Annotated in this window: 50 protein-coding genes and 3 pseudogenes (1 of these 53 running past the window's edge); 23 read left to right on the plus strand and 30 right to left on the minus strand. The window is 51.1% G+C overall.

Annotation, left to right across the window (positions count from 1 at the left end; genetic code table 11):
• The coding region (locus BGE37_RS18185) for a tail fiber assembly protein (RefSeq protein WP_198598469.1) at nt 1–178 on the plus strand (178 nt) is incomplete at its 5' end.
• A gap of 119 nt (nt 179–297) precedes the next feature.
• Here the strand turns inward: BGE37_RS18185 and BGE37_RS18190 are convergent.
• From BGE37_RS18190 to BGE37_RS18215, 5 genes are all read right to left on the minus strand, one after another.
• Nucleotides 298–1,188, minus strand: a complete 891-nt coding sequence (locus BGE37_RS18190) for a manganese catalase family protein (protein ID WP_000488336.1) — start codon at nt 1,186–1,188, stop codon at nt 298–300.
• A gap of 18 nt (nt 1,189–1,206) precedes the next feature.
• A complete protein-coding gene (locus tag BGE37_RS18195) occupies nt 1,207–1,713 on the minus strand; it encodes a ferritin-like domain-containing protein (protein ID WP_001079482.1) in 507 nt (168 codons plus the stop codon).
• 36 nt (nt 1,714–1,749) lie between these two features.
• Nucleotides 1,750–2,250: a YciE/YciF ferroxidase family protein gene (locus BGE37_RS18200; RefSeq protein ID WP_001166090.1), complete on the minus strand. Its 501-nt coding sequence runs from the start codon at nt 2,248–2,250 to the stop codon at nt 1,750–1,752.
• 78 nt (nt 2,251–2,328) lie between these two features.
• The gene (locus BGE37_RS18205) at nt 2,329–2,511 is read right to left on the minus strand and encodes a general stress protein (RefSeq protein ID WP_000134810.1); all 183 of its coding nucleotides are present in this window, start codon (nt 2,509–2,511) and stop codon (nt 2,329–2,331) included.
• Between the two features lie 496 nt (nt 2,512–3,007).
• Complete coding sequence (locus tag BGE37_RS18215; RefSeq protein ID WP_000239881.1) at nt 3,008–3,676, minus strand: class I SAM-dependent methyltransferase; 669 nt, start codon at nt 3,674–3,676, stop codon at nt 3,008–3,010.
• A gap of 149 nt (nt 3,677–3,825) precedes the next feature.
• Here BGE37_RS18215 and BGE37_RS25655 point away from each other — a divergent pair.
• Nucleotides 3,826–4,038, plus strand: a pseudogene (locus BGE37_RS25655) (tail fiber assembly protein); the annotation flags it as partial.
• Between the two features lie 183 nt (nt 4,039–4,221).
• Here BGE37_RS25655 and BGE37_RS18225 read toward each other — a convergent pair.
• From BGE37_RS18225 to cusR, 8 genes are all read right to left on the minus strand, one after another.
• Nucleotides 4,222–5,706 carry an alpha/beta hydrolase gene (locus BGE37_RS18225; RefSeq protein ID WP_001226375.1) on the minus strand — a complete coding sequence of 495 codons (1,485 nt, stop codon included), beginning with the start codon at nt 5,704–5,706 and terminating at the stop codon, nt 4,222–4,224.
• Between the two features lie 186 nt (nt 5,707–5,892).
• Nucleotides 5,893–6,846, minus strand: a complete 954-nt coding sequence (ompT, locus tag BGE37_RS18230) for an omptin family outer membrane protease OmpT (protein WP_001201825.1) — start codon at nt 6,844–6,846, stop codon at nt 5,893–5,895.
• Nucleotides 6,847–7,358: 512 nt separating this feature from the next.
• On the minus strand, nt 7,359–8,120 hold the full coding sequence (gene envY / locus BGE37_RS18245; RefSeq protein WP_001177464.1) for a DNA-binding transcriptional regulator EnvY: 762 nt from the start codon (nt 8,118–8,120) through the stop codon (nt 7,359–7,361).
• Between the two features lie 182 nt (nt 8,121–8,302).
• On the minus strand, nt 8,303–9,193 hold the full coding sequence (locus BGE37_RS18255; RefSeq protein ID WP_001224581.1) for a DUF4434 family protein: 891 nt from the start codon (nt 9,191–9,193) through the stop codon (nt 8,303–8,305).
• Entirely contained in the window at nt 9,194–12,166 is a 2,973-nt protein-coding gene (gene nfrA / locus BGE37_RS18260; RefSeq protein ID WP_105288295.1) for a bacteriophage adsorption protein NfrA, read from the minus strand.
• A complete protein-coding gene (gene nfrB, locus BGE37_RS18265) occupies nt 12,153–14,390 on the minus strand; it encodes a cyclic di-3',5'-guanylate-activated glycosyltransferase NfrB (protein WP_105288296.1) in 2,238 nt (745 codons plus the stop codon). The genes nfrA and nfrB overlap by 14 nt, the downstream gene beginning before the upstream one ends.
• A 149-nt stretch (nt 14,391–14,539) precedes the next feature.
• A complete protein-coding gene (cusS, locus tag BGE37_RS18270; protein WP_105288297.1) occupies nt 14,540–15,982 on the minus strand; it encodes a Cu(+)/Ag(+) sensor histidine kinase CusS in 1,443 nt (480 codons plus the stop codon).
• Nucleotides 15,972–16,655: a copper response regulator transcription factor CusR gene (cusR, locus tag BGE37_RS18275; protein WP_000770953.1), complete on the minus strand. Its 684-nt coding sequence runs from the start codon at nt 16,653–16,655 to the stop codon at nt 15,972–15,974. The genes cusS and cusR overlap by 11 nt, the downstream gene beginning before the upstream one ends.
• 156 nt (nt 16,656–16,811) lie before the next feature.
• Between cusR and cusC the strand changes: the two genes are divergently transcribed.
• The 5 genes from cusC to pheP all read left to right on the plus strand — a co-directional run bounded on the left by cusC (nt 16,812) and on the right by pheP (nt 24,422).
• Nucleotides 16,812–18,194, plus strand: a complete 1,383-nt coding sequence (gene cusC / locus BGE37_RS18285; protein WP_105288298.1) for a Cu(+)/Ag(+) efflux RND transporter outer membrane channel CusC — start codon at nt 16,812–16,814, stop codon at nt 18,192–18,194.
• Between the two features lie 23 nt (nt 18,195–18,217).
• The gene (gene cusF, locus BGE37_RS18290; RefSeq protein ID WP_105288299.1) at nt 18,218–18,550 is read left to right on the plus strand and encodes a Cu(+)/Ag(+) efflux RND transporter periplasmic metallochaperone CusF; all 333 of its coding nucleotides are present in this window, start codon (nt 18,218–18,220) and stop codon (nt 18,548–18,550) included.
• Between the two features lie 15 nt (nt 18,551–18,565).
• Nucleotides 18,566–19,789, plus strand: coding sequence for a Cu(+)/Ag(+) efflux RND transporter periplasmic adaptor subunit CusB (gene cusB / locus BGE37_RS18295; RefSeq protein WP_105288300.1), 1,224 nt, complete (start codon nt 18,566–18,568; stop codon nt 19,787–19,789).
• Between the two features lie 11 nt (nt 19,790–19,800).
• On the plus strand, nt 19,801–22,944 hold the full coding sequence (cusA, locus tag BGE37_RS18300) for a Cu(+)/Ag(+) efflux RND transporter permease subunit CusA (RefSeq protein ID WP_105277244.1): 3,144 nt from the start codon (nt 19,801–19,803) through the stop codon (nt 22,942–22,944).
• 101 nt (nt 22,945–23,045) lie between these two features.
• The gene (gene pheP / locus BGE37_RS18305) at nt 23,046–24,422 is read left to right on the plus strand and encodes a phenylalanine transporter (protein WP_000786299.1); all 1,377 of its coding nucleotides are present in this window, start codon (nt 23,046–23,048) and stop codon (nt 24,420–24,422) included.
• An 80-nt stretch (nt 24,423–24,502) separates the two neighbouring features.
• Here the strand turns inward: pheP and ybdG are convergent, their stop codons facing one another.
• The 6 genes and pseudogenes from ybdG to BGE37_RS25900 form a co-directional block, all read right to left on the minus strand.
• Complete coding sequence (ybdG, locus tag BGE37_RS18310; protein WP_001153126.1) at nt 24,503–25,750, minus strand: mechanosensitive ion channel YbdG; 1,248 nt, start codon at nt 25,748–25,750, stop codon at nt 24,503–24,505.
• A 107-nt stretch (nt 25,751–25,857) separates the two neighbouring features.
• Entirely contained in the window at nt 25,858–26,511 is a 654-nt protein-coding gene (gene nfsB / locus BGE37_RS18315) for an oxygen-insensitive NAD(P)H nitroreductase (RefSeq protein ID WP_105277245.1), read from the minus strand.
• A gap of 94 nt (nt 26,512–26,605) precedes the next feature.
• Nucleotides 26,606–26,974 carry an MmcQ/YjbR family DNA-binding protein gene (locus tag BGE37_RS18320; protein WP_105277246.1) on the minus strand — a complete coding sequence of 123 codons (369 nt, stop codon included), beginning with the start codon at nt 26,972–26,974 and terminating at the stop codon, nt 26,606–26,608.
• A 64-nt stretch (nt 26,975–27,038) separates the two neighbouring features.
• A complete protein-coding gene (locus BGE37_RS18325) occupies nt 27,039–27,287 on the minus strand; it encodes a DUF1158 domain-containing protein (protein WP_000682514.1) in 249 nt (82 codons plus the stop codon).
• A 65-nt stretch (nt 27,288–27,352) separates the two neighbouring features.
• Nucleotides 27,353–28,471: a YbdK family carboxylate-amine ligase gene (locus BGE37_RS18330; protein WP_001122261.1), complete on the minus strand. Its 1,119-nt coding sequence runs from the start codon at nt 28,469–28,471 to the stop codon at nt 27,353–27,355.
• Between the two features lie 219 nt (nt 28,472–28,690).
• Nucleotides 28,691–28,950: pseudogene (locus tag BGE37_RS25900) on the minus strand (hypothetical protein).
• Here BGE37_RS25900 and hokE (BGE37_RS18345) point away from each other — a divergent pair.
• Together hokE (BGE37_RS18345) and hokE (BGE37_RS18350) are read left to right on the plus strand one after the other, a co-directional pair.
• Nucleotides 28,919–29,071 (plus strand): type I toxin-antitoxin system toxin HokE, encoded by a 153-nt coding sequence (gene hokE, locus BGE37_RS18345; RefSeq protein ID WP_000956465.1) that lies wholly within the window; start codon nt 28,919–28,921, stop codon nt 29,069–29,071. The pseudogene BGE37_RS25900 and the gene hokE (BGE37_RS18345) overlap by 32 nt on opposite strands.
• 350 nt (nt 29,072–29,421) lie before the next feature.
• The gene (gene hokE / locus BGE37_RS18350; protein WP_000956467.1) at nt 29,422–29,574 is read left to right on the plus strand and encodes a type I toxin-antitoxin system toxin HokE; all 153 of its coding nucleotides are present in this window, start codon (nt 29,422–29,424) and stop codon (nt 29,572–29,574) included.
• A 107-nt stretch (nt 29,575–29,681) separates the two neighbouring features.
• Here the strand turns inward: hokE (BGE37_RS18350) and BGE37_RS25905 are convergent.
• Nucleotides 29,682–29,948: pseudogene (locus BGE37_RS25905) on the minus strand (hypothetical protein).
• Between BGE37_RS25905 and hokE (BGE37_RS18360) the strand changes: the two are divergent.
• Nucleotides 29,917–30,069 carry a type I toxin-antitoxin system toxin HokE gene (gene hokE / locus BGE37_RS18360; protein WP_000956467.1) on the plus strand — a complete coding sequence of 51 codons (153 nt, stop codon included), beginning with the start codon at nt 29,917–29,919 and terminating at the stop codon, nt 30,067–30,069. The pseudogene BGE37_RS25905 and the gene hokE (BGE37_RS18360) sit on opposite strands and share 32 nt — an antisense overlap.
• A gap of 121 nt (nt 30,070–30,190) precedes the next feature.
• On the opposite strand, the gene entD is transcribed toward hokE (BGE37_RS18360), so the two are convergent.
• Complete coding sequence (entD, locus tag BGE37_RS18365; protein WP_077756944.1) at nt 30,191–30,811, minus strand: enterobactin synthase subunit EntD; 621 nt, start codon at nt 30,809–30,811, stop codon at nt 30,191–30,193.
• A 174-nt stretch (nt 30,812–30,985) separates the two neighbouring features.
• The gene (fepA, locus tag BGE37_RS18370; RefSeq protein WP_105288301.1) at nt 30,986–33,226 is read right to left on the minus strand and encodes a siderophore enterobactin receptor FepA; all 2,241 of its coding nucleotides are present in this window, start codon (nt 33,224–33,226) and stop codon (nt 30,986–30,988) included.
• Between the two features lie 242 nt (nt 33,227–33,468).
• Here fepA and fes point away from each other — a divergent pair, with 242 nt between their 5' ends.
• The 4 genes from fes to wzz(fepE) all read left to right on the plus strand — a co-directional run bounded on the left by fes (nt 33,469) and on the right by wzz(fepE) (nt 40,118).
• Complete coding sequence (fes, locus tag BGE37_RS18375) at nt 33,469–34,671, plus strand: enterochelin esterase (protein WP_105268416.1); 1,203 nt, start codon at nt 33,469–33,471, stop codon at nt 34,669–34,671.
• Between the two features lie 2 nt (nt 34,672–34,673).
• A complete protein-coding gene (locus BGE37_RS18380) occupies nt 34,674–34,892 on the plus strand; it encodes an MbtH family protein (RefSeq protein WP_000885808.1) in 219 nt (72 codons plus the stop codon).
• Nucleotides 34,889–38,770 carry an enterobactin non-ribosomal peptide synthetase EntF gene (entF, locus tag BGE37_RS18385; RefSeq protein ID WP_105288302.1) on the plus strand — a complete coding sequence of 1,294 codons (3,882 nt, stop codon included), beginning with the start codon at nt 34,889–34,891 and terminating at the stop codon, nt 38,768–38,770. The genes BGE37_RS18380 and entF overlap by 4 nt, the downstream gene beginning before the upstream one ends.
• A 214-nt stretch (nt 38,771–38,984) precedes the next feature.
• On the plus strand, nt 38,985–40,118 hold the full coding sequence (gene wzz(fepE) / locus BGE37_RS18390; protein WP_000096729.1) for an LPS O-antigen length regulator Wzz(fepE): 1,134 nt from the start codon (nt 38,985–38,987) through the stop codon (nt 40,116–40,118).
• On the opposite strand, the gene fepC is transcribed toward wzz(fepE), so the two are convergent.
• Genes fepC through fepD form a run of 3 tightly spaced genes read right to left on the minus strand, consistent with a single transcriptional unit; the run spans nt 40,115 to nt 42,920 of the window.
• The gene (gene fepC / locus BGE37_RS18395; RefSeq protein WP_039021062.1) at nt 40,115–40,930 is read right to left on the minus strand and encodes an iron-enterobactin ABC transporter ATP-binding protein; all 816 of its coding nucleotides are present in this window, start codon (nt 40,928–40,930) and stop codon (nt 40,115–40,117) included. The two genes, wzz(fepE) and fepC, sit on opposite strands and share 4 nt — an antisense overlap.
• Complete coding sequence (fepG, locus tag BGE37_RS18400; protein ID WP_105271874.1) at nt 40,927–41,919, minus strand: iron-enterobactin ABC transporter permease; 993 nt, start codon at nt 41,917–41,919, stop codon at nt 40,927–40,929. Before fepG ends, fepC begins: the two co-directional genes overlap by 4 nt.
• Nucleotides 41,916–42,920 carry a Fe(3+)-siderophore ABC transporter permease gene (gene fepD / locus BGE37_RS18405; RefSeq protein ID WP_001295314.1) on the minus strand — a complete coding sequence of 335 codons (1,005 nt, stop codon included), beginning with the start codon at nt 42,918–42,920 and terminating at the stop codon, nt 41,916–41,918. The genes fepG and fepD overlap by 4 nt, the downstream gene beginning before the upstream one ends.
• A gap of 110 nt (nt 42,921–43,030) precedes the next feature.
• Between fepD and entS the strand changes: the two genes are divergently transcribed.
• Complete coding sequence (entS, locus tag BGE37_RS18410) at nt 43,031–44,281, plus strand: enterobactin transporter EntS (RefSeq protein WP_001041789.1); 1,251 nt, start codon at nt 43,031–43,033, stop codon at nt 44,279–44,281.
• A gap of 3 nt (nt 44,282–44,284) precedes the next feature.
• On the opposite strand, the gene fepB is transcribed toward entS, so the two are convergent.
• Nucleotides 44,285–45,241 carry a Fe2+-enterobactin ABC transporter substrate-binding protein gene (fepB, locus tag BGE37_RS18415; protein ID WP_105288303.1) on the minus strand — a complete coding sequence of 319 codons (957 nt, stop codon included), beginning with the start codon at nt 45,239–45,241 and terminating at the stop codon, nt 44,285–44,287.
• 188 nt (nt 45,242–45,429) lie between these two features.
• Here fepB and entC point away from each other — a divergent pair, with 188 nt between their 5' ends.
• From entC to entH, 5 genes are read left to right on the plus strand one after another with little or no spacing between them, the layout of a single operon-like run.
• Entirely contained in the window at nt 45,430–46,605 is a 1,176-nt protein-coding gene (entC, locus tag BGE37_RS18420; RefSeq protein WP_002431411.1) for an isochorismate synthase EntC, read from the plus strand.
• 9 nt (nt 46,606–46,614) lie between these two features.
• On the plus strand, nt 46,615–48,225 hold the full coding sequence (gene entE / locus BGE37_RS18425) for a (2,3-dihydroxybenzoyl)adenylate synthase EntE (RefSeq protein WP_105288304.1): 1,611 nt from the start codon (nt 46,615–46,617) through the stop codon (nt 48,223–48,225).
• Between the two features lie 13 nt (nt 48,226–48,238).
• The gene (gene entB / locus BGE37_RS18430; RefSeq protein WP_001007113.1) at nt 48,239–49,096 is read left to right on the plus strand and encodes an enterobactin biosynthesis bifunctional isochorismatase/aryl carrier protein EntB; all 858 of its coding nucleotides are present in this window, start codon (nt 48,239–48,241) and stop codon (nt 49,094–49,096) included.
• Complete coding sequence (gene entA, locus BGE37_RS18435) at nt 49,096–49,842, plus strand: 2,3-dihydro-2,3-dihydroxybenzoate dehydrogenase EntA (RefSeq protein ID WP_105288305.1); 747 nt, start codon at nt 49,096–49,098, stop codon at nt 49,840–49,842. Before entB ends, entA begins: the two co-directional genes overlap by 1 nt.
• Before the next feature lie 2 nt (nt 49,843–49,844).
• A complete protein-coding gene (entH, locus tag BGE37_RS18440; RefSeq protein WP_000637945.1) occupies nt 49,845–50,258 on the plus strand; it encodes a proofreading thioesterase EntH in 414 nt (137 codons plus the stop codon).
• A 110-nt stretch (nt 50,259–50,368) separates the two neighbouring features.
• Here entH and BGE37_RS18445 read toward each other — a convergent pair whose 3' ends face one another.
• Nucleotides 50,369–50,791: a DUF7832 domain-containing protein gene (locus BGE37_RS18445; protein ID WP_000119449.1), complete on the minus strand. Its 423-nt coding sequence runs from the start codon at nt 50,789–50,791 to the stop codon at nt 50,369–50,371.
• A gap of 311 nt (nt 50,792–51,102) precedes the next feature.
• On the opposite strand from BGE37_RS18445, the gene cstA reads away from it, so the two are divergent.
• Together cstA and BGE37_RS18455 are read left to right on the plus strand one after the other, a co-directional pair.
• Complete coding sequence (cstA, locus tag BGE37_RS18450; RefSeq protein ID WP_105288306.1) at nt 51,103–53,208, plus strand: pyruvate/proton symporter CstA; 2,106 nt, start codon at nt 51,103–51,105, stop codon at nt 53,206–53,208.
• Between the two features lie 141 nt (nt 53,209–53,349).
• Nucleotides 53,350–53,547, plus strand: a complete 198-nt coding sequence (locus BGE37_RS18455; RefSeq protein ID WP_000460431.1) for a YbdD/YjiX family protein — start codon at nt 53,350–53,352, stop codon at nt 53,545–53,547.
• 9 nt (nt 53,548–53,556) lie between these two features.
• On the opposite strand, the gene hcxA is transcribed toward BGE37_RS18455, so the two are convergent.
• Nucleotides 53,557–54,645: a hydroxycarboxylate dehydrogenase HcxA gene (gene hcxA / locus BGE37_RS18460; RefSeq protein WP_032183595.1), complete on the minus strand. Its 1,089-nt coding sequence runs from the start codon at nt 54,643–54,645 to the stop codon at nt 53,557–53,559.
• A gap of 108 nt (nt 54,646–54,753) precedes the next feature.
• On the opposite strand from hcxA, the gene ybdL reads away from it, so the two are divergent.
• Complete coding sequence (gene ybdL / locus BGE37_RS18465) at nt 54,754–55,914, plus strand: methionine-oxo-acid transaminase (protein ID WP_105288307.1); 1,161 nt, start codon at nt 54,754–54,756, stop codon at nt 55,912–55,914.
• On the opposite strand, the gene BGE37_RS18470 is transcribed toward ybdL, so the two are convergent.
• Entirely contained in the window at nt 55,915–56,544 is a 630-nt protein-coding gene (locus BGE37_RS18470) for an IbrB-like domain-containing protein (protein WP_105288308.1), read from the minus strand.
• A protein-coding gene (locus BGE37_RS18475) for a phosphoadenosine phosphosulfate reductase (protein ID WP_000029791.1) crosses the window boundary here: on the minus strand, nt 56,517–57,671 show its 3' portion. The gene runs 66 nt beyond the window's last position; 1,155 of the gene's 1,221 nt are visible here — the last part of the coding sequence; the start codon falls outside the window, past its right edge; the stop codon is at nt 56,517–56,519. The genes BGE37_RS18470 and BGE37_RS18475 overlap by 28 nt, the downstream gene beginning before the upstream one ends.

Raw genomic sequence — 57,671 nt, forward strand, 5'->3', positions numbered from 1 at the left:
CCTGATGCAGGTAGCCAGTGAGCATATTGCGCCGCTTCAGGATGCTGCAGATCTGGAAATTGCAACGGAGGAAGAAACCTCATTGCTGGAAGCCTGGAAAAAGTATCGGGTGTTGCTGAACCGTGTTGATACATCAACTGCACCTGATATTGAGTGGCCTGTAATACCTGAAGTTTAAAATAAAAGCCCGCTTAAAATATCGCGGGCTTCGAAATATAAATGTATTTTCAGAGGCTAGAGCTTAGGATATCTCAGCGGCAATTAACTTATGAGGGATAGCTAAATACCAGAAGATAATTAGTTTTTACTATTTATCTTTGTTTGTGGTTCTCCTTCAGCAAGCTCAGCGCCAGTGACAGGATTGATGTCTTCATGGGATTTCAACCTTGTTGCCATAGCTTTTATCATAGCTTCTTGCTTGGTCGAAAGATTTATCGAGGCCTTCCCATCCCCACCGTCAACCGCTGGAACTGGATCGGAAACATAGTCAAAGTTTTCATCACTGTTCCAACTACCTCTGACGTCTTCACCTTCTGACATGTTGTAATATACGTTTTTGTATTTCTCAATTGGTGGTAATTTTCCTGGTGGAAAGGTGTTACGAATTGAATGTAATGCTTTTTCAAATGAAAGCATGTGTGCTGCTTCCCTGGTCATTAAAAATGCCAGAGTGTCTTTTACTCCAGGATCATCAGTAACATTAATGAGACGTTCGTAAATGATCTTTGCCCGAGCTTCAGCTGCAATATTTGAACGAAGATCGGCCGTGACTTCGCCAATAGTATCAACATAAGCTGCAGTCCAGGGTACTCCAGCTGAATTAGTTAATGCTGGGCCTCCTCCGTAGAGGAGAGAAGTTATATGGCTGTCATTGCCATTTTGAGTTAAGGAACGGTAAAGCTCAGCTTCATTCTCAGTTCCTTCAGCAAGTGCTCCTTTTGCACCTTTGTTGAGCATACCAACAAGAGAACCAATAATTTCGAGATGACTTAGTTCTTCTGTTGCTATGTCCATCAGCATATCCCTTCGGCCTGCATCTTCATCACTTAAGCCTTGAGTGAAGTATCGGCATGCTGCTGCAAGCTCACCCTGTGGCCCGCCGAATTGTTCTAAAAGTAGATTAGCTAAGCCTGGGTTTGGCTCACTTACACGTACTGTATATTGAAGTTTTTTCACGTGTCTAAACATAATGCCTCCTCAAAAGAATTATTTTTTGGCTTCAACTCCATCAATTTCAGATCTGACCATGAATTGCTCAGTGGTGTCAGGAATATGGTTAAGAAGCCATTCAGCCATTTGTTTTTCTTCATTAAGAATTGCTTCAATAATGGGTACTGAAGCTGTATCACCCGCATTTTTGGCTGCTGCGAGAAGAGATGTGTAACACGCAATTTCAAATTGTTCGAACACATAGCCACTGATCGAACCTTTGACAATTTCATCAGATGGAAAAATTCCACCAATGGATTGCCCAAACGCGGCCATTTTACTCATAGAGTCTTTAATGACAGAGCGCGAAATATTATTACGATCAAGTATGCTTTCAAGCTGTGAAAGCTGGTTCTTTGTTTCGCTAATGTGCTGCTCAATTCTGGAACGTAACTCTGGATAGTTTTCTATCCGGCTGGCCATAGACTCAAGCATTTTTTCAGCTTGTTTCTCCATCGCATGTGCATCACGAAGCCAGTCATGGTAATGTTCAATTCTATTCATAATCTGTTTATCCTAAAAGAAATTGAAGTCTATAGTTCAGGAGTTATCCTGAGCTTTTTTATTAACGTTATTAAATGCCAGATCTGTTAATTTGACATCAGTAGCTTTTTCCTCTTCCAGTGTTTCTTTCAGGAGTTTAGCCGCTTTTTTATATCCTAATTGCTCAGCGAGTGTTACCAAAGTGCCATAACTGGCAATTTCATAGTGCTCTACTTTTTGTGCTGCAGCAATCAATGCTGCATCACGTACTTCATTTTTATCAGTGCTTTCAATTACCTCATTCGCCTCTTCGATAAGTCCTTCCATTGCGGCACACTTAATTCTTTTCAATTTAAGACCATCTTCAGAATCAACAACCTGATCGATGCGTTCAATTTGACCATGTGTCTCATCAAGATGTGACTGAAAAGCAGCGGTTAATTTATCACTGTATGCAGAGCGACTAAGTTTAGACAGTGCCTTTGTTAGTTGTTTCTCAGCGCTGTATGTATCCGATAATAAGTGGATGAAGATATCTTCAACAGATTTAATTTGCATAATCACTCCAGAGTTTTCACTGCGAGCCCGTAGGCTCGCAGTTAGCTTCAGTTATTCACGAATGTAGGGGATGATAGATTAAGAGTCAGATTTACGGCCGCCACCATGGCTATTCTGACCACCTTTTTTCCCTGCTTCTGATGCTCTTTGCGGATCGTTTTTAAAATTACCGCCACTATGTTGGCCGCCTTTACGACCAGCGTCAGAAGCTTTTTGTCGATCTTCAGCGAAATTACCTGCACCGCCACGATGTTCGGTCATATCATTTCTCCTCTGATTTTCAAATTGTAAATAACATGTGCCTTGTCAGCACCCAATTAACTCTAGTAACAAATAAGAAAGTGTCAAATAAGAGATTGGTATGCGCATCTTAATGTGAGAAATAGAAATTGTAAAAATGTGTACTCAGTGAGTATAATCTATTGATATCTTGGTGATTAACGGAAAGTTTAGGTTGTAACTCAAAAGATTAATAAATCTAAATTTACATTTATATCTTTTGATGTGTATGGCGTTGTTTTTCTCAATCAGAACATTCTAAAAAATAATTTAATTACACGGCGGTAGTTGTTAATGTTTTTACGACTCTTCCTAATGAAGTCTGTTATCTTGGATAAATAGAGAAATTTTATCTTAAGGACTAATTACAAAAACATCTATATAGCCACAGGAATCATTATTGTACTTAACTACAATATTTGAGAGTAAAAATTAAACCGCAGACACGGCGTATGCAAGAACGTGCTGCGGTTGGATGCTATTTTTTCCCTGAAGCGGAAAACATTACTACAGTACCTTGAACCTTGGTTTTAACATTCTCGAAATGCTCTGAGAGTATATGTGTTAAGCCTTCTTCGGAATCTTTTGTGTTTGAAAAGATGCCTTTCTGATTGTAAATGCGCATCAGTTTTTGACCGAAGCTATTGTGCACAACTCCATCGCCAAGAATTGTGGCTCCGTATAGAGTTCCATCGTCAGTTAAGGCCTGCGCCGCATTGCGTATTACACAGCTTTTTGTAGATATATTTCCAGGCAGGCAGTGAAGAAGGTAAAACATGGAAATGGAATCAAATTGACCATGTAACGCCGCGGGATAAGGTTCAAAAACATCATGGCTAATTTTATGTTTAATTTTTGATTCCCCAGCCCTTGTAGATGCCGCGTTCAGGCTAGCTTCGTTCAAATCCATTAAAGATATCAGACTACTCTCAGGTACGTGAGTAAGGTAAAACCCAGTTCCAACACCAATATCCAGATGGTTGTTACCTAAATGTTCCAGAAAGTGTGGAAGAAGGTGTTCCTTTGTAGGACATCCCCATGCAAGACGATTTGATACTCCCAAAACCCACCAGTCATAAAGCTTTAGGGTAAGTGGTGTGTAAATTTTAGCCCCATCATCTGTGTTTTTTTTCATTAATTTCACCATGTTATAGTTTTATTTGTGAATTAAATCAATTATGGCGATGAATTACAAGGGGTTAAATGCTGCCGCAGCATAGCGATATTGAAATAGCCTGGTATGCTTCGATACAGCAGGAGCCGAATGGCTGGAAGACCGTCACTACACAGTTCTACATCCAGGAATTCAGTGAGTATATTGCGCCACTGCAGGATGCTGTAGATCTGGAAATCGCAACGGAGGAAGAAAGATCGTTGCTGGAGGCATGGAATAAATATCGGGTATTGTTGAATCGAGTTGATACATCAGTAGCTCTGGGTATGAAGCTGTTTGTAACTCATGTTACAGTAACAGTCATTACTATCTCGAAGGTGCAAAATGTATATTGATTTGATATTTTATAAATTTACTTCGAATCTGGCACGTCAACTTTTGATTAAAGTAATATCAGTTTTCGGCGAAAAAAGGACCGTGTACATGAGACGATTTCATACAATAATAACAAAAATATGAATATGCTCCCAATGCAATATATGTTTTGCATTGGGAGCAAATAGCGGAATATTTTGAAATTATTGTATTTCTGCTTCAGAATTTCCTGGGCAGTATATATTTTCTATTTTTTGTGGAGTGATCAGGTGATGTACAACTGCTTTATCTACACATAAATTAACTCCGGTGAGAGCTAATGTATGCCCATCACCATTTATTGTTAGTAACGGGCTGGAAAATTTCTCTGCCATCTTACGGGCATTAATCCAGGGCGTTGTTGGGTCGTATTTGTGTGCTACAAACAGTAAACCAGAGGGCAGAACAGTATTTTTCAGGCGAGTTTTGTTCAGGTCGCTATGTATTGGCCATAATTCACAAAAATCAGGTGAATCGGAACGTCCATTGTCAAAGTTAATAGCCGGGAAGGCATTCGCAAGAGCGTCTTTTCGGGATTTTCGCTCTTCTGGTGTTAATTGCTCATCCCCCTGATCTACACAGAGGATTACCCCCGAAGCATCGCTTGACTCTTCTGAGGCTATCGGAGCACTGAGCGCAGTTTCAATTTCATTACTGACAATCCCCTGAGAGAACTGGCGTATGGCAGTTGCAAGGGTTGGCCATGATGAACGCCATAGCAGAAGGTCTGTTGTTAATGATATGAGTTCATCTGAAGATATATTTTCTCCCTTACTGTCTAATAAAGGTTTGTGATGTAATTTTGATAATAGCTCATGGAACTGAGTTATTGCCTTATCTCTGTCTGAAGAAAGCGGGCAACTTTTTGTACGCGCACACCAGGATGCAAAGCGATCAAACGTTTCCTGATAACTCTGTGCCTGTTTGAGTTGCCATGTGAAGTTGTCCTCCAGGTCATCGATATCGACGACTCCATCAAGAACGATAGATCTTACGTTGTAGGGAAAACGTTCTGCATATAAGGCTGCAATTTGAGTTCCATACGAATACGCCACGGCTGTCAGTTGTTTATCCCCCAAGGCTTGCCTAATACGATCAATATCGTATACAGCCTCGTTAGAGCCGATATGGCGAATGACTTCGGCTCCGGTATTATGGATACAGGCATTAATTTTATTTAATACTTGTTGCTTTTCGGTTATGTTTTCCTGAGTCTCTGTATCTGATTGCCGGCAGTTTATTGTCGGAGTGGACTGTCCGACGCCTCGAGGATCAAATCCAATAATATCCCATGACTCACGAAGATTTGTGACTGGCCAGTCAAAGTTAATATAAGGATTTATGCCTGGTAACCCGGGACCACCACTTATTATCAGGATACTTCCTTTATGCTTGCTTTTTGCCGGCAATTTTGTCAACGCTAGTTTGACTTGTGATTTTTTTTCATAAGAAGCATCTCCGCCTGTGTCTGTATATTTTAATGGAACAGACAAATAACCACATAGTAAGTCAGGAGACGGTTTTTCCTCACCAAACCAGTGGTTGAATTGACTGGCCATACAGGATTGCCACTGTATCTGCTGGGCAGATACGGTTACTGGTAGAAGTAACGTTAAAACAACTTTGAAATGAGTAATTATTTTTCGCATTGTGTCTCTGAATATCGGAATAAAGATAAGATTTGAATATATTGAGGTCTTGTGTTGCGGTAAGAGATTACACGTTATGACATAGGTTAAATGCTTACAAAATTAGTGGATATTGCCTACTTGTAACTGTAAACAAATTCCCCGGGGTTATACAATACCACCGGGGAGAAAATCTGGTTAACTTCGTTAAAAGGTGTACTTAAGACCAGCAGTAGTGATGAAGTTATAGTTTTCTATGCCTGCACCATTTTTGCTGTAGTCTGAAGTGTTATCATTGTGATCATAAAGTGAAGTATTACCTTTTTTATTCGTAACCCGATTCCATGCGCCTTCAACATAAACCTTTGCGTTAGGTGTTACGTAATAACCTGCATTGACTGCAACAGAATAGTAATTTTGGTCTTTGACTTTACTGCGATAAGTGATTCTTTTTCCTGGGTCATAGTGCTCATCGTTATCAGATGCTTCCACCCAGCCGCTGTATTTAAATGTGCCACCTAGCTCAAAATCTTCATAACGATAACTTCCAGTCAAGCCAATGTAGGGCATTTTAAAACGTTGTTTGTAGCCGATTGCTCTTTCTCCATTCGGGAAGGAGCCGATATCATCTCTGAATCCCTCCTCAGAACTGTAGATATAGGAACCACCTCTGGCTGTAAAGCTATAACGGCTTTCCTGATATCCGGCCATGAGTCCCAGGCGGTAATTGGGTTCGTTGAGGAGCCAGCCTTTGATATTCAGATCAAATTCGTTGGCATAATTGAGTTGTGTATCAGGGTGCCTACTTTCATCTGTCCAGGTTCCGGGGTTACTGGAATCCATCCAGTCCTGATCGACCATATTGCCACCTCGGCTGCCGAGAGTAGTCCAGCCCGCAGCCCCAATAGATATCTGGGGCATCAAATCCCAATTAATTGCACCTTTAATAATTGCAGCGTTATTGAATTTCCAGTCGAGTTGACTGACTTTTCGGCCTCCTTCTTCAGCTAGATAAACGCGCTCTTTTGTTTTTCCGCTCAGAGTTCCAAGACTAATGTCCGCATTTATGTTGTCAGGAGTAAACGATATAGTCTCGGTAGAAGCAAAAGAGCTGATCGCAATAGGGGTTGTCAGAACTATTCCCAGAAGTTTCGCCCGCATAAAAGTTCTCCATTCAATCGTTTTAATGATTGAATATGTATTTTTTATATCTAACTTAATGAGTCAATCACATATTGCTCCACTGTTTATATTTTGTTTAGTATTGAATGATTATCACAATGCGCTATCTGTTTTTGGTTTAATTATCTGTTATTGTTTTATGTTGTGGTTTTACTGTGTGGTTTTTTATGCTTTTGTGGTGTTTTTATCTATTTAAGCGCCATGCCTTTAAAGGCATATAAGCGAAAATAGCATGAGGTTTATCCTCAATTGCTATGTTTTTTAGTACAAAAAAGAGGGACAAAACTGAGACACATAAGGCCTCACAATGGCTTGCAAGGCTTTACATGTTTTGAGGTAGTGGGACGTGTGAGCGCAGAGATGGCGCGGTAATTTGTTGACTTAAAATGTCGTTCTAGGAACTTCTAAGTCGTGGGCCGCAGGTTCGAATCCTGCAGGGCGCGCCATTTCTTCTTCATTTATGCCAGTCTTATCTGTTTCCGCTTTGCCCTTCACCACATCACTTTTTGTCGCTGTTTGGCGAGATAATTCAACGGTGTCAGGCCGTAAAACGCCTTAAAAACAGAGATAAAGTACGACGTGCTGCTATACCCACACAATTGTGCCACCTGAGTGATATTTTTGTTATCCATCAATAACATCTGTACGGCGTAACGCATACGACACTCTGTGACAATCTGGCTATAGCTGGTATTTTCGTTTTTTAATTTCTTTTTGAGCAGGCTGGGGCTTAAACAGAGCGAACTGGCGACAATTCGCAGATTCCAGTAATGCTGAATATCGCTTTGAATAATGCGGCAGACGCTGTCGCGGACGCTGCTGCGTAAGATATACATCAGTAGGGCAATAAACCGCGATTGCTCAAGAAAGTTAGACAATACGGTAAAAAGCAATGCGCGCGTCAACTCCGCTTCGCAGGGTTTGCTGGGTTGCTGCTTGCTGTGGTTGGCGGCTAGCCGGAACACTTCCGGTGTACGGCTATGACAAGCGATAACCGGGGTAGCCAGCCGCGACCAGGGCTTTACACAGGTTAAGTTCTTATTTAAAAACAACAGATAATCGTTGATGATGTTACGGTTGATGTGGGTGATTAATACGTGATTTAACGTTGAGAGTTCAATGACGTTATTGTTGCACGCGAAGGCGGCCAGGTAATTTTTCGGAAGGGTAAACGTGGCATGGTTATTGACGCTTACCTCTACCTCTTTTTCGGTCAGGATCACCACGCAAGGTTCACTGCTGCTCAATTGCATTTCGCACTCCTCAGATATCAGAAACTCCGCTCAAAGGATCTATGCTTCCTGCATGAGTGATCGGCCCGTTCGCCGATAACGATCTTCTTTCTTTAGCACGCTTTTTAGCAATTAATCTTGATGGAATTCTGACGAGAGCGAAAGAGGTAAGCCAGGTCGTACCCGACTTACCTGGAGGAGATTTAATACTCGAGAATGCCGTGCGCGACGGGCAAATAGCGCAGAGAGAAATAGAGCGTGTCTTTACCACAAGAGGAACGTTTCGCTAACAGCGAGGCGATCTCTGCATCCGGTTTCGGTTTCGCTGTAAAGGTTTTGCCTTTGCCGGCGACAAACAGTTCATAAACAATGCCGCTTGCTGGGGCGGAGCTTTGGCAATCGGCGCTGGCCTGTAGATAACGTTCACGCTGTTCAGCAGTAAGTTTATCCACGCCGCTGCCATCCTGTACCCAGACATTAACGCCGGTTGCTTTAACGTGTTCCAGCAGTTGGCGATAGCCATCGGGCGACATGTTTCCGGCGAAAAAACTACTGATATAAACCGGTTTTGCTGAAACATCGCTAATCAACCGCTGCGCGTTGTTTAACCATGTCAGCAAAGGCTGACGGGCGGCTTCGCTGCGCCAGTTCAGGTCGTCAATTTCCGCGCTGATGTACCAGCCATCCGGCGTTACGCCAGGTACGGCGCTCCATAATCTGGCTTGCTGGAGATCGGCAGCCAGCAGGCGATTAAGATAGCTTTCCAGCGCCGCGGATGACTGTTTCTGGTGCATAAAAAATTCCGGATCGGCATTCAGCCCGACAATCAGCTTCAGGCCAGCCTGTTGCGCAGCTGCGGCACGCTTAAACAATAACGCGCGCTGTTCTGGCTGGGTGAATGCATCGCCGTAACGGGTCCATTGCAAAACCAGGGTATCGAAGCCTTGCAAACGTAACTGACTCATCAGCCCCTGCCACTGGGTATCGGTAACCTGACTATCACGGTTTTGTGGTTGCCAGATAATACCTTTCATCGCAAAGGAAAAAGGGCTGACCAAAAGCAGTGTCAGCAATACGAAAATGAACTTACGCATTTACCAGTGCACTCCAATGGTGAGAAACGCGTTGTTGCGCTCTCCGTTACGTTGATTAATCGCCTTAAAGGTATGTTGATATTCGACGCCGAGACTGACTTTGTGCGGCCAGGCGTCGTAGTGCGTCTCGCCGGTCCAGATATTCCAGCGGACCCCGACACCGCCAAGCTGCGCGCCCTGAGTGCCTTTATCACGATAACCGTTGTCCTGAACGTGAGCGTAAGGCTCAATAGTCTGTCCGTTCGCCACCTTCTGATGCCAGCTTAAGCGATAATCTGCCGTCCACGCCTGAATATCCTGGCGGACATATTGCGCCGCATCGAGGTACAGGTTTTGGGCAAACCAGCCTGAACCGTTCGGGTGCCATTCGTCGCTGTATTTGCCGCCATTAAAGAATGAGGCGCTGGCGCGCAGCATGGTATCGGATGCGCCGTTTTGTCCGTTCAGCGGCAATTGCTGTTCGACGGCGAGGAAAAAGATCTGATCGCGCAGCGGCTTCCAGCGCAGACCGGTGCCGGACATCGGATTTTTCACCGGCATCATCACCCCGTTTTCTCCGGTATCGGCAAATACACGGCTGTAAACCGAGAGCAGGTCGCCTTCCAGCAGCATATTGCGTCCGATGCGGTACTCGGCTTCCAGTTGCCCGTAGCTACGATAGCTTTTCCCTGGCGCTGCGCCGCCAACATTATTGTTAGCGGTACTCATTGCGCCGGAACGCAAGCCGATAGAAGAATCGAAACTGAACGTCCAGCGGCGACCGACCTCCTCATGCAGACGGCGGAAATTGAAGCGTTGCTGATTTTGCTCTGGGGTCAGTGGGGTTATCAGCGCCTGATTATCAATGTCATCAATCACCAGACGGGCGTAGTGCTGCGTCGCAGGCATATCATCCAGACGCTGGTTCACGTAGGCCAGTTGTCGGATAAGTGCCGGATCGTCCGGTAGCCCTTTATGCGCCTGTTCGAGCATTTCCCGCGACTGTGCGATATCACCGCTATCCCACAAGGCGTAACCGAGCGCTGCCTGGGTGTTGCTATTATTCGGTTCCAGTTCCAGAGCGGCGCGCAAATCACTCACCGCCGCCGGGACATTATGACGTTGGCGATAAATTGTCGCCCGCGCAACGTAAGCGTTGGCAGAAGGCGCAATATTGATTGAGCGCGTGAGATCGTTCAGTGCGAGTTCCGGCTGACCAGGAATGTAACGTTGCGCATGCAGCCACCAGTAGAGGGCATTGTTTCCCAGCCCACGTTGTTCTGCCTGCTGAAGCCAGCGATCGCGAGCCGCACCATTTCCTGCCGCCTGGGCGGTATTGGCAGCAGCAAGCAGATCCTCATTGCTCATGTCGTGAAGACTGATTTTCTGCCAGGCCGCCAGTGCGGTGGCGTAATCCTCAACCTGATACGCCTGATAGGCTACCGCACGATGTTGCCAGGCGTTCGGTTGCCGTTGTTCGGCCTGAAGCCATGCATACAACGCCACACCGGGTAGCGTGTCCCGATAACACTTTGCCAGACGGTTCCAGGCGGCGGCATCGTAGGAAGGCGACATATCGCCCAGCAAGCGAACGATTGCTGGGCAATTATCTGCAATACCCGGCAACTGACTTTGCCACTGACGTTGCTCCGCCAGCGGTAAGGGTTTCGATAAAATCGCCACCTTCGCCGGAGTTGCCAGGTAAGGATGACTTTCCAGCAGAGACGCTAGTCGCGTCATTAAAGTCTGGCTGACGCGCGCATCGCCCTGGAAGGGATAGCGTTGCAGCAACAAATCGGCAGCTTCGCGTGACTGCTCGTTCTGCATCAGTTGCCAGGTCAGTTGATCCAGGCGGGTAAGATTTGTCGGTTCTTGCTGATACAGCAATCGTGCCAGACGCAGAGCTTCAGCCTTGTTATGAGTCGCCACGCTGACGGTATAACGCTCCTCAAGCATTTCATTGGCGGGGAGGGTGGCGAGCAGTTTTTGCGCTGCGTCGTACTGACCTTCTTTTAACAGCACCGGTAGCGTCGCGCCAACAACATACTGGCGGTTATCGGCAAACTGTACCGTATAATTCGCCAACGCCTGAACGGGGTTGGCGCTGTATTTAGATAACAGATAGAGCCAACTTTTCTCTTGTGCGTCCGTGGTAAACAGCGGCTTATTTTCAATGAGATAATGCTGGAGGCGTGCTTTCTCGCCACGATAAGCCAGCGCGGTCGCGTAAGTAATATATGACTGCGGATCGGTGAAGATCCCCTGTGATTGCAGCGCCAGGATCCGATCATCCAGCTGCCCGGCAAGAAGCACGTCAAACCACTGACGGCGTTCTGCCGCGCTTAATGTGTTCTGCTGGCGTGCTTCATTGTATAGCGTATCTGCCTGGGACCATTGTTTCAGGTAGATTGCGCGTTGCAGCAGATCGGTTCGCAGCGTTTTTCCTTCCGGCGATGCAGCAAACGTCGCATCGTTCAGTTGCGCTCTGGCGACAGGTAATTGTGCCAGCCGCAGGGCATTCTGCCCGACTTCACTGCGACAACGCAGGGTCGGCGCAGCGTCGCACGCTTTTTGCTGGGCAAGCAGTTCTTCAACAGTCGTAACGCTTTTCACTTCAACTGGAATAGCCGCCAGACTGCGCTCAAGTCGGGCATCTCCTGGGTGACGTTTCAGTTGATCCTCAAGCAACAGCCGCGCCCGGTCATCATGACCAAAATGGCGATAGGCTTCCGCAAGGTATAAAGTCAGCGGAATATTATCCGGCACCTGCTGGTGTATATATTCAAATTCGCGGATGGCGGTTGCTTCGTCGTTATTTTTCTGTGCCTTCAGCGCCTTATCGAGACGGGGATAAATAACAAAATGGCGATAATCGCTCAGCCCCAGCTCTTCTGCGCTGGTGCCGATATTGTCTGCGAGTGCGCTGGTACTCAATAAAGACGTCAGCAGTAAACCAGACCATCCGATGACGCGATTAAGGTTATTCTCCTTCATTTTCGGACTCCAGTTGCGCAACCTGTTCTGTGTTTAAACCTGCTTTGAGTAATAGTGATTGCATCGAAACTTGTAATTCGCGCTGAATTGTCAGGACGCGATCCAACGTTTCCTGGCTGATAACGCCTTCGGTGACCAAAAACTTGCCGAGCGGCAGAGAACTGCGTTCATGGCGCAATAACAACACGTTAATTGCTGAACGATTAATATGACCGAGCGTGGTCAGTATTTCGGCGAACAGGAACTGATGCGGCACATATTGCCGCCAGATTTCACCGGCCTGTTGTTCCGTGAGCCACTGATGCTGAACCGCATTGTACAACATTGCCCGTGGATCGTGACCGCGTCGACGTGCATACCAGTGACGTAATCCGGTGACAATTTGTCCTCGCAGAACAATGACGTAACGCACTTTGCGTCCAACTTTACGCGTCAGGGCTGCCAGCGAAACCGGGTCAATACCATCTTCACTGCCGACAATTAACTCATCATTTTCCAGACGCAGCGGTAGCACCGCATAATGCAGCGCCACGGAGGCCGGCATCGCGGCAATCAGCGAAGAAGGGATCTGCCAGGCATCGATGGACTCCCACGCCACGCCGTTTTGCTCTGCCAGTGCCTGTGCCAGCTGTTCGGCGCTAATCAGCCCCTGCATCAGCATTGAACCGCCCAGGCGTAGACCTTCGACACGATTACGCAGTGCCGTATCGAGTTGTTCTTCAGTGATGACCTGATTTTCCAGCAGAATTTGACCTAACGGGCGCAACGAGCGGGTATCGCCAGTGACGCTGGGGAAGTCATGCGTTGTTTTATCCCACGCGACGCGACGTGGATCGCCGTGTTGAAGCACCTGTTTTAACGCGCGCCAGTTGGCCATGAAGTTAATCAGGTTGCCCCAGAAAAGACGCAGGACAGATAGCAGCCCCTGCGTCAGACCGTAGTAGCCAGTGACAAAAATCACCCGCTGCACGATGCGGTTAACCATCAAACCAAAGTTTAGCCACAGCAGGGTCATTAACCATGTGCTGCCGCTGAAAATAGAAAGGAAATGCCAGGCATCGGGCCACAAACTTTCATACGCCAGTAACAGCAAAAGCTGGATCATCACCAGCATCGCGAGGAAGCTGACAAAGTTACTGATTGCCCCTTTGCGGTCGCGCCAGAGAAAGTAGTTGAGTGTCAGGCTGGAGGTCCATTTATGGGTTTTAAAGCCCTGGAAAACAATGCCGATGATCCAGCGAGACTTTTGTCGAACCGCCGTCGAAAAGGTATCGGGGAAATATTCGCGCACGCAGATCATGTTTGACGTCCGCGCGTGCTGTAAAAATTTACGCTGCTCGCGTTCTTTGGCTTCGTCCACCACCGGAAAACGGACAAAAATTTCCGTCATACCTTTTTCTTTCAGGCGGAAACCAATGTCGTAATCTTCAGTAAGACTCTGCACGTCGAAAGCAATACCGTCACCGTCAGCTAACAGTGCGGTCACGGCGCGGCGGCTGAAACAAGTACCGACGCCTGCGCTGGGCACCTGTCCGGCGAGGGCTTCACGCACCGGAACATCTTTGCCATGCAGTTCTGAAAACTCATCAATGTAAGTCATGCTGGTGAAGTGCGTCCATTCGCGTTCGAATGGGTATACCGGGATCTGAATCAGATCTTTACGCTCGACCAGATAGTTGAACAGACGCAATTCCATCGGTGAAATTACGTCTTCGGCGTCATGCAGAATAAAACCAGCAAAAGCGAAATTGGCGCTACGCTCAAACTGGGTGATGGCGTCCAGCACGTTGTTCAGGCAGTCGGCTTTGCTGGTGGGGCCAGGACGAGCGCAGACTACCTTATGCACGTTTGGGAAGCGAGCGCACACTTCGTCAACATCACGCTGAGTATCGGGGTCGTTGGGGTAGGTGCCAACAAAGATATGATAGTTTTCATAGTCGAGCGTGGTCGCCGCCAGCTCGGCCATATTGCCGATGACGCCCGTTTCATTCCACGCCGGAACCATAATCGCTAACGGTTTTTCATCTGGTTTATACAGTTCGCGGTAACTCATTCGCGGGTAGCGGCGATAAACACTCAACTTGCGTTTAATGCGGCGTACCCAGTAGACGACATCAATAAAAAAATCGTCCAGCCCGCTGATGAACATGATGACCGCTAACGTTATCGCGATTACTTTTAAGCCATATAGCCAGGTTGCAAAAACATCAAGAAGCCAGTCCACACAAAAACCTTACATTAACGCTGGTTATGTTTAGGGTGGCGTATATTAAAGTTTTTTATGAATTGTGACAGCTTTTTATCATTAATAGGTAGGATTATTGCGGCACGTTATTTTTACACTGGTTATAAAAGTTGCCGATTGCTGAAGGATTAAGCGGGTAATATGATAACAAACCTTGTTCCCCGCGCATCTGACGTTACCGCAACCGTGCCTTTATGCGCGACAACAATCGATTTCACTATCGCCAGCCCAATACCGCTACCTTCACCTTTTCGCTGGCGGGAAGGATCAACGCGGTAGAAACGGTCAAACAAACGCGGTAAATGCTCGGGCGCAATGGGCGTACCGGGGTTTTCGACGGTAACTTGCACCTGGTGATCGACCGTCTGGCAGCGCACTACAATTGCCTCTCCGGGCGGCGTATAACGCAGGGCGTTAGAAAGCAGGTTGCTTAACGCCCGACGCAACATCAGCGGATCGCCCGCAACCTGACACTCGTCACCAACAAACCGCAACTCCACGCCGCGATCTTCCGCTAACGCCTCGAAAAAATCGAACACTTTGCCGACTTCATCCGCCAGGTTGAGCATTTTCTTTTCGGGGATTAACTGGTTGTTATCGGCCTGAGCGAGAAACAGCATATCGCTGACCATTTTCGCCATTCGCGTCAGCTCTTCGAGATTAGAGTAGAGCACATCTTCCAGCTCCTTCTGGCTGCGCGACTGGCTGAGGGCGATTTCCGTTTGCGTTATAAGATTCGTAATCGGCGTGCGAATTTCGTGGGCGATATCCGCTGAGAAATTGGACTGGCGGGTAAAGACATCCTCGATACGCTCGATCATATGGTTGAACGACAGCACCAGTTGTTCGAGTTCAATGGGCACGGTCTGTGGATCGAGGCGAACGTCGAGATCTTTCGAGGTAATGTTCTGGATTTGACGGCTGACGCTGCGAATTGGCGCGTGGCCTTTATGTACCGCCAGCAGCACGATAAAGACGATCAGGATGCTGATGATCGATGCGGTCATAATAAGTTTATTCATCAAATCATTAATGTAATGAAGATGAAAATCGATAGACAGCGCGATGTAGAGCGTATAAATCGGTTTGCCGTCCACCAACGGGCCAACCGGCAAGTTAATCATCCGCCAGTTGCTGTGTTCCATATGCCCGTGACCGTGGCCTGGCATCATCATTGTCGGGCCGGAAAGGAGATACACCTCGCCGCTCCGAGCGTCTTTATCGGGTATGGCATCACGTGCAAACTCGCGGATATCCGGCGCACCGGGGGAGTGATACACCGTTTTACCGTGGCTATCTGCCAGAGAAATCAACACGTTGGAATAACCACTGACGATATCTTCCAGCGTCATTAAGCGTCGGGCTTGTGTCTCTTCGGGATGATTAAGAACGCGCTTGAATGTGGCGCTAATCTCTTTTAAATCATTAATATCCTGCTCGGCAAAATGCACTTTTACCGAGTGGATCATGATCCAGGCAAAGACGAAAAACGCTGCAATGGTGGCAAGGCTGATAAAAAAGGTCAGGCGGGTTGCCAGCGAAAACGGGCGCTGAAACGGCTTACTGGCCATCCGGCACCTCAAGCATGTAACCTACGCCGCGTACGGTCTGAATTAACTTTGGCTCGAAATCATTGTCGATTTTGCCGCGTAGCCGCTTCACCGCCACATCAATAGCGTTAGTGTCGCTGTCGAAATTCATGTCCCACACCTGCGAGGCGATAAGCGAGCGGGGCAGCACTTCACCCTGATGGCGGAGGAAAAACTCCAGCAGAGTAAATTCTTTACTGGTCAAAGTGATGCGCGTGCCGCTGCGGGTGACTTTGCGGCTGACCAGATCAACCATTAAATCGGCAACCTGAAACTGACTTTCGATAATTACCGCCGCCCCGCGCCGCAGTAGAGTGCGCACCCGTGCCAGCAGTTCAGCAAAAGCGAACGGCTTCACCAGATAGTCATCCGCTCCCAGCTCCAGCCCCTTGACGCGATGTTCAATGGTGCCAAGCGCGGTAAGCAACAGAATCGGCATCCCTTTATTGGCGGAACGCAACATGCGCACAATATCCCAGCCGTTCACGTCCGGCAGCATAATATCGAGGATTATCAGGTCATAATCACCTGTCATCGCCAGATGATATCCATTCAGCCCGTTATCGGCCAAATCAACCACAAAACCGGCCTCGGTTAACCCTTTGGTTAAGTATTCGCCGGTTTTCTTTTCATCTTCGACAATCAACAGTTTCATATTTCCTCCGCATGTTGCCCGGGCAATTCTAGAGTAGCGGGATCAGATGGCAATCGCTTATTGGCAAAATGACAATTTTGTCATTTTCCTGTCACCGGAAAATCAGAGCCTGGCGTGTAAAGTTGGCGGCATAAAATCACCAGAAATTATGTGCCTATGTCTCCTTGTAAACTTCTGCCATTTTGTGTGGCCCTTGCGCTAACCGGTTGTTCACTGGCACCGGATTATCAGCGTCCGGCAATGCCCGTGCCGCAGCAGTTCTCACTCAGCCAGAACGGCCTGGTTAACGCGGTAGATAACTACCAGAACGCGGGCTGGCGCACCTTTTTTGTTGATAATCAGGTGAAGACGCTGATTAGCGAGGCGCTGGTGAATAACCGGGATTTGCGCATGGCGACGCTGAAAGTGCAGGAAGCGCGGGCGCAATATCGTCTGACCGATGCCGACCGCTACCCACAGCTCAATGGCGAGGGTAGCGGCAGCTGGAGCGGCAATCTTAAAGGGAATACCGCCACGACGCGGGAGTTCTCGACTGGCCTTAACGCCAGCTTTGATCTCGATTTTTTCGGTCGCTTAAAGAATATGAGCGAAGCCGAGCGACAAAATTATTTAGCTACTGAGGAAGCTCAGCGCGCGGTGCATATTCTGCTGGTTTCTAATGTCGCGCAAAGCTATTTCAATCAGCAACTGGCTTATGCGCAATTACAAATAGCCGAAGAAACGCTGCGTAATTATCAGCAGTCATATGCGTTTGTTGAAAAACAACTGTTGACCGGTAGCAGCAATGTTCTGGCGCTGGAACAGGCTCGCGGGGTGATAGAAAGTACCCGCAGTGATATCGCTAAACGTCAGGGGGAACTGGCGCAGGCGAATAATGCATTGCAACTGTTATTGGGAAACTACGGCAAACTGCCGCAAGCGCAGACAGTAAACAGCGACAGCCTGCAAAGCGTTAAATTACCGGCGGGCTTGTCTTCGCAAATCTTGTTGCAGCGCCCGGATATTATGGAAGCTGAACACGCGTTAATGGCGGCTAATGCCAATATTGGTGCTGCGCGTGCGGCATTTTTCCCGTCTATAAGCCTGACCAGTGGAATATCAACCGCCAGCAGCGATCTGTCATCATTATTTAACGCCAGCAGCGGGATGTGGAATTTTATTCCCAAAATTGAGATCCCCATTTTTAATGCCGGACGCAACCAGGCCAATCTGGATATCGCCGAAATTCGCCAGCAGCAGTCGGTGGTGAATTATGAACAGAAAATCCAGAACGCCTTTAAAGAAGTGGCAGATGCGCTTGCATTACGTCAAAGCCTGAACGATCAAATCAGCGCCCAGCAGCGTTATCTGGCGTCGCTGCAAATTACTTTGCAACGGGCGCGGGCATTATATCAGCACGGCGCGGTAAGTTATCTGGAAGTGCTGGATGCCGAGCGTTCCTTATTTGCAACCCGACAAACTTTACTCGACCTGAATTATGCCCGTCAGGTTAACGAAGTTTCCTTATATACCGCCCTGGGTGGCGGTTGGCAGCAATAAATTTTAACTCCAGGAGAGAATAAATGAAAAAAGCACTGCAAGTCGTAATGTTCAGTCTGTTTACCGTTATTGGCTTTAATGCCCAGGCTAACGAACATCATCATGAAACCATGAACGAAGCACAACCGCAGGTCATTAGTGCCACCGGTGTGGTAAAAAGTATTGATCTGGAAAGCAAAAAAATCACCATCCACCACGATCCGATTGCCGCCGTGAACTGGCCGGAGATGACCATGCGCTTTACCATCACCCCGCAGACGAAAATGAGTGAAATTAAAACTGGCGACAAAGTAGCGTTTAATTTTGTCCAGCAGGGCAACCTTTCTTTATTACAGGATATTAAAGTCAGCCAGTAACCCAGGTTTAATGAGATGAAAAAAATCGCGCTTATTATCGGCAGCATGATCGCGGGCGGTATTATTTCTGCGGCAGGTTTTACCTGGTTTGCAAAGGCTGAACCGCCCGCAGAAAAAACGTCGACCGCAGAACGTAAAATATTATTCTGGTACGACCCGATGTATCCCAATACGCGGTTCGATAAACCAGGTAAATCGCCGTTTATGGATATGGATCTGGTGCCGAAATATGCCGATGAAGAGACTTCTGCGTCTGGTGTGCGCATTGACCCGACCCAGACGCAAAATCTGGGGGTGAAAACGGCGACCGTCACGCGCGGGCCGCTGACTTTTGCCCAGAGTTTCCCAGCGAATGTGAGTTACAACGAGTATCAGTTTGCCATTGTGCAGGCCCGCGCAGCCGGGTTTATCGACAAGGTGTATCCGCTTACCGTAGGCGATAAAGTGCAAAAGGGCACACCGCTTCTCGACCTGACCATTCCCGACTGGGTGGAAGCGCAGAGTGAGTATTTACTGCTGCGCGAAACCGGCGGGACGGCGACCCAGACCGACGGTATTCTTGAACGCCTGCGGCTGGCGGGAATGCCGGAGGCCGATATTCGCCGCCTGATCGCCACGCAAAAAATCCAGACTCGCTTTACGCTCAAAGCGCCCATTGATGGCGTGATCACCGCGTTTGATCTGCGCGCGGGAATGAATATCGCCAAAGATAACGTGGTCGCGAAAATTCAGGGTATGGACCCGGTGTGGGTCACTGCTGCGATCCCGGAGTCCATCGCCTGGCTGGTGAAAGATGCCTCGCAGTTTACGCTCACCGTTCCGGCGCGACCGGATAAAACGCTCAGCATCCGCAAATGGACCCTTCTACCCGGCGTGGATGCCGCGACCCGCACGCTGCAACTGCGTCTGGAAGTCGACAACGCCGACGAGGCGCTAAAACCGGGAATGAACGCCTGGTTGCAACTCAACACCGCCAGCGAACCGATGCTGCTCATTCCGTCACAGGCACTGATTGATACTGGTAACGAACAGCGGGTGATTACCGTTGATGCCGACGGGCGCTTTGTACCGAAACGCGTTGCTGTTTTCCAGGCGTCGCAAGGCGTCACCGCGCTACGTTCTGGTCTGGCGGAAGGTGAAAAGGTGGTTTCCAGCGGCCTGTTCCTGATTGATTCTGAAGCCAATATTTCTGGCGCACTGGAGCGGATGCGCTCTGAAAGTGCTACCCATGCGCATTGAGGGAATAACCAATGATTGAATGGATTATTCGTCGCTCGGTGGCGAACCGTTTTCTGGTGCTGATCGGCGCGTTGTTTCTGAGTATCTGGGGCACCTGGACTATCATTAACACGCCAGTGGATGCGCTGCCGGATCTCTCCGATGTGCAGGTGATTATTAAAACCAGCTATCCCGGTCAGGCACCGCAAATCGTTGAAAATCAGGTGACTTATCCGCTAACCACCACCATGTTGTCAGTACCTGGCGCGAAGACTGTGCGCGGTTTCTCGCAGTTTGGCGACTCTTATGTATATGTCATTTTCGAAGATGGCACCGATCCGTACTGGGCGCGCTCGCGGGTGCTGGAGTACCTCAACCAGGTACAGGGTAAGCTGCCTGCGGGAGTCAGCGCCGAGCTGGGACCAGATGCCACAGGTGTTGGCTGGATCTATGAATATGCACTGGTGGATCGCAGCGGTAAGCACGATCTGGCCGATTTACGCTCATTGCAGGACTGGTTTCTCAAATATGAGTTAAAAACTATCCCTGACGTTGCGGAAGTGGCGTCGGTAGGTGGTGTGGTGAAAGAGTATCAGGTGGTTATCGATCCCCAGCGCCTGGCGCAATATGGCATCAGTCTCGCCGAAGTAAAAAGCGCGCTGGATGCTTCAAACCAGGAAGCGGGCGGTTCGTCGATCGAACTGGCGGAAGCGGAATATATGGTGCGCGCCAGCGGCTATCTGCAAACGCTCGACGACTTTAATCACATCGTTTTAAAAGCCAGTGAAAATGGCGTGCCCGTTTATCTGCGTGATGTTGCGAAGGTCCAGGTTGGCCCGGAAATGCGCCGGGGCATTGCCGAACTGAATGGCGAAGGAGAAGTGGCGGGTGGGGTGGTGATCCTGCGTTCCGGCAAAAACGCCCGTGAAGTGATCGCCGCCGTGAAGGACAAACTGGAAACGCTGAAAAGCAGTCTGCCGGAAGGCGTGGAGATAGTTACAACATACGATCGCAGCCAGCTTATTGACCGCGCCATCGACAACCTCAGCGGCAAGTTGCTGGAAGAGTTTATTGTGGTGGCGATGGTCTGCGCGCTGTTTCTCTGGCATGTGCGCTCGGCACTGGTGGCGATTATTTCGTTGCCGCTGGGGTTGTGTATTGCTTTTATTGTCATGCACTTCCAGGGACTGAATGCCAATATTATGTCGCTGGGCGGTATTGCGATTGCCGTCGGGGCGATGGTCGATGCCGCTATCGTCATGATCGAGAATGCGCATAAACGGCTGGAAGAGTGGCAGCACCAGCATCCTGACGCCACGCTGGATAATAAAACGCGCTGGCAGGTGATCACCGATGCATCTGTTGAAGTAGGTCCGGCGCTGTTTATCAGTCTGCTGATTATCACGCTGTCGTTTATCCCGATCTTCACCCTGGAAGGGCAGGAAGGGCGTCTGTTTGGCCCGCTGGCGTTCACCAAAACGTATGCGATGGCGGGCGCGGCGCTGCTGGCGATCGTGGTGATCCCCATCCTGATGGGCTACTGGATCCGTGGCAAAATTCCGCCAGAAAGCAGTAACCCGCTCAATCGCTTTTTGATTCGTGTTTATCATCCGCTGTTGCTGAAAGTACTACACTGGCCGAAAACCACGCTGCTGGTGGCAGCGCTTTCGGTGCTTACGGTTCTCTGGCCGCTCAATAAAGTTGGCGGGGAATTTTTACCGCAGATCAATGAAGGCGACTTGTTGTATATGCCATCGACGCTGCCGGGGATTTCCGCAGCAGAGGCGGCGAGTATGCTGCAAAAAACCGACAAGCTGATTATGAGCGTGCCGGAAGTGGCGCGGGTGTTTGGCAAAACCGGGAAAGCGGAAACCGCCACCGACTCCGCACCGCTGGAGATGGTAGAAACGACCATCCAGCTTAAGCCACAGGATCAGTGGCGGCCAGGCATGACGATGGACAAAATCATTGAGGAACTGGACAACACCGTGCGTCTGCCGGGGCTGGCGAATCTGTGGGTGCCGCCAATCCGTAACCGTATCGATATGCTCTCGACCGGCATTAAAAGCCCCATCGGCATTAAAGTTTCCGGCACTGTGCTGGCGGATATCGACGCGATGGCGGAGCAAATTGAAGAAGTGGCGCGAACGGTGCCAGGCGTGGCTTCTGCCCTTGCTGAACGTCTGGAAGGTGGGCGCTATATCAACGTTGAGATCAACCGTGAAAAAGCCGCCCGTTACGGTATGACGGTGGCGGATGTGCAGTTGTTTGTGACTTCTGCGGTGGGCGGTGCGATGGTTGGTGAAACGGTGGAAGGGATTGCCCGTTATCCAATTAATCTGCGTTATCCGCAAAGCTGGCGCGATAGCCCACAGGCGCTGCGCCAGCTGCCGATCCTGACGCCAATGAAGCAGCAAATTACCCTGGCAGACGTGGCCGACGTTAAAGTCTCTACCGGACCGTCGATGCTGAAAACCGAGAATGCGCGCCCGACAAGCTGGATTTATATCGATGCCCGCGATCGTGACATGGTGTCGGTGGTTCACGATTTGCAAAAAGCGATTGCCGGGAAAGTGCAGTTAAAACCGGGCACCAGCGTGGCATTCTCCGGGCAGTTCGAGCTACTGGAGCGCGCCAACCATAAGCTGAAACTCATGGTGCCGATGACGTTGATGATCATCTTCGTGCTGTTGTATCTGGCGTTCCGTCGCGTGGGCGAAGCGTTGCTGATTATCAGCAGCGTACCGTTTGCGCTGGTGGGCGGCATCTGGTTGCTGTGGTGGATGGGCTTTCATCTTTCCGTGGCGACGGGCACTGGCTTTATCGCCCTCGCCGGGGTCGCCGCCGAATTTGGCGTGGTGATGTTGATGTATTTACGTCACGCCATAGAGGCAGATCCATCCCTGGATAATCCGCAAACATTCAGCGAGCAGAAGCTGGATGAAGCGTTATATCACGGCGCGGTACTGCGCGTGCGCCCGAAAGCGATGACGGTGGCGGTGATTATCGCGGGTCTGCTGCCGATTTTGTGGGGAACGGGGGCAGGTTCAGAGGTGATGAGCCGGATTGCCGCGCCGATGATTGGCGGCATGATCACCGCACCTTTGCTGTCGCTGTTTATTATTCCGGCGGCGTATAAGCTGATGTGGCTGCACCGACACCGGGTACGGAAATAAAAGCAGGATACCCGGTTTAACCGCGTGGATTGTGTCTTGCGACGATGGGCACTAAATGTTAAAAGGTGCCCCTCAACAAAAAAGTCACACAGGGGAAAGGCGTGAAAAACGCGTCAACCGTATCGGAAGATACTGCGTCGAATAAAGAGCCGACGCTTCATCGCGGATTACATAACCGTCATATTCAACTGATTGCGCTGGGTGGCGCTATTGGTACTGGTCTGTTTCTTGGCATTGGCCCGGCGATTCAGATGGCAGGTCCGGCTGTATTGTTGGGCTACGGCGTCGCCGGGATCATTGCTTTCCTGATTATGCGCCAGCTTGGCGAGATGGTGGTTGAGGAGCCGGTATCCGGTTCGTTTGCCCACTTTGCCTATAAATACTGGGGACCGTTTGCGGGCTTTCTCTCAGGCTGGAACTACTGGGTGATGTTCGTACTGGTGGGGATGGCTGAGCTGACCGCTGCGGGCATCTATATGCAGTACTGGTTCCCGGATGTTCCAACGTGGATTTGGGCTGCCGCCTTCTTTATTATCATCAACGCCGTTAACCTGGTGAACGTGCGCTTATATGGCGAAACCGAGTTCTGGTTTGCGCTGATTAAAGTGCTGGCGATCATCGGCATGATCGGCTTTGGCCTGTGGCTGCTGTTTTCTGGTCACGGCGGCGAGAAAGCCAGTATCGACAACCTCTGGCGCTACGGTGGTTTCTTCGCCACGGGCTGGAATGGGCTGATTTTGTCGCTGGCGGTGATCATGTTTTCCTTCGGCGGTCTGGAGCTGATTGGGATTACTGCCGCTGAAGCGCGCGATCCGGAAAAAAGTATTCCAAAAGCGGTAAATCAGGTGGTTTATCGCATCCTGCTGTTTTATATCGGTTCACTGGTGGTTTTACTGGCGCTCTATCCGTGGGTGGAAGTGAAATCTAACAGTAGCCCGTTTGTGATGATTTTCCATAATCTCGACAGCAATGTGGTGGCTTCTGCGCTGAATTTCGTCATTCTGGTAGCATCATTATCGGTATACAACAGTGGGGTTTACTCCAACAGCCGGATGCTGTTTGGTCTTTCTGTGCAGGGTAATGCACCGAAATTTTTGACTCGCGTCAGCCGTCGCGGCGTGCCGATTAACTCGCTGATGCTTTCCGGGGCTATCACTTCGCTGGTGGTGTTGATCAACTATCTGCTGCCGCAAAAAGCATTTGGTCTGCTGATGGCGCTGGTGGTGGCAACGTTGCTGTTGAACTGGATTATGATCTGTCTGGCGCATCTGCGTTTTCGCGCGGCGATGCGACGTCAGGGACGAGAAACACAGTTTAAAGCGCTGCTCTATCCGTTCGGCAACTATCTCTGCATTGCCTTCCTCGGCATGATTTTGCTGCTGATGTGCACGTTGGATGATATGCGCTTGTCGGCAATTTTGCTGCCGGTGTGGATTGTATTCCTGTTTGTGGCGTTTAAAACGCTGCGTCGGAAATAAGGCGTTCACGCCGCATCCGACAAAACGAAGTCAACCATCTGAATCCGCTCTCATCCATTCGATGAGAGCGGATTTTTTAATTACTGCTTAAATGCACCTGCCAGGGAGCGAATATCATTGCCGGTTGGCGACTGATGAAGCCGCAGACCAAACTCTTCGACAATCGCAAATATATGGTCGAAAATATCAGCCTGAATACTTTCATATTCCAGCCACACCACGGTGTTGGTAAACGCATAGATCTCGAGCGGTAAACCGTTATCGCCAGGAGCCAGTTGGCGTACCATTAAGGTCATATCTTTACGAATCCGCGGATGGTTACGTAGATATTCGTTCAGATAGGCGCGAAAGGTTCCAATATTGGTCATTCGACGCAGGTTTAATACCGACTCCGTAGAACCTTGCTGGCGATTCCACTCATTAATTTCCTGATGGCGGCTGGTTAAATAAGGTTTTAACAAATGCGCTTTATTCAGACGTTGCATTTCGTCTTCATCAAGAAAATGAATACTGGTGACATCAATGCTGATACTGCGTTTAATACGTCGCCCGCCGGATGCTGACATCCCGCTCCAGTTTTTAAAGGAGTCAGAAACCAGAGACCAAGTAGGAATAGTGGTAATGGTATTGTCCCAGTTACGCACTTTGACGGTGGTTAACCCAATATCGATCACCGCGCCATCCGCGCCGTATTTCGGCATCTCCAGCCAGTCGCCCAGTTTCAGCATATCGTTCGCGGAAAGCTGAATACCTGCCACCAGACCAAGAATCGGATCTTTAAATACCAACATCAGCACGGCAGCCATTGCACCAAGACCGCTGATCAGAATCGCTGGCGATTGACCAATCAGCAGCGAGATCATCAAAATGCCGACCAGAATCGCGCCGATCAGTTTAATCCCCTGAAATATCCCTTTCAGCGGTAACTGAGACGCCGCCGGGAATTTCTGCGCCAGATTCAAAATAACATCCAGCAACGAGAAGACTGAAAGCAGTGCATACATCATGATCCACAACTGCGCGCAGGTGGTCAGAATATCAGCCGCTTCGGTGCCTTTTTGCAGCCAGAATACCGCCTGAATATTGACGATAATCCCCTGCAAGGTGAAAGCTAAACGGTGGAAGAGTTTATTCTGGGTAATGATTTGCAACCATAGCCGTGAACTGGCGATGGCACGTTTTTCGAAGGTCCGTAGTACTACCCAGTGCAAAATAATATGCACTACAACGGCAGTCAGAAAAATAATACCGAAAATCATCACCATCGAGGTGGTGTGATCAAACTCAATACCCGCTAAATCTTCAACCTGGGATATTAAATCCTGCATAACGTCTCCTTTATACAACAGTAGCCTATGATGACGGCTGAAACAGGGTTATGCAAATCAGGATAATCTGAGGGGAAATAGCCGGGCGGATGCCCGGCAAAGGAGAATTACACTTCAGTTATGGTGATGTCTTGCGGCAGACGGGATTTCGGCAGTGTAGCGTTGAAATCTTCGACGCTGTGATGACCTACCGGAACAACCACCAGGCTGGTGTAGCCTTTCTCTTTCAGACCAAATTCTTCATCGAGGATTGCTGCGTCAAAACCTTCGATTGGCACCGCGTCCAGACCCAGCGCCGCAACGCCCAGCAGGAAGTTACCGACATTGAGGTAAACCTGTTTTGCCATCCACTCAGCATCATCATGCAGATCTTTACGGTGCATATCGGCGAAGAATTTGCGGCCTTTATCGTTCGCGGCTTTCGCTTCCGGCGTGGCAAAGCGGCCATCGGCATCTTCCTGGTCAACAACCTGTTTCAGCCAGGCATCGTCCATCGCGGTTTTCGCGCAGAACACCACGACGTGCGAGGCATCAAGCATTTTGCGCTCGTTGAACACGTAATTACCGGCAGCGGATTTGGCAACACGCGCTTTGCCTTCTTCCGTGCTGGCAACAATAAAATGCCATGGCTGGGAGTTGGTGCTGGATGGGCTGTATTGCAGCAGCGTTTTGATCTGCTCGGCCTGTTCCGGGGTAAGTTTTTTGCTGGCATCAAATGCCTTAGTGGAATGACGCTTTAAGGCGACAGAAATGATATCCATAAAGACTCCATGTGTAAGTAATTTTGCGTGCCAGCAGATTACAAGGTTCAACGAGAAATGGTAAGCGAGAAAAATGCGCTATAGATTTTCGCTTTTAGTCTGGGCGCAATCTTTTTTGATCGCGTTTAGATAAGCCATCAACCACTAAATTCCATGAATCATCGATAAGATCGCGCAGTAACGCTTCGGAGATCTCATCGCCTGGATACACTGAAATCCAGTGCTTCTTATTCATGTGATATCCTGGCTTAATGCTCGGGTATATCTGCTGATTTAACAGGGATTTTTGTGGATCGGACTTCAAATTGATAAAGGGGACGCCGCGCAGCTCCGACGACAGCATAAAAATCTTGCCGCCAATTTTAAAAACATCGAACTCCGGGCCAAAAGGCCAGCAAAGCTCGACAAAGGGTAACTCAAGGGCCAGGCGTTTCGCCGTTTCGTGCAGTGATTGCTTATCCATAAACGTTCCTTTAGGCGAAGGAGAATAAGCAAAGTATGCCGTGAAGTACGGCGATAATCGACGTTTAATCCGCCAGCGAGAACCAGCGTCGCCAGATAAAGCGCAGAACAAAATACTCAATTGCGCCCAGCACTAAAAACCACAGGCAAAACAATAAAGTGTAAAGCTGGCTAAGATCCATCAGATGGAACGTGCTCACCAGTTTTTGTGCCAGCGTCAGCCCCAGTGCGGGGGCGGGCAGCAGCAGGCAAGAGAGGAAAGCCATCAGCAAAATGCCTGCTGCGGTGGTTAAGGTTTCTAAAGGGTGTTTCATAACATTGTTAAATGTAAGTTAAAACACCATTGTCAGGGATATTCTTCTGTAAGGCAATTCCCGACTTATTCTCCGGCCCAAATCTCACAATGCTTTTTCACCAGTCCAATCAGCGAGCCGCCATCGGCGACGAAATCACGCATCAGCTGCGCTTCATTCAGACCGCTGACGACCTGGCGATGCAGGGCCTCAATCGCGCTCGATGCGCCAATTTTATCTGCGGAAGGGGCGATTTTTTCCAGTAAACGTAAGGTGTCTTCCGTTAGTGGCCGACGATCGCCAGTGTGCGGATCGGTAATGGCACCTTCCAGCCCATAACGGCAGGCCTGGAAGCGGTTGAATTTATACAGCAGGTAATCTTTTTCCTGATGTTTAAACGGGCGTTCCGTCAGTAACCAGTGGGCGGTAGCCTGAATCAATCCTGCCATATTTACCGCATGGCTAAGGGTTAACGGGGTATCCATTACCCGAACCTCCACCGTGCCAAAATGAGGACTGGGGCGAATATCCCAGTGCAGATCTTTAATGCTGTCGATCATCGTGGTGTAACTCAGACAACGAAACAGGGCTTCAAATTGTTGCCAGTTACTGACCCACGGCATTGGGCCATTGTCGGGAAAGGCGGAAAAAATATTCGGTCTTGAGGAGGCAAAACGCGTATCCGTTCCTTGCATATATGGCGACGCGGCGGAAAGGGCGATAAAGTGCGGCACAAACCGTGACAGGCCGTGCAGCAAATAAATGGCGTCATCGCCACTGGCGCAGCCAACATGGACATGCTGACCAAAAACGGTCGCCTGCTGAATGAGATAACCAAAGTTTTCCAGCGTTCGTTGATAGCGTTCGTTATCGCATACCTCCTGACGCTGCCATTTCTGAAACGGGTGCGTGCCACCGCCGCAAATTTCCAGATGATGGTCTGCGGCTGCCTGCAATACGACTTTCTGCATCGCTGAAAATTGCCCGGCAGCCTGGTTGATATCACGGCAAACATCCGTCGCCAGCTCCAGCATGCTTTCGGTGATATCGTGCTTTACTTCCCCGGCAGTGATCTGATTTTTAACCGCGTCAATCAGCGTTGAAGAGTCCTGGCTTAAGTCATAGCCCGGCGGATTAACCACCTGCATTTCCAGTTCAATACCGAGGGTAAAAGGTTCAGAGACTTGAAAATCGGGTATTGGCATAGGTTTCTCTTATGTTGGCGTTTTCATTTGAGTATAGAAGTGGGAGCGACTGGGCGAGATGCGGAAGTTCTGGAATGTTTTTTTTTGGTGATGGTGAACTGATTGTGACTGAAGAAGTTTGGCTACTTTGCAATGTGCCAGGTTATGGCAGAGCTGGCTGGCGGCGGAGAATTTTGATGATTGAGGGGCGAAGGAAAAACTGGCTTAGTTTCGGTTGATCTAATGCGTAGTGAGAAGTCCGAAATAAGACCAACTGTATAAATAAACAGCTATTTTGCTAAGGAAGGGTAAGATGACTGCGGGTGCCTGAAGCTTTCCGGTTTCAGGTTTACTCTGAGGTCTGGAAAGATGAAGCCCCAGGAGATATTTCTATCAACCCTGGGGCTGCCACTCCAAACCCGAACAATTTGGATGGTAGTCCCTTCTTCGCATGGAGGCAATATAAACATGCTGACGAAATATGCCCTTGTGGCAGTCATAGTGCTGTGTTTGACGGTGCTGGGATTTACGCTTCTGGTCGGAGACTCGCTGTGTGAGTTTACGGTGAAGGAACGTAATATTGAGTTTAAGGCTGTTCTCGCTTACGAACCGAAGAAGTAGCCGTTGTGCGGGGAGTAATTCCCGCATATCCGGTTGTCAGGTCAGGGTGGTAAGGCACCTGTTTTACACTTTCGCCCGCGGTCAGTGATGGCTGCGGGCGATGTCGTTTTAAGGGCAATGATCAGTTTTGCCAACAGAAGTCCGAAACAGGACTCACTGTATAAATAAACAGCTATTTCGCTAAGGAAGGGTAAGATAACGGCGGGTGCCTGAAGCTTTCCTGTTTCAGGTTTACTCTGAGGTCTGGAAAGATGAAGCCCCAGGAGATATTTCTATCAACCCTGGGGCTGCCACTCCGAACCTCAACAACTCGGATGGTAGTCCCTTCTTCGCATGGAGGCAATATAAACATGCTGACGAAATATGCCCTTGTGGCAGTCATAGTGCTGTGTTTAACGGTGCTGGGATTTACACTTCTGGTCGGCGACTCGCTGTGTGAGTTTACCGTAAAGGAACGTAATATTGAGTTCAGGGCTGTTCTCGCTTACGAACCGAAGAAGTAGCCGTTGTGCGGGGAGTAATCCCCGCATATCCGGTTGTCAGGTCAGGATGGTAAGGCTCCTGCTTTACATTTTCGCCCGCGGTCAGCAATGGCTGCGGGCGATTTCGTTTAACTGGCATGGGCGATAATACCAATGAAAAGTCCGGAACAGGATTTACTGTATAAATAAACAGCCATTTTGCTAAGGAAGGGTAAGATAACGGCGGGTGCCTGAAGCTTTCCGGTTAACTCTGAGGTCTGGAAAGATGAAGCCCCAGGAGATATTTCTATCAACCCTGGGGCCGCCACTCCAAACCAGACAATTTGGATGGTAGTCCCTTCTTCGCATGGAGGCAATATAAACATGCTGACGAAATATGCCCTTGTGGCAGTCATAGTGCTGTGTTTGACAGTGCTGGGATTTACGCTTCTGGTCGGCGACTCGCTGTGTGAGTTCACCGTAAAGGAACGTAATATTGAGTTCAGGGCTGTTCTCGCTTACGAACCGAAGAAGTAGCCGTTGTGCGGGGAGCAATCCCCGCATATCCGGTTGTCAGGTCAGGATGGTAAGGCACCTGCTTTACACTTTCGCCCGTGGTCAGTGATGGCTGCGGGCGAATCGTACCAGATGTTGTCAATTAATCGTGTTGGCACAGCGTTATGACTATTTTTTCTTTTATCTGCCAGTGCACAGCAAACTGCTCATCCTCTAGTCGAATGATGATCTGCTGTTTATTCCAGCTAATTATCTGATAATCCAGAAAACCTTGAGCGGCCTGTATCTTGCTTGCCTTAAATGCGCTCTCTTTGGCGGAAAATGCCAGTGTCAGCGCCAGAGAAAAGGTTAAACCGCATTCTGCGAGTCGCTCGTGTTCTGCTGGTGTAATAATGTTGTCTGTCAATTCTCTTGCGGTTTGTACAGAGAAAATCTCTTCGATATCAATGCCAATCGGTTGACGAGATACCACGGCTAATGCCGTAGTCCCGCAGTGGCTAATACTGCCGTATACCTCCGCAGGCCACACAGGTTGGCGTAGCTCGCCGATTGCGGGCACACATTTATAGCCATATTCCCGCAAGGCGTAAACAGCAGCGATCCGTCCGGCTAAATGCTCTGTTTTACGTTTACGTCCAGCGTGTTGCAGTTGTGCGTAGTGTGGCAGCCAGAGTAAATCCTGCTCGCGAAAACTCACCGGATCGAACTCAACAAAATGCAGCGTATGTCCGGCAAAGGGGAGGGAGGTATGCGTAGTTTTCATGTCGACCATATTAGAGACTGATGACAAACGCAAAACTGCCTGATGCGCTACGCTTATCAGGCCTACACTATCCTGCAATATATTGAATTGGCAAAATTTTTGTAGGCCGGATAAGGCGTTCACGCCGCATCCGGCATGAACGACGCGCACTTTGTCAACAATCTGACGTTAGCATCAGAAGTGCGTATTAATGCTCATATACCATGTACGTCCCGGCTCGTTATAGGTATACGCCCCGGCACCGGCGATATAGTTGGCTCCTGCCAGATCGCCCGTGGTCTGGGCATTACCCGCACGCCACAAACGTTTGTCGAACAGGTTGTCCACGCCGCCGGTCAGACTGACATTCTTCGTCACATCCCAGGTCGCGCTCAGACCCACAATGCTGTACGGACTGATTTCTTTGGTTTCCGGGCCAACCGCTGGCTGACCTTTATAGTTGTACTTCTTCGGCTGCTGCTTGCCGTACCAGGTGAAGGTCGTTTGCATCGACAAATCTTCCCGTGCCTGCCAGCTCAGCGTTGAGTTCAACGTATATTCCGGGATGATCGATAAACGGTCGCCCGTAGTTTTGTTTTCACTCTTCAGCATATAAGTGATGTTGTTGGTCCACATCACCGTTTCGCTAACCGGTACGTTTAACGATCCTTCCAGACCTTCAACCACCGCTTTCGGCACGTTATCCCACTGATAGAGATCGGTGCCGACTGCGTTTTGCCCTACAGCCACATAGCCCGCTTCAATCTTATTGCGATAATCGTTACGGAACCAGGTGACGCCAGCCAGCCAGCCGTCGCGTTTGAACTCCAGCCCAATCTCTTTGTTGATACTGGTTTCCGCTTTCAGGTCGTCGTTACCCTGCAAATAGCAGCCGCCCGCGCTGGCATAGCAGCCCTGACCTTTACTGTAGAGAATGTAGTTCGGGTTAGTCTGGTACAGGCTCGGCGCTTTATAAGCACGGGCGATGCCCATTTTCAGCGTGAAGTCATCGCCTAAACCTTGCGATATATTCAGCGCCGGACTCCAGTTATTGCCGACAATGCTGTGATGATCGAAACGCAGCCCCGGCGTTACGATGGTGCTGTCAGTCAGCTCCATGTTGTTTTCGGCAAATAGCGAGAAAATTTCTGCCTTTGAATATGGGCTACGGTCGGTGGCACTCACACCATCAATAGCACCGCCGGTATTCGTTCCGGTCAGCGCCTGGGTGTTGGAACTTAAGTCCTTCATCCGCTGCTGATTCCACTCAGTCCCCAGCGTCAGCGTCTGGTTAACGAGGAAATCAATCGGCAGGTTAACTTCGCTGTGCAACATCACGTCATCAAGATCGATATCGACGAAATCTTGTGTCGCTTTTTCGTTAAATTTCCCTTCGGTGCCGCCCGCCAAACCTTCCGGTATACGCGAGTTACGGGTGTGTTCGTACTGCACCCAATTGCTGGTGGTCACGCCGTTATCCCAGCCACCGTTCCAGGTCAGCGAGTAGTTCTGGCGATACAGGCGGTTGGTTTCATCGCCATATTTCGAGCGCGTATAGGAATCGGAGTTGGTGTTTTGGGTATCACCTGCATACAGGTTACCCTGGCGGCTGTAGCCCGCTTCAAGTTCGAGTGATTGCATAGGGGCGAAGTCCCAACGCACCACGCCATTGATATCTTTGTTGATCACCCCTTCGCGCCCGGCTGGTAACGTCGTGGCATACGTTCCGGCACGCGCTGACTGATGGCCCTGGTTAATATCCCACGCATCAGCCTGAGTTTTGTCGAGGTTGCCATATAAACGGAAGCTGAATTGGTCGCCCAGCGGACCGGTCAAGCTGAAATTGGTGCGTTTGGTGGCACCTTCCTCTTTATGCTCTGGCGCATTGAAATAAGCATCCCAGGAGCCGTGCCACTCGCCGCTGCCTTTTTTGGTAATGATGTTAACCACGCCGCCCGCCGCGCCGTTGCCATAACGCGCAGCTGCCGGACCACGCAGAACTTCAATACGTTCAATCATTTCAGGCGGCACCCAGGAGGTATCACCACGGGTATCACGCTCGCCACGCCAGCCCTGACGCACCGAGTTACGGCTGCTGACAGGCTTACCGTCAATCAAAATCAGCGTGTTTTCCGGACCCATGCCGCGAATATCAATCTGGCGGTTATTACCACGCTGACCACTAGTGGAGTTACCTGTCAGGTTAACGCCAGGCATGGTACGAATGATCTCCGATACATCGCGGGCAACCGGGTTTTTGCGGATTTCATCTGCGGTGATGGTCGAAACGCCTGGCGCCTGCAAGTTCTGCTCGGCGGCGGTAACGACAATAGTATCGTCATGTGAAACAGGAGTATCGGTTGGCTCTTGTGCCTGCGCTACCCCATAAATCCCCAGATTGACCAACAAGGCCAGGGAATGAATCTTCTTGTTCATTGTTTTATTCCTGCATTTTTGCCACGAATTGCAACTGTCGGGCGTAGTCGTCATCAATACGACGTATCCCGCTACCGCGAAAACCTTTGATCCTGAAAGACACGCAGTGCAGTTGGTTAATTAATGTCCGCGCTTCCCACGGCGCGCCATTACGCTATTGCAAATGCAAATAGTTATCAATAATATTATCAATATATTTCTGCAATCAATGAAAAATTGCACAGTAAACATGGGGTTATGGTGTGACGGCGTTAAAAGTAGGAAGTGAGAGCTGGTGGCAGTCGAAACATGGCCCGGAATGTCAGCGTCTGAATGACGAAATGTATCAGGTCACTTTCTGGTGGCGTGATCCACAAGGTTCTGAAGACCACTCGACGATAAAGCGCGTATGGGTCTATATCACTGGCGTGACCGATCACCATCAGAACAGCCAGCCCCAGTCGATGCAGCGAATTGCAGGGACCGATGTCTGGCAGTGGACGACACAACTCAATGCCAACTGGCGCGGCAGCTACTGTTTTATTCCTACCGAACGTGATGACATTTTTTCTGCTCCATCACCTGATCGCCTCGAATTGCGCGAAGGCTGGCGAAAACTATTACCCCTGGCGATAGCCGATCCGCTGAATCCACAAAGCTGGAAAGGCGGGCGAGGGCACGCTGTTTCTGCACTCGAAATGCCGCAAGCGCCCCTGCAACCAGGATGGGATTGTCCGCAAGCGCCAGAAACGCCTGCCAAAGAAATTATCTGGAAAAGTGAACGGTTGAAAAATTCACGCCGTGTATGGATTTTTACCACCGGCGATGCAACAGCAGAAGAACGTCCGCTGGCAGTTTTACTTGATGGCGAATTTTGGGCGCAGAGTATGCCCGTCTGGCCTGCGCTGACTTCGTTGACCCATCGTCAGCAACTTCCTCCCGCCGTGTACGTGTTGATCGACGCTATCGACACCACGCAACGTGCCCACGAACTGCCATGTAATGCGGATTTCTGGCTGGCAGTACAGCAAGAGTTATTACCCCAGGTGAAAACTATCGCCCCCTTTAGCGATCGCGCCGATCGTACTGTGGTCGCCGGGCAGAGTTTTGGTGGGCTTTCCGCGCTGTATGCCGGACTGCACTGGCCTGAACGCTTTGGCTGTGTATTAAGCCAGTCGGGATCGTACTGGTGGCCGCACCGGAGCGGTCAGCAAGAGGGCATGTTACTTGAACAGCTCAAAGCTGGTGAAGTTAGCGCCGAAGGTCTGCGCATTGTGCTGGAAGCGGGTCTTCGCGAGCCGATGATTATGCGGGCCAATCAGGCGCTGTATGCGCAATTACCCCCCCTAAAAGAATCCATTTTCTGGCGTCAGGTTGACGGCGGACATGATGCGCTTTGTTGGCGCGGTGGCTTGATGCAGGGGCTAATCGACCTCTGGCAACCACTTTTCCATGACAGGAGTTGAATATGGCATTCAGTAATCCCTTCGATGATCCGCAGGGCGTGTTTTACATTTTACGCAATGCGCAGGGGCAATTCAGTCTGTGGCCGCAACAGTGCGCCTTACCGGCAGGCTGGGATGTTGTGTGTCAGCCGCAGTCACAGGCGTCCTGCCAGCAGTGGCTGGACGCCCACTGGCGTACTCTGACACCGGCGAATTTCATCCAGCAGCAGGAGGCGCAATGAGCCAGCATTTACCTTTAGTTGCCGCACAGCCCGGCATCTGGATGGCAGAAAAACTGTCGGATTTACCCTCCGCCTGGAGCGTGGCGCATTACGTTGAGTTAACCGGAGATGTTGATGCGCCATTACTGGCTCGCGCGGTGGTTGCCGGATTAGCGCAAGCAGATACGCTGCGGATGCGTTTTACGGAAGATAACGGCGAAGTCTGGCAATGGGTCGATGATGCGCTGACGTTCGAACTGCCAGAAATTATCGACCTGCGAACTAACATTGATCCGCACGGTATTGCGCAGGCATTAATGCAGGCGGATTTGCAACAAGATCTGCGCGTCGATAGCGGTAAACCTCTGGTTTTTCATCAACTGATACAGGTGGCAGATAACCGCTGGTACTGGTATCAGCGTTACCACCATTTGCTGGTCGATGGCTTCAGTTTCCCGGTCATTACCCGCCAGATCGCCAACATTTACTGTGCATGGATGCGTGGCGAACCAACACCGGCTTCGCCGTTTACGCCTTTCGCTGATGTCGTGGAAGAGTACCAGCAGTATCGCGAAAGCGAAGCCTGGCAGCGTGATGCGGCATTCTGGGCGGAGCAACGTCGTCAACTACCACCGCCCGCGTCACTTTCTCCAGCCCCTTTACCTGGGCGCAGCGCCTCGGCAGATATTTTGCGTCTGAAACTGGAATTTAACGGCGGGGAATTCCGCCAGTTGGCTACGCAACTTTCAGGTGTACAACGTACCGATATAGCCCTTGCGCTGGCGGCTTTGTGGCTGGGGCGATTGTGCAACCACATGGACTATGCCGCCGGATTTATCTTTATGCGTCGACTGGGCTCAGCTGCGCTGACGGCTACCGGACCTGTGCTCAACGTGTTGCCGTTGGGTATTCACATTGAGGCACAAGAAACATTGCCGCAACTGGCATCCCGACTGGCCGCTCAACTGAAAAAAATGCGTCGTCATCAACGTTACGATGCCGAACAAATTGTCCGTGACAGCGGGCGCGCGGCGGGAGAGGAACCGCTGTTCGGTCCGGTGCTCAATATTAAAGTATTTGATTATCAGTTAGATATTCCGGGGGTACAGACGCAAACCCATACCCTGGCAACCGGTCCGGTTAATGACCTTGAACTGGCCCTTTTCCCGGATGAAAACGGTGATTTGAGTATTGAGATCCTCGCCAATAAACAGCGTTACGATGAGCCAACGTTAATCAAGCATGCTGAACGGCTGAAAATGCTGACGGCGCAGTTTGCCGCGGATCCGGCGCGGTTGTGCGGCGATGTCGATATTCTGCTGCCAGAAGAGTATGCACAGCTGGCGCAGATCAACGCCACTCAGGTTGAGATTCCAGAAACTACGCTTAGCGCGCTGGTGGCAGAACAAGCGGCAAAAACACCGGATGCTCCGGCGCTGGCAGATGCGCGTTACCAGTTTAGCTATCGGGAAATGCGCGAGCAGGTGGTGGCGCTGGCGAATCTGCTGCGTGAGCGCGGCGTTAAACCTGGCGACAGCGTAGCGGTGGCACTACCGCGCTCGGTCTTTTTGACTATGGCGCTACATGCGATAGTTGAAGCAGGTGCGGCCTGGCTACCGCTGGATACGGGCTATCCGGACGATCGCCTGAAAATGATGCTGGAAGATGCGCGTCCGTCACTGTTAATCACCACCGATGATCAACTGCCGCGCTTTAGCGATATCCCCAATTTAACCAGTCTTTGCTATAACGCCCCGCTTACACCGCAGGGCAGTGCGCCGCTGCAACTTTCACAACCGCACCACACGGCTTATATCATCTTTACCTCCGGTTCCACCGGCAGGCCGAAAGGGGTGATGGTCGGGCAGACGGCTATCGTTAACCGCCTGTTATGGATGCAAAACCACTACCCGCTCACAGGCGAAGATGTTGTTGCCCAAAAAACGCCGTGCAGTTTTGATGTCTCGGTGTGGGAGTTTTTCTGGCCGTTTATTGCTGGGGCGAAACTGGTGATGGCTGAACCGGAAGCGCACCGCGATCCGCTCGCTATGCAACAATTCTTTGCCGAATATGGCGTAACGACCACGCATTTTGTGCCGTCGATGCTGGCGGCGTTTGTTGCTTCGCTGACGTCGGAAACCGCTCGCCAGAGTTGCGCGACGTTGAAACAGGTTTTCTGTAGCGGAGAAGCCTTACCAGCCGATTTATGTCGCGAATGGCAGCAGTTAACCGGCGCGCCGTTACATAATCTTTATGGCCCGACGGAAGCGGCGGTGGATGTGAGCTGGTATCCAGCCTTTGGTGCTGAACTTGCAGCGGTACGCGGCAGCAGTGTGCCGATTGGCTACCCGGTGTGGAACACGGGCCTGCGCATTCTCGATGCGATGATGCATCCGGTGCCGCCGGGTGTGGCAGGCGATCTCTATCTCACCGGTATTCAACTGGCGCAGGGGTATCTTGGACGACCCGATCTGACCGCCAGCCGCTTTATTGCCGATCCTTTCGCGCCCGGTGAACGCATGTACCGTACCGGAGATGTTGCCCGCTGGCTGGATAACGGCGCGGCGGAGTATCTCGGGCGTAGTGATGATCAGCTAAAAATTCGTGGTCAGCGGATTGAACTGGGCGAAATCGATCGTGTGATGCAGGCGCTGCCGGATGTCGAGCAAGCAGTTACCCACGCTTGTGTGATTAATCAGGCGGCAGCCACCGGAGGGGATGCGCGTCAATTGGTGGGCTATCTGGTGTCGCAATCGGGCCTGCCGCTGGATACCAGCGCATTGCAGGCGCAGCTTCGCGAAAAATTGCCACCGCATATGGTGCCCGTGGTTCTGCTGCAACTGCCGCAGTTACCACTTAGCGCCAACGGTAAGCTGGATCGCAAAGCCTTACCGTTGCCGGAACTGAAGGCACAAGCGTCGGGGCGTGCGCCGAAAGCGGGCAGTGAAACGATTATCGCCGCGGCGTTCTCGTCATTGCTGGGTTGTGACGTGCAGGATGCTGACGCTGATTTCTTCGCGCTTGGCGGTCATTCGCTACTGGCAATGAAACTGGCAGCACAACTCAGTCGACAGTTTGCCCGTCAGGTGACGCCGGGGCAGGTGATGGTCGCGTCAACCGTCGCCAAACTGGCAACGGTTATTGATGGTGAAGAAGACAGCACCCAGCGCATGGGATTTGAAACCATCCTGCCGTTGCGTGAAGGTAATGGCCCGACGCTGTTTTGTTTCCATCCAGCATCTGGTTTTGCCTGGCAGTTTAGCGTGCTCTCGCGTTATCTCGATCCTCAATGGTCGATTATTGGCATCCAGTCTCCGCGCCCTCATGGCCCCATGCAGACGGCGGCAAACCTGGATGAAGTCTGCGAAGCGCATCTGGCAACGTTACTTGAACAACAACCGCACGGCCCTTATTACCTGCTGGGGTATTCGCTGGGCGGTACGCTGGCGCAGGGGATTGCGGCACGGCTGCGTGCCCGTGGCGAACAGGTGGCATTTCTTGGCTTGCTGGATACCTGGCCGCCAGAAACGCAGAACTGGCAGGAAAAAGAAGCTAATGGTCTGGACCCGGAAGTGTTGGCGGAGATTAACCGCGAACGTGAAGCTTTCCTGGCGGCACAGCAGGGAAATACTTCAACGGAGCTGTTTACCACCATTGAAGGCAACTACGCTGATGCAGTGCGCTTGTTGACCACTGCCCATAGTGTTCCGTTTGATGGAAAAGCGACGCTGTTTGTTGCCGAACGCACGCTTCAGGAGGGGATGACTCCCGAACGGGCCTGGGCACCATGGATTGCGGAGCTGGATATCTATCGTCATGATTGCGCGCATGTGGATATTATCTCGCCGATGGCGTTTGAAAAAATAGGGCCAATTATTCGTGCGGCGCTAAATAAGTAAATTTATATTATCTATAAACCCATAATTACAATAAATGATTATGGGTTTATTATTTATTTAATTTATCAATTTAACGGATATTTCTCTGAAATAGAGTGAATGTTGCATTCAGTGGGAGGAATTTACAAACTTCAGCTTCGGATAAATCTCACCAACTGGTAAAGTGGGGGCCGTGGAGATTTACTCTTATTGGACCCATTTCAGGTTATACCGCATGTCATCACTGAATATTAAACAGGGAAGTGACGCTCATTTTCCCGAGTATCCTCTGGCGTCGCCCAGTAATAATGAAATTGATTTACTTAATCTAATTGAAGTTTTATGGCGGGCCAAAAAAACGGTCATGGCGGTCGTTTTTGCGTTTGCCTGCGCAGGTTTACTGATCTCTTTCATCCTGCCGCAAAAATGGACCAGCGCGGCGGTTGTCACGCCTCCAGAACCTGTTCAGTGGCAGGCGCTTGAGAAAACATTCACTAAGCTTCGTGTGCTGGATCTGGATATCAAAATTGATCGTACAGAAGCATTTAACCTGTTTATCAAGAAGTTTCAGTCTGTTAGCTTACTGGAAGAGTACCTGCGCTCATCACCTTATGTGATGGACCAATTAAAAGAGGCGAAAATCGACGAACTGGATTTGCATCGCGCTATCGTCGCATTGAGCGAAAAAATGAAAGCGGTTGATGACAATGCCAGTAAGAAAAAAGATGAACCGTCACTGTATGCCTCCTGGACGCTAAGTTTCACCGCGCCAACCAGTGAAGAGGCGCAGACCGTTTTGAGCGGGTATATCGATTATATCTCTGCGTTGGTGGTGAAAGAGTCGCTAGAAAACGTCCGTAATAAACTGGAAATCAAAACCCAGTTTGAAAAAGAAAAACTGGCTCAGGATCGCATTAAAACGAAAAACCAACTTGATGCAAACATTCAGCGCCTCAATTATTCACTCGACATTGCCAACGCGGCAGGAATTAAAAAGCCCGTTTATAGCAATGGTCAGGCAGTTAAAGATGACCCCGACTTTTCTATTTCTCTCGGCGCAGACGGTATTGAACGTAAACTGGAAATTGAAAAAGCGGTCACTGACGTTGCGGAGCTGAATGGTGAATTACGTAATCGTCAGTATCTAGTCGAGCAATTAACAAAAACAAATGTCAACGATGTGAATTTTACGCCGTTTAAATATCAGTTGCGTCCGTCATTACCGGTAAAAAAAGATGGTCCGGGTAAGGCGATTATCGTGATCCTTTCTGCGTTGATCGGCGGTATGGTGGCTTGTGGTAGCGTGCTGTTGCGCCATGCCATGGCATCCAGAAAACAGGATGCCATGATGGCAGACCACTTAGTTTAAATCTTCGCGGTTGAAGGTGCCGTTCGTCCGAGCGGCACCACAAGCGGAGTTCCGGCTACCGGATCGTCAATGATCATGCAACGCAAACCATAAATACGCTCAATCAGTTCAGCAGTGACTATTTCTTTTGGTGCTCCTTGAGCGACAATTTTCCCTTCACGTAATGCAATCAAATGGCTAGCGTACCGACAGGCCTGATTAAGATCGTGCAGTACCGCCGCCAGGGTATAGCCTTTCTCGCGGTTCAGTTCGCTTAACAATTCCAGCAAATCAATCTGATGACTGATATCCAGCCAGGTGGTGGGTTCGTCGAGTAGCATAATTGCCGTTTCCTGGGCCAGCACCATCGCGATCCACGCTCGCTGACGTTGCCCACCGGAGAGGGTATCAACGCTTTGATTTGCCAGATGAGTTATTCCTGTGGCCTGCATCGCTTTCGTTACCGCTTCTTCATCTTCTTTACGCCAGCGGGTAAACAGCGGTTGATGCGGGTAACGCCCGCGCGCTACTAACTCCTGCACGGTGATATCTCCCGGCGTGGTGGCGTTTTGCGCCAGTAAACCAATCCGGCGTGCGACCTCTTTACTGGCGTAATGTTGAATGTGCTCGCCATCCAGCCAGACATGCCCGTGAGCAGGCGTCATCAGGCGGCTTAAGGTACGCAGTAACGTGGATTTACCGCAGCCATTTGGCCCGATAATCGCTGTGAAGTGACCATCAGGAATTTCTACAGTCAGATTTTCCGCAACGGTATATTTGCCATATCCGAGGGTTAACTGTTCGCCGCGCAAACGGGCTACTGATTCGGTCATTTTTTGCGAGACTCCTGAATTAACAAGACGATAAGGTAAATACCGCCGAGGCTGACGGTAACAACGCCAACCGGAAGTTGATACGGCATAAACAGTTGTTGAGCACAGAGATCGGCTGCCAGCAGTAACAGCGCACCGCACAGCGCTGCCTGGGTTAGACCCCAGCGAGCGGTGCCGCTGATACGGCGGGCAATGTGTGGCGCGACTAAAGCAATAAAGGAAATCGGCCCCGCCAGGGCAGTGGCAGCTGCGGTAAGTACTACGGCGACCAGCATCATTAACAGCCGTGAACGTTCGACGCTGACGCCTAACGCACACGCGGTGTCATCACCCATCTCCAGCAAGCGCATCCGCCTTACCAGTAAGGCGGCGGCAATTAGCATCAATATAATGATGGGCGCGGAGGGCGAGGTTTTTGCCCACGTCAGGCCATTGAGCGATCCGGCATTCCACAAACCCGCTGTTAGCGCCGTTTCTAATGACGCTTTCAGCAACAGCCAGGTATTAAAGGCCACCAGCATGGCGCGAACACCGATGCCGATAATAATCAACCGAAAAGTGTCGATACCGTTACGCCAGGCAAGCAGCCAGACTAACAGCGAAGTGACAATGCCGCCCGCCATTGCTGCCAGTGCGATAGCCGTCAGGTCCTGACCAAACAGCACCATCGCTACCAGCACGCCGCTCCACGCTCCGGTGTTAAAGCCCATTACGTCAGGGCTGCCGAGTGGGTTACGCATCAACGACTGAAAAATCGCGCCGCTGACGCCCAGTGCCGCACCAATCAACAGTGCCATTAGTACCCGCGGTAAACGCCATTCGGTGACCACCATTGTCATACTGCGCGGTGCGTCACCCATCAGCGCGGCAAATACCTGAGAGGTTTCCAGCGTGACGGCACCGCTGCGTAATCCCCACACGCTTGCCATCACACAAGCTATTAGCAACAGCAGACAGGTGATAATTAATCGACGAGAGACGTAAATCATGCGCCACCTCGCGTTTTACGTCGTACAAGGAAGATCAGCACTGGTGCGCCAATAAAGGCACTGACTACAGAAACGCGCAGTTCGCCGGGAACAATCACCCGCCCGATAATATCGGCAAACAGCAGCAGGGCAGGTGTGGCGAGCAGCGTGACGGGCAGCGACCAGCGATGATCGGCACCTACCAGCCAGCGCGCCATATGCGGCATCATCAGGCCAATAAAGGCAATCGGGCCAACTACCGCCGTCGCACTACCACAAAGCACGGTAATCGCCAGTAGGCCAATCAACTGCGTGCGTGCTACGCGACTGCCCAGCGCCGTCGCGGTGTCACTGCCGAGGCTTAAACTGTTCAGCGCGCGGCTCAGTAATAGTGCAGTTGCTCCAGCGATCAGCACCGGGATCAGCACTACTTTTAAGGTGTGTAAATTACGAATATCCAGCGAACCGGCTTGCCAGAAACGCAGTTGATCGTAGACGTCGGGATTAAGCAGGGCGATGCCGCTGGTCAGCCCTTCCAGCACTGCCGCCAGCGCCACGCCCGCCAGAGTTAAACGCACCGGACTTAACTGCCCACCGCCCTGGCTGCCAGTAAAGGCAACAATCAACGAGGCCACCAGCGCCCCGGCGAAGGCCATCGCCAGTTGTTCCTGCGCGGATGAGTAACCAAACAGCGCCGCGCCCAGCACAATGGCAAAGCTGGCCCCGGCGTTCACGCCAAGCAAGCCGGGGTCGGCAAGTGGGTTTCGGGTGAGGGTTTGCATTAACGCCCCGGCAAGCCCAAGCGCGCCGCCTGCCAGTAAACCGGCAAGGGTGCGCGGCAGTCGCGCGTCGAGCACGATGGTGCAGTCGGCGCTCTGGCAGGTGCCGGAGAGGGCCTCCAGTACTACGGAAGCGGGGAGTGATTTTGCCCCAATGAGCAGGCTTAATGCCGTCGCGATAATCAGTAATAACAGCAATCCGGGCACGGCAATGGCGCGTGTCACGGCAACAGAACCAGACATACGAACTTCCATGATAATGAAATTAATTATCGTTATCGATCTTATTTGGATATGTTAGCATGTGCAGCCTAAGAATAGGTATTTAAAATATTTGATGGCAAGGCATTGTAATGAATAAACAATCCTGGCTGCTTAACCTCAGCCTGTTGAAAACGCACCCGGCGTTTCGCGCAGTATTCCTCGCTCGTTTTATCTCTATTGTTTCTCTGGGTTTGCTCGGCGTCGCGGTGCCAGTGCAGATCCAGATGATGACGCATTCTACCTGGCAGGTGGGGCTTTCGGTGACGCTGACCGGCGGGGCGATGTTTGTCGGCTTGATGGTCGGCGGTGTGCTGGCGGATCGCTATGAGCGCAAAAAAGTGATTTTGCTGGCGCGCGGCACCTGTGGCATTGGCTTCATTGGTCTGTGCCTGAACGCGTTGCTGCCGGAGCCGTCTTTGCTGGCAATCTATTTACTCGGATTATGGGATGGCTTTTTCGCGTCACTTGGCGTTACGGCGCTTCTGGCGGCGACTCCGGCATTAGTTGGGCGTGAAAATTTAATGCAGGCCGGGGCAATCACCATGTTGACCGTGCGGCTGGGATCGGTAATTTCGCCCATGATTGGCGGCTTACTGCTGGCGACTGGCGGCGTAGCCTGGAACTACGGGCTGGCGGCGGCGGGCACGTTTATTACCTTGCTACCGTTGTTAAGCCTTCCGGCGCTACCTCCGCCACCGCAACCGCGTGAGCATCCGTTGAAATCATTACTGGCAGGATTTCGTTTTCTGCTCGCCAGCCCGCTGGTGGGAGGGATTGCACTGCTGGGGGGATTATTGACGATGGCGAGCGCGGTACGGGTACTGTATCCGGCGCTGGCTGACAACTGGCAGATGTCGGCGGCACAGATTGGTTTTCTCTATGCGGCGATCCCGCTCGGTGCAGCTATTGGCGCGTTAACCAGCGGGAAGCTGGCACATAGTGCGCGACCAGGGTTATTGATGCTGCTCTCCACTCTGGGATCGTTCCTCGCCATTGGTTTGTTTGGCCTGATGCCGATGTGGATTTTAGGCGTGGTTTGTCTGGCGCTGTTCGGCTGGTTGAGCGCGGTTAGTTCGTTGCTGCAATACACAATGCTGCAAACGCAAACCCCGGAAGCGATGTTAGGGCGGATTAACGGTTTGTGGACGGCACAAAACGTGACGGGCGATGCTATAGGCGCAGCGCTGTTGGGCGGTCTGGGAGCGATGATGACGCCGGTGGCCTCCGCAAGCGCGAGTGGTTTTGGTTTGTTGATTATCGGCGTGTTGTTGTTGCTGGTACTGGTGGAGTTGCGTCGTTTTCGCCAGACGCCGCCGCAGGTGACAGCGTCTGACAGTTAATGCTTAGAACAGCGCCTTAAGCCGATCCAGCACTTGCATGGCGCTGTAGTAATCCAGTCGGAACGTCTCGGTTCCCAGCGCATAAACCTGCTTGTTTTGTACTGCAGGCAGGTGCGCGAGCAGTGGATTGGCATAAATCGCATCGGCGTCTTTCTGATCACCGGCGAACAGGAATAGCGACTCGCCATTTAACCCTGCCGCCAGATTTTCCCCACCAAGCTGAATGATGTCATGGCGTTTGCCCTGGCTTTGGCTGGCGTTTAAGCCTGCGGGCAACCTGGCCAGCGTAAAGCCGAGTTGTTCCAGCATCTGCCCTTGTGCTGATTCAGCTGTCCAGAGATTGGCACTGTGCGCGGCGGCGGTATAGACAATGGCAGTGACCGGCTGCGGCGGTAATTTGATTTGCTCTTTCGCCGCCGTCAGTTGCTTATCAAACTGCGCGATCCGCTCTGCCGCTTGTTTCTCATGCCCGGTAATTTCGCCAAGTTGCGTTAACAGCGACTGCCAGCTTTTATCGTCGTAATTGATGATTAACGTTGGTGCGATAGTGGAAAGCTGATCGTATAGCGCCAGCGCCGAATCACCGCCGGTTGCGCTAATTAAAATCAGATCCGGCATTTGCGCGGCCACCGCTTCGGCACTTGGTTCACCGATATAGAGCCGTTGCAGTTTGCGTTCTTTCGCCACCTTGCTCCACTGGCGTAAAAAACCCTGGTCATCCGCTACGCGGTTATTCGGCGTGGTCGCGCCGCTAGCGATCACTGGTGCATCAATCGCCAGCAGTGAGCCGGTCAGGGTGACGCTGGTGGAAACAATACGCTGCGGCTGGCTTTCCAGGGTATGAGTACCACGACTGTCAGTAATCTGACGCGGCCAGTCGGCAGCCTGAACTGCAGATATTCCTGAAAGCAAAAGTCCGGTTAAAAGAAGGGCGTTGCGGTAGAGCGGGGCGAGTCTCACAAATCAGCTTCCTGTTATTAATGAAGTTAATGCTTCTCATTTTCATTGTAACCACAAGCAGATGCAACCCCGACTTGCAGATTGCGTTACCTCAAGAGTTGACATAGTGCTCGTTTGCTTTTAGGTTAGCGACCGAAAATATAAATGATAATCATTATTAAAGCCTTTATCATTTTGTGGAGGATGATATGGATACGTCACTGGCTGAGGAAGTACAGCAGACCATGGCAACACTTGCGCCCAATCGCTTTTTCTTTATGTCGCCGTACCGCAGTTTTACGACGTCAGGATGTTTCGCCCGCTTTGATGAACCGGCTGTGAACGGGGATTCGCCCGACAGTCCCTTCCAGCAAAAACTCACCGCGCTGTTTGCCGATGCCAAAGCGCAGGGCATTAAAAATCCGGTGATGGTTGGGGCGATTCCCTTCGATCCACGTCAGCCTTCGTCGCTGTATATTCCCGAATCCTGGCAGTCGTTCTCCCGGCAGGAAAAACAGACTTCAGCCCGCCGTTTTACTCGCAGCCAGTCGCTGAACGTGGTGGAACGTCAGGCAATTCCGGAACAAACTACGTTTGAACAGATGGTTGCCCGCGCCGCCGCACTTACCGCCACGCCGCAAGTCGACAAAGTGGTGTTGTCACGGTTGATTGATATCACCACTGACGCCGCCATTGATAGTGGCGTATTGCTGGAACGGTTGATTGCGCAAAACCCGGTTAGTTACAACTTCCATGTGCCGTTAGCTGATGGTGGCGTCCTGCTGGGAGCCAGCCCGGAACTGCTGCTACGTAAAGACGGCGAGCGTTTTAGCTCGATTCCGTTAGCCGGTTCCGCGCGTCGTCAGCCGGATGACGTGCTTGATCGCGAAGCGGGTAATCGTCTGCTGGCGTCAGAAAAAGATCGCCATGAACATGAACTGGTGACTCAGGCGATGAAAGAGGTACTGCGCGAACGCAGTAGTGAGTTACACGTTCCATCCTCCCCACAATTGATCACCACGCCGACGCTGTGGCATCTCGCAACACCCTTTGAAGGCAAAGCGAATTCGCAAGAAAACGCACTGACTCTGGCCTGTCTGCTGCACCCGACCCCCGCGCTGAGCGGTTTCCCGCATCAGGCCGCGACCCAGGTGATTGCTGAGCTGGAACCGTTCGACCGCGAACTGTTTGGCGGCATTGTCGGTTGGTGTGACAGCGAAGGTAACGGCGAGTGGGTGGTGACCATCCGCTGCGCGAAGCTGCGGGAAAATCAGGTGCGTCTGTTTGCCGGAGCGGGGATTGTGCCTGCGTCCTCACCGTTGGGTGAATGGCGCGAAACGGGCGTCAAACTTTCTACCATGTTGAACGTTTTTGGATTGCATTAAGGAGCGAGGATGAGCATTCCATTCACCCGCTGGCCGGAAGAGTTTGCCCGTCGCTATCGGGAAAAAGGCTACTGGCAGGATTTGCCGCTGACCGACATTCTGACCCGTCATGCCGCGAGCGACAGCATCGCGGTCATCGACGGCGAGCGTCAGTTGAGTTACCGGGAACTGAATCAGGCGGCGGATAATCTCGCCTGTAGCTTGCGTCGTCAGGGCATTAAACCCGGTGAAACCGCACTGGTACAACTGGGTAACGTCGCTGAATTGTATATTACCTTTTTCGCGCTGCTGAAACTGGGCGTTGCGCCGGTGCTGGCGCTGTTCAGCCATCAGCGTAGTGAACTGAACGCCTATGCCAGCCAGATTGAACCGGCGTTACTGATTGCCGATCGCCAACATGCGCTGTTTAGCGGGGATGATTTCCTCAACACATTTGTTGCAGAGCATTCTTCCATTCGCGTGGTGCAACTGCTGAACGACAGCGGTGAGCATAACTTGCAGGATGCGATTAACCATCCGGCTGAGGATTTTACTGCCACGCCATCTCCTGCTGATGAAGTGGCCTATTTCCAGCTTTCCGGCGGCACCACCGGCACACCGAAACTGATCCCGCGCACTCATAACGACTACTACTACAGCGTGCGTCGTAGCGTCGAGATTTGTCAGTTCACGCAACAAACGCGCTACCTGTGCGCGATCCCGGCGGCTCATAACTACGCCATGAGTTCGCCGGGATCGTTGGGGGTATTTCTCGCTGGCGGCACTGTCGTTCTGGCTGCCGACCCCAGCGCCACGCTTTGTTTCCCATTGATTGAAAAACATCAGGTGAACGTCACCGCGCTGGTGCCGCCAGCAGTCAGCCTGTGGTTGCAGGCACTGGCTGAAGGCGAAAGCCGGGCGCAGCTTGCCTCGCTGAAACTGTTACAGGTCGGTGGCGCACGTCTTTCTGCCACGCTTGCGGCGCGTATTCCCGCAGAGATTGGCTGCCAGTTACAGCAGGTATTCGGCATGGCGGAAGGGCTGGTGAACTACACCCGTCTTGATGATAGCGCGGAAAAAATTATCCATACCCAGGGCTATCCAATGTGTCCGGATGATGAAGTGTGGGTTGCCGATGCTGACGGAAATCCACTGCCGCAAGGGGAGGTTGGACGCCTGATGACGCGCGGGCCGTACACCTTCCGCGGCTATTACAAAAGTCCACAGCACAATGCCAGCGCCTTTGATGCCAACGGTTTTTACTGTTCCGGCGATCTGATCTCTATTGATCCAGAGGGGTACATCACCGTGCAGGGGCGCGAGAAAGATCAGATCAACCGTGGCGGCGAGAAGATCGCTGCCGAAGAGATCGAAAACCTGTTACTGCGCCATCCGGCAGTGATCTACGCCGCACTGGTGAGCATGGAAGATGAGCTGATGGGCGAAAAAAGCTGTGCTTATCTGGTGGTAAAAGAACCACTGCGTGCGGTACAGGTGCGTCGTTTCCTGCGTGAACAGGGTATTGCCGAATTTAAATTACCGGATCGCGTGGAGTGTGTAGATTCACTTCCGCTGACGGCGGTCGGGAAAGTCGATAAAAAACAATTACGTCAGTGGCTGGCGTCACGCGCATCAGCCTGAAGGAGAGAACACGATGGCTATTCCAAAATTACAGGCTTACGCACTGCCGGAGTCTCACGATATTCCGCACAATAAAGTCAACTGGGCCTTTGAGCCGCAACGTGCCGCGTTGTTAATCCATGATATGCAGGACTATTTTGTTAGCTTCTGGGGCGAGAACTGCCCGATGATGGAGCAGGTGATCGCGAATATTGCGGCACTACGCGACTACTGCAAACAGCACAATATTCCGGTTTATTACACCGCCCAGCCGAAAGAGCAGAGCGATGAAGATCGGGCGCTGTTGAATGATATGTGGGGACCGGGCCTGACCCGTTCACCGGAACAGCAAAAGGTGGTGGATCGCCTGACGCCAGATGCCGACGACACGGTGTTGGTGAAGTGGCGCTACAGCGCGTTTCATCGTTCTCCGCTGGAACAAATGCTCAAAGAGAGTGGACGTAACCAACTGATTATAACCGGGGTGTACGCCCACATTGGCTGTATGACCACCGCAACCGACGCATTTATGCGCGATATTAAACCGTTTATGGTGGCAGATGCGCTGGCCGATTTCAGCCGTGACGAGCATTTGATGTCGCTGAAATATGTGGCCGGACGTTCTGGCCGGGTGGTGATGACCGAAGAATTGCTGCCAGCACCTATCCCCGCCAGCAAATCGGCGCTGCGTGAGGTGATCCTGCCGTTGCTGGACGAGTCCGATGAACCCTTCGATGACGACAACCTAATTGATTACGGTCTGGATTCGGTGCGCATGATGGCGCTGGCGGCGCGCTGGCGCAAAGTGCATGGCGATATCGATTTTGTCATGCTGGCGAAAAATCCGACCATCGACGCCTGGTGGAAGCTACTCTCCCGCGAGGTGAAATGATGGATTTCAGCGGCAAAAATGTCTGGGTAACCGGCGCGGGGAAAGGTATTGGCTACGCCACGGCGCTGGCATTTGTTGAGGCCGGAGCGAAAGTTACAGGTTTTGATCAAGCGTTCACTCTGGAGCAATATCCCTTTGCGACCGAAGTAATGGATGTAGCCGACGCTGCGCAGGTGGCGCAAGTGTGTCAGCGACTGTTAGCGCAAACGGAGCGACTGGACGTGCTGGTCAATGCGGCGGGAATTTTGCGCATGGGCGCGACCGATCAGCTCAGCAAGGAGGACTGGCAGCAGACTTTTGCGGTTAACGTCGGCGGTGCGTTTAACCTGTTCCAGCAGACCATGAACCAGTTTCGCCGTCAGCGAGGCGGGGCGATTGTTAGTGTTGCGTCCGACGCCGCACACACGCCGCGTATTGGTATGAGTGCTTACGGTGCGTCAAAAGCGGCGCTGAAAAGCCTGGCGTTGAGCGTCGGGCTGGAACTGGCGGGTAGCGGTGTACGCTGTAATGTGGTTTCCCCGGGGTCCACCGACACCGATATGCAACGCACGCTGTGGGTGAGTGATGACGCCGAAGAGCAGCGTATTCGCGGCTTTGGCGAGCAGTTTAAACTCGGCATTCCGCTGGGGAAAATCGCCCGTCCACAAGAGATCGCCAACACGATTTTGTTCCTCGCCTCTGACCTCGCCAGCCATATCACCCTACAGGATATTGTGGTAGATGGCGGCTCGACGCTGGGGGCATAAGCATGATCTGGAAACGCCATTTAACGCTCGACGAACTGAACGCCACCAGCGATAACACAATGGTGGCGCATCTGGGAATTGTTTATACCCGTCTGGGCGATGATGTGCTGGAAGCCGAAATGCCGGTTGATACTCGTACTCATCAACCGTTCGGTTTACTACATGGCGGCGCGTCGGCGGCGCTGGCGGAAACCCTGGGATCGATGGCCGGATTTATGATGACTCGCGACGGACAGTGCGTGGTGGGCACGGAACTTAACGCCACACATCATCGCCCGGTGTCTGAGGGAAAGGTACGCGGCATCTGCCAGCCGCTGCATCTTGGGCGGCAAAATCAGAGCTGGGAAATCGTTGTTTTCGATGAGCAGGGGCGGCGTTGCTGTACTTGTCGGCTGGGTACGGCGGTGATCGGCTAAATTGGATTAATATGCCTGATGCGCTTCGCTTATCAGGCCTACGATTCGCGAGAATTTGTTGGCCTGGTAAGTGAAAGCTCTACCCGGAAAAATATGTGCAGAGGGTGAGACTATTGGTTCTGTAGCCATTCCTGATAGCGTCTGGATATGAAACTCGCTGCGATTTTATAGTTTTCCCATGTGTCTTTTACATGGAATTCGCTGGGAAGATCTTTGACAAGATGGGTGCAGTAGTCTTCGAGATAATCGCCTGTATCAAAATCAAAATAATGTTTAGTAAAGGCGTTTCCTTGGGTCGAAAGTTCTTCATCGGTCAAAGTACCATCGAATTCTTCAAAAAGCTGAGGGGCTGTTATTTCTCTGCGCGTAAAGAGGGCAAGAGATTCAGCGAGATCTTCCTTAAACTCCTCGTCCAACAAGTTATTATCAATCAACCAACCTAAATAAAAACCAGTATGGATGTATGCCTGGCTGAGCGGTAAACCTTCTTCTATAACCGAGTCAAAATGGTATTTCGCTTTGTCATAGCTCATGGGAGGACTCCTTATCATATAACGAAATAGCCATGCTATCGTATAGTTGCGTTGCATAACATTGACGCGGAATACTATAGATTTCGGCTATGCATTTTCGCATATAAGTAGTGTTACTAATCTGGTGAGTCAACCCTCTCAATTGTCCGTAATTGTACACGTCTTTTCGCGACTAAAGTGATCTCGTTAACAATGTGATGTAAATATGAGGTGTTTTTGTTGTACGCATTGGTTTCTTGGTTGTTAAATAAAATCTGCTGATATAGAAACAAAATGTAACATCTCTATGGACACGCACACGGATAACAACTATGAACAAATCAGGGAAATACCTCGTCTGGACAGTGCTCTCTGTAATGGGAGCATTTGCTCTGGGATACATTGCTTTAAATCGTGGGGAACAGATCAACGCGCTGTGGATTGTGGTGGCGTCGGTCTGTATCTATCTGATCGCTTACCGTTTTTATGGTCTTTATATTGCCAAAAATGTATTGGCGGTTGACCCGACGCGTATGACGCCAGCGGTGCGCCATAACGACGGGCTGGACTATGTGCCGACGGACAAGAAAGTGCTGTTCGGTCACCATTTTGCGGCTATTGCCGGAGCAGGCCCGTTGGTGGGGCCGGTACTGGCGGCGCAAATGGGCTACCTACCGGGGATGATCTGGCTACTTGCTGGGGTGGTTCTCGCCGGTGCGGTGCAGGATTTCATGGTGCTGTTTGTTTCCACGCGCCGTGACGGTCGCTCGCTGGGCGAGCTGGTTAAAGAAGAGATGGGGCCAACCGCCGGGGTGATTGCGCTGGTGGCCTGCTTTATGATCATGGTCATTATCCTTGCAGTACTGGCGATGATCGTGGTGAAAGCCCTGACTCATAGCCCGTGGGGAACGTATACCGTTGCGTTCACCATTCCGCTGGCGCTGTTCATGGGGATTTACCTGCGCTATCTGCGTCCGGGCCGCATTGGGGAAGTGTCGGTGATTGGCCTGGTATTCCTTATTTTCGCCATTATCTCTGGCGGCTGGGTGGCAGAAAGCCCGACCTGGGCACCGTACTTTGACTTTACCGGCGTGCAGCTGACCTGGATGCTGGTGGGTTACGGTTTTGTGGCGGCGGTTCTGCCGGTGTGGCTGCTGCTGGCTCCGCGTGACTACCTCTCTACCTTCCTGAAAATCGGGACTATCGTCGGTCTGGCGGTGGGTATTTTGATTATGCGCCCAACGCTGACCATGCCTGCTTTGACCAAGTTTGTAGATGGCACTGGCCCGGTATGGACCGGTAATCTGTTCCCGTTCCTGTTTATTACTATCGCCTGTGGCGCGGTGTCTGGCTTCCATGCGCTGATCTCTTCCGGCACCACACCGAAGATGCTGGCGAACGAAGGTCAGGCGTGCTTTATCGGCTACGGTGGGATGTTGATGGAATCCTTCGTGGCGATTATGGCACTGGTTTCTGCCTGTATCATCGATCCGGGCGTGTACTTCGCGATGAACAGCCCGATGGCGGTGCTGGCTCCGGCGGGGACGGCGGATGTAGTGACATCTGCTGCGCAGGTAGTGAGTAGCTGGGGCTTTAGCATTACGCCAGATACGTTAAATCAGATTGCCAGCGAAGTGGGTGAACAGTCGATCATTTCCCGTGCGGGCGGTGCGCCGACCCTGGCGGTGGGGATGGCCTACATTCTGCACGGCGCGCTGGGTGGCATGATGGATGTGGCGTTCTGGTATCACTTCGCCATTCTGTTTGAAGCACTGTTTATTCTGACGGCGGTGGATGCGGGTACGCGTGCTGCGCGCTTTATGTTGCAGGATCTGCTGGGCGTGGTTTCTCCGGGTCTGAAACGGACCGATTCACTGCCTGCTAACCTGCTGGCAACGGCGCTGTGCGTGCTGGCGTGGGGTTACTTTCTGCATCAGGGCGTGGTCGATCCGCTGGGCGGTATTAACACTCTGTGGCCGCTGTTTGGTATTGCCAACCAGATGCTGGCAGGGATGGCGCTGATGCTCTGTGCCGTGGTGTTGTTCAAAATGAAACGTCAACGTTACGCCTGGGTGGCGCTGGTACCAACGGCCTGGCTGCTGATTTGTACCCTGACCGCAGGCTGGCAGAAAGCGTTTAGCCCGGATGCGAAAGTCGGTTTCCTGGCGATTGCTAACAAGTTCCAGGCAATGATCGACAGCGGCAATATTCCGTCGCAGTATACTGAGTCACAACTGGCGCAACTGGTGTTCAACAACCGTCTGGATGCCGGGTTAACCATCTTCTTTATGGTGGTCGTGGTGGTTCTGGCGCTGTTCTCGATTAAGACGGCACTGGCGGCATTGAAAGAGCCGAAGCCAACGGCGAAAGAAACGCCGTATGAGCCAATGCCGGAAAATGTCGAGGAGATCGTGGCGCAGGCGAAAGGCGCGCACTAAAGTCAGAGTGAGGGGGATGTTGGCGTAGTGCCTAGGGTTCCCCCTCACCCTAACCCTCTCCCCGGTGGGGCGAGGGGACTGACCGAGCGCGTTGATAGCTATTAATGCACTCTCTCAGCAATCTGATTACCGGAGGTATTGATGTTTGATTCACTGGCAAAAGCCGGAAAATATTTAGGTCAGGCAGCGAAGCTGATGATTGGTATGCCCGATTACGACAACTATGTCGAACATATGCGGGTTAACCATCCCGATCAAACGCCGATGACCTACGAGGAGTTTTTCCGTGAGCGGCAGGACGCGCGCTACGGTGGAAAAGGTGGCGCGCGCTGCTGCTAAATCTGTACGTCAGACTTTAAACGATTCCACTTTTTCGAACGCTGCACGCAACGTATCTGGTGTCAGCGTGACCGGCAGGTAATGAATGGATTCCGCCGGACGCAAGGTGTGCGCAATCACTTTGTCGATCTCTGCCTGATTATTGATATCCACTTCCAGCTCCGCCAGCGTGGTCGGCAGATGAAAACGCTGATACGCCCCGGTTAATTGCGCCAGCACATCATCCTGACCCAGCAAGGCGCTTTGCACCAGAATTCCGTAGGCGACTTTGGTGCCGTGGAGAAACTTCTCGGTTTGCGGCAAAACGGTCAGACCGTTATGCACGGCATGGGCCGCCGCCACACGCGTAAAACGATCGCCCAGACCACCGACCATTCCGCCTCCGGCGATAATCGCATCGACCACATCGCAAAATGATTGCGTTAACTGCTGATTTTGCTGATCGGCAAGCGCCTGTTCGCTACTGTTTAACAAGACGTCGCGAATGACCTGCGCATTATTGATTCCCAGCCGCACGGTTAGCGGCAGCGTTTCTGGCTGAGGAGCCAGCACCACCGCTTCATACCATTTCGCCAGCGTGTCACCGATTCCTGCCAGCAGATATTCTTGCGGCGCATTGAGGATTATCTCCGGTTCCACCAGCACCATAAAATTGGCGTCGTCAAAAATCTCATAATGTAGCGCCTGTCCGGCATCGTTGTACCAGACAGAGAGTGGTGTCCAGGCAGCGCAGGTAGCGGCAATCGTTGGAACGGCAACAAACGGCAGACCGAGACGGCGGGCGAGGGCTTTCGCGGTGTCGAGCAGTGCGCCGCCGCCGACGCCAATCACCACGCTGCGATCGTCACCGGACTCAGCCGCCAGTTGTTGCACATTGCTTTCACTGCAATGACCGCGAAACAAAATATGCTTTGCTCCTGGCAGTTCAAACGCCGATGGAAGTTTGGTTTGCGCCGCGGCAAGTGCACGTTCACCGTAGATCCACACTGCGCGAGAAAGTTGTTCATCAGTGAAAAAATCATGCAGGTGATTGAGACTGCCGGGATGAGAAAAGTAGTTAGCAGGGCCAACGACGACGCGGATAGGATTGTGAGGCATGTTGTGTTGTCCTTATTGTTTTATTTAGACATCTAAACGTCTTGATTGCCAAATACTAGCATCGTGTTATAGTGGCTTCAACACGCAACTTTGTCAGGCACAATAAAAATGACAAATAACCCTCTGATTCCACAAAGCAAACTTCCACAACTTGGCACCACTATTTTCACCCAGATGAGCGCACTGGCGCAGCAACACCAGGCGATTAACCTGTCGCAAGGCTTTCCTGATTTTGATGGTCCGCGCTATTTGCAGGAACGGCTGGCGTACCACGTTGCCCACGGAGCAAACCAATACGCGCCTATGACTGGCGTGCAGGCCTTGCGCGAGGCGATTGCTCAGAAAACGGAACGGCTGTATGGCTATCAACCGGATGCCGATAGTGATATCACCGTAACGGCAGGGGCGACGGAAGCGTTATATGCAGCGATTACCGCATTGGTGCGCAATGGTGATGAAGTGATCTGCTTTGATCCCAGCTATGACAGTTACGCGCCCGCCATCGCGCTTGCGGGTGGAATAGTGAAACGTATTGCACTGCAACCACCGCATTTTCGCGTGGACTGGCAGGAATTTGCCGCATTGTTAAGCGAGCGCACCCGACTGGTGATCCTTAACACCCCGCATAACCCCAGTGCTACTGTCTGGCAGCAGACTGATTTTTCCGCTTTGTGGCAGGCAATTGCCGGGCACGAGATTTTTGTCATTAGCGATGAAGTTTACGAGCATATCAACTTTTCACAGCAGGGCCATGCCAGTGTGCTGGCGCATCCGCAACTGCGTGAGCGGGCGGTGGCGGTGTCATCGTTTGGCAAGACCTATCATATGACCGGCTGGAAAGTGGGCTATTGCGTTGCGCCTGCGCCCATCAGCGCCGAGATCCGCAAAGTGCATCAGTATCTGACTTTTTCGGTGAATACCCCGGCGCAGCTGGCCCTTGCCGATATGCTGCGAGCAGAACCTGAACACTACCTTGCGTTACCGGACTTTTATCGCCAGAAGCGCGATATTCTGGTGAACGCCTTAAGTGAGAGTCGGCTGGAGATTTTACCGTGCGAAGGCACTTACTTTTTGCTGGTGGATTACAGCGCGGTTTCTTCGCTGGATGACGTTGAGTTTTGCCAGTGGCTGACGCGGGAGCATGGCGTGGCGGCGATCCCGCTGTCGGTATTTTGCGCCGATCCCTTCCCCCATAAGCTCATTCGTCTCTGTTTTGCCAAGAAGGAATCGACGTTGCTGGCGGCAGCTGAACGCCTGCGCCAGCTGTAATTATTTTACTGTCCAGGCGCGGGAATATTGACGGTCAGCAAATAACTCTTGCAGGCCGTTAATTTGTTTCAGGCGCAACACTTCGTCGCTGTCCATACCCAGCTCTTTGCCGATTTTATTGTCGTCCCATCCTAACTGGCTGAGTTCACGAACGATTTCTGACATGGCTGTGATTTGGTGGCGTCCACGAGCGCGGTTATGACGAATAGTCGCGGCGATGCGTTCGTTACGTGTTCCTTCCAGACAGGTGACCGGTAAATATCCTTTTAATCGCATTTTTAACGTGTTAGAGCCTTTACCAATTTCATGACGGTGAAAGCCATCCACGATTTCCAGAGCATTTTTATCTGTGTGCGTGACCACAATAGGTTGGGTAAAACCATCTATCTCAATGGATTTTTGTAACAGTTTTTTCTCGGGCGGTGCCACATTGTTTGGGTTGTAATCATTTGGCATAATTTGGCTGTTCTTAACCCACAGAACACAATCTACTGGCTCTTCACGAAAGGGGCTAACCTGATGGATCGCCAGGCGGATTTCGTTAATCGCTTTGATGCGATCGTCTTCCGGCAAGCTGGCGAGAAATTGGGTTAAATCCTGCGTTAATTGTTGTTGCATAGTATTCCCCACTCCTGACGTTTTACTTTTATCCGTTCGTTATAACGCTGATAATTCTTCGCTTTGGTTGGGCTAAATGATAATGCCCGACACCAGTAATCGTTATTCAGTAACACCTTGCAAATTCGCCGCCAGGAGGGGATATCTTTCGCGCCAATGTCCCCGTGCTGGGTCTGTGGCACCTCGACACCTTTTTTCTGATACCAATGCAAGTAAATGGCAATTTTGTTGCGGTAATGCTCAGCCGTTTTCTCCGGCATGCTATCAAGCAGCAATAATGCATACTCTTGCCAGTCTAAATGCTCTGGTTTGAGGATTTTCCGATGACCATAAAAATGATTGTCATGTCCGGCGTAAATGCCGCCACTTTTTACCCCGCTAACTCGTGCGCACATAGCCGCCCAGCGATCTGGTTCGATAACGTGATAGAGCCATAATCCTTGCCGTTGCTCCGGGCCAAAAGGTTCGCAAATTCGCATATGACGCAGGGGGACGCCTGCCTGATACATGATATTATACAATGGGTTACATAGGGCTTTATGATTAGCATACCAGGTCCAGATATCAGCTACTTTCCAGTCGTAGATGGGGTAAATGTACCAGCTGTGACCGCCTGGTGCGGCTGTGGTCCAGGGCTTATCATCGGCAAAACGTTGTTTACTTAAACTGGCGATGGCGACAAAACGGTTGTAGGACTCATCCGCACGGATGCCGATCATCATCGCCGCCGGACGTTTTTGTGAAAACCATTCGGCAAACTCACGTACAAATTGTTCGAAGGTCATGCCTGGCTGGTAAAAGGAGAAAAAGTCAGGATCGGTTATCGCTTCTTGCGGGGGCTGACGCACCCATTCGACATCAGATTCCCAGCACTGCCATTCTGGTTGGTATTGTGAAAGGGAATTTTGCGTCTTGAGTGGGAGTGCTACCCAGTAAAACTCTTCAATAACGTCGGTATACAACTCGCGTAACGACTGTACATAGTCGATGGTACAAGAGAACTGTGCTTCCCAGTCGATAAACAAAACGCAGATTTTTTTTCCTAATTTTCTGGCAAGTTCGGCGGTAAGATGCAGCATTAATCCGGAATCTTTACCCCCCGAAAAAGAAACGCAAACACGGGGCAAGGTGTTAAGTGT

The sequence above is a fragment of the Escherichia sp. MOD1-EC6300 genome (genome assembly GCF_002965045.1).
Lineage (GTDB): Bacteria > Pseudomonadota > Gammaproteobacteria > Enterobacterales > Enterobacteriaceae > Escherichia > Escherichia coli_F.

Coding starts and splice junctions, on each gene's coding strand:
- BGE37_RS18190 (WP_000488336.1), bottom strand. CDS start 1,188: ATGTTTAGACACGTGAAAAAACTTCAATATACAGTACGTGTAAGTGAG.
- BGE37_RS18195 (WP_001079482.1), bottom strand. CDS start 1,713: ATGAATAGAATTGAACATTACCATGACTGGCTTCGTGATGCACATGCG.
- BGE37_RS18200 (WP_001166090.1), bottom strand. CDS start 2,250: ATGCAAATTAAATCTGTTGAAGATATCTTCATCCACTTATTATCGGAT.
- BGE37_RS18205 (WP_000134810.1), bottom strand. CDS start 2,511: ATGACCGAACATCGTGGCGGTGCAGGTAATTTCGCTGAAGATCGACAA.
- BGE37_RS18215 (WP_000239881.1), bottom strand. CDS start 3,676: ATGGTGAAATTAATGAAAAAAAACACAGATGATGGGGCTAAAATTTAC.
- BGE37_RS18225 (WP_001226375.1), bottom strand. CDS start 5,706: ATGCGAAAAATAATTACTCATTTCAAAGTTGTTTTAACGTTACTTCTA.
- ompT (WP_001201825.1), bottom strand. CDS start 6,846: ATGCGGGCGAAACTTCTGGGAATAGTTCTGACAACCCCTATTGCGATC.
- envY (WP_001177464.1), bottom strand. CDS start 8,120: ATGCAATTGAGCAGCAGTGAACCTTGCGTGGTGATCCTGACCGAAAAA.
- BGE37_RS18255 (WP_001224581.1), bottom strand. CDS start 9,193: ATGCGTAAGTTCATTTTCGTATTGCTGACACTGCTTTTGGTCAGCCCT.
- nfrA (WP_105288295.1), bottom strand. CDS start 12,166: ATGAAGGAGAATAACCTTAATCGCGTCATCGGATGGTCTGGTTTACTG.
- cusS (WP_105288297.1), bottom strand. CDS start 15,982: ATGGCCAGTAAGCCGTTTCAGCGCCCGTTTTCGCTGGCAACCCGCCTG.
- cusR (WP_000770953.1), bottom strand. CDS start 16,655: ATGAAACTGTTGATTGTCGAAGATGAAAAGAAAACCGGCGAATACTTA.
- cusC (WP_105288298.1), top strand. CDS start 16,812: ATGTCTCCTTGTAAACTTCTGCCATTTTGTGTGGCCCTTGCGCTAACC.
- cusF (WP_105288299.1), top strand. CDS start 18,218: ATGAAAAAAGCACTGCAAGTCGTAATGTTCAGTCTGTTTACCGTTATT.
- cusB (WP_105288300.1), top strand. CDS start 18,566: ATGAAAAAAATCGCGCTTATTATCGGCAGCATGATCGCGGGCGGTATT.
- cusA (WP_105277244.1), top strand. CDS start 19,801: ATGATTGAATGGATTATTCGTCGCTCGGTGGCGAACCGTTTTCTGGTG.
- ybdG (WP_001153126.1), bottom strand. CDS start 25,750: ATGCAGGATTTAATATCCCAGGTTGAAGATTTAGCGGGTATTGAGTTT.
- nfsB (WP_105277245.1), bottom strand. CDS start 26,511: ATGGATATCATTTCTGTCGCCTTAAAGCGTCATTCCACTAAGGCATTT.
- BGE37_RS18320 (WP_105277246.1), bottom strand. CDS start 26,974: ATGGATAAGCAATCACTGCACGAAACGGCGAAACGCCTGGCCCTTGAG.
- BGE37_RS18325 (WP_000682514.1), bottom strand. CDS start 27,287: ATGAAACACCCTTTAGAAACCTTAACCACCGCAGCAGGCATTTTGCTG.
- BGE37_RS18330 (WP_001122261.1), bottom strand. CDS start 28,471: ATGCCAATACCCGATTTTCAAGTCTCTGAACCTTTTACCCTCGGTATT.
- hokE (WP_000956465.1), top strand. CDS start 28,919: ATGCTGACGAAATATGCCCTTGTGGCAGTCATAGTGCTGTGTTTGACG.
- hokE (WP_000956467.1), top strand. CDS start 29,422: ATGCTGACGAAATATGCCCTTGTGGCAGTCATAGTGCTGTGTTTAACG.
- hokE (WP_000956467.1), top strand. CDS start 29,917: ATGCTGACGAAATATGCCCTTGTGGCAGTCATAGTGCTGTGTTTGACA.
- entD (WP_077756944.1), bottom strand. CDS start 30,811: ATGAAAACTACGCATACCTCCCTCCCCTTTGCCGGACATACGCTGCAT.
- fepA (WP_105288301.1), bottom strand. CDS start 33,226: ATGAACAAGAAGATTCATTCCCTGGCCTTGTTGGTCAATCTGGGGATT.
- BGE37_RS18380 (WP_000885808.1), top strand. CDS start 34,674: ATGGCATTCAGTAATCCCTTCGATGATCCGCAGGGCGTGTTTTACATT.
- entF (WP_105288302.1), top strand. CDS start 34,889: ATGAGCCAGCATTTACCTTTAGTTGCCGCACAGCCCGGCATCTGGATG.
- fepC (WP_039021062.1), bottom strand. CDS start 40,930: ATGACCGAATCAGTAGCCCGTTTGCGCGGCGAACAGTTAACCCTCGGA.
- fepG (WP_105271874.1), bottom strand. CDS start 41,919: ATGATTTACGTCTCTCGTCGATTAATTATCACCTGTCTGCTGTTGCTA.
- fepD (WP_001295314.1), bottom strand. CDS start 42,920: ATGTCTGGTTCTGTTGCCGTGACACGCGCCATTGCCGTGCCCGGATTG.
- entS (WP_001041789.1), top strand. CDS start 43,031: ATGAATAAACAATCCTGGCTGCTTAACCTCAGCCTGTTGAAAACGCAC.
- entC (WP_002431411.1), top strand. CDS start 45,430: ATGGATACGTCACTGGCTGAGGAAGTACAGCAGACCATGGCAACACTT.
- entE (WP_105288304.1), top strand. CDS start 46,615: ATGAGCATTCCATTCACCCGCTGGCCGGAAGAGTTTGCCCGTCGCTAT.
- entB (WP_001007113.1), top strand. CDS start 48,239: ATGGCTATTCCAAAATTACAGGCTTACGCACTGCCGGAGTCTCACGAT.
- entA (WP_105288305.1), top strand. CDS start 49,096: ATGGATTTCAGCGGCAAAAATGTCTGGGTAACCGGCGCGGGGAAAGGT.
- entH (WP_000637945.1), top strand. CDS start 49,845: ATGATCTGGAAACGCCATTTAACGCTCGACGAACTGAACGCCACCAGC.
- BGE37_RS18445 (WP_000119449.1), bottom strand. CDS start 50,791: ATGAGCTATGACAAAGCGAAATACCATTTTGACTCGGTTATAGAAGAA.
- cstA (WP_105288306.1), top strand. CDS start 51,103: ATGAACAAATCAGGGAAATACCTCGTCTGGACAGTGCTCTCTGTAATG.
- BGE37_RS18455 (WP_000460431.1), top strand. CDS start 53,350: ATGTTTGATTCACTGGCAAAAGCCGGAAAATATTTAGGTCAGGCAGCG.
- hcxA (WP_032183595.1), bottom strand. CDS start 54,645: ATGCCTCACAATCCTATCCGCGTCGTCGTTGGCCCTGCTAACTACTTT.
- ybdL (WP_105288307.1), top strand. CDS start 54,754: ATGACAAATAACCCTCTGATTCCACAAAGCAAACTTCCACAACTTGGC.